Origin of the sequence: Micromonospora endolithica (genome assembly GCF_003626595.1) — a bacterium.
GTDB lineage: Bacteria > Actinomycetota > Actinomycetes > Mycobacteriales > Micromonosporaceae > Micromonospora > Micromonospora endolithica.
In genome coordinates, this window is record NZ_RBAK01000013.1 from 1 (window position 1) to 56905 (window position 56905).

Consider the following 56905-nt stretch of genomic DNA (forward strand, 5'->3'; position numbering starts at 1 on the left):
GGGGCCCGGACCCCCTTGCGACCCTGCGGAGAACAGCAGGTCGGGGGTGCTACTCGATCGTCCGCATGGTGTAACCACCCGCGCCCGGCCGGCATTCCGCCACCGGGGTGCCCCCGACCACACCCCCAAACCCGACAAACGCCCCACACCGCCCACTCGACGGCGCAGTTTCGGGGAAACGGTGGCCACCCGGCCGCCGATGGCCACTCTTTCCCCGGAACTGCGCAGTGGCCGCCATGCGACCCGTGCGGACGCATGCGACGGGCGACGCGCGACGCTGCGACGCGGGCGGCGCGGCGGGATGCGACGCCAGGGGTGCGGGGGCAGTGCGGCGGGCGGCGCGACGCGAAGGGGTCACGGCTCGGCGGTGCGCGCGGAGGCGCGGGACGCGACAGGGGCGGGCGCGGCGCGCGGCGCGGGGCGTGGGGCGGCGCTGGGCGTGGGCGGCGTGGGGCGGCGCGGTGGCGCGGCGTGGCGGGGCGGTCGTCTGCGGGGTGGCGTTTGTGGCATGGGGTCGGCGGGAACGCGGCTTGTCCGGCAGTGCGGCGCGTGGTGCGCGCCGCTCGACGAACGGATGCGAAAGCCTATGACGCGCCGTCCGACCGTGGCCTCCGCCGGGCCCGATCTGACCCTGCTCACGCTCGGTGTGGAGGAGGAGTACCTGCTGCTCGACCCGGTCACCGGGGAGAGCCTGCCGGTCGGCGAGCGGGTCCGGCACGCCCTGTCCGGGTCGGCGTGGGACCAGAGCCGGCAGGAGTTCCGGCACAGCATGATCGAGATGGTCACCCCGGTGTCGTCCGACCTGGGTGAGTTGCGGGCGTACCTGGTGGGGCTGCGCCGTTCCGCCGCCGAGGCGGCGGAGGGCGCCGGCGCCCGGCTGGTGGCGGTGGGTGCGACGCCGGTGCGGGAGCCGCACCGGACGGTGCCGGACGAACCGCGCTACCACGCGATGTCGCGCCGGTTCGGGCCGGTGGCGCACGATCCGGCGGTGTGCGGGTGTCACGTGCACGTCGGGGTGCCGGATCGGGAACTGGCCGTGCAGGTGTGCAACCACCTGCGCCCGTGGCTGCCGGTGGTGCAGGCGATCACCGCGAACTCGCCGCTGCACGACGGGCGGGACACCGGGCACGCGAGCTGGCGGTCGATGCAGTTGGGGCGCTGGCCGAGCATCGGGCCGACGCCGCACTTCGAGTCGGTGGCGGACTACGACGGCACGGTCGAGGACCTGATCGCCGCCGGGATCATGCTCGACGCGGCGATGGTCTACTGGTACGCCCGGCCGTCGGCGGCGTACCCGACGGTGGAGATCCGGGTCGGTGACGTCTGCCCGACGGTGGACGACGCGGTGCTGGTCGCCGGCCTGGTGCGGGCCCTGGTCGCGACGATGGTCGAGGAGGTACGCGCCGGCGTACCGGCTCCTCGGATCCGGGACTGCCTGGTGTCCGCCGCGCACTGGCGGGCCGCCCACGACGGCCTGGACGGTGACCTGATCGATCTGCGGGCCGGTGGCGCGAGGCCGGCCTGGGACCTGGTCGACGAGTTGTTCGCCCGGGTCACGCCGGCCCTGGTGCGGCACGGCGACCTGGGGTACGTGGTGGGGCAGTTGTCCCGGGTCCGCGTGGAGGGCACCGGTGCCACCCGGCAGCGCCGGATCATGGCCGAGACGGCCGGTGACGTGCCCGCGGTCCTGGACCATCTCGCCGCGCAGACCCGCCGGGTGTGACGGGTCAGCGGATGCCCTGCGACTGGAGCCAGAGTTCCAGCAGGCCGAGCTGCCACAGCTTGTTGCTGCCGGCCGCCGCCTGGGCCCGGTCCGGTTCGGCGAGCAGCTCCTCGACGTACCCGCTCCGGAACAGCGCGCGCTCCCGCGCGGCCGGCGCCCGCAGCGCCTCGACGACCAGCTCGCGGACCGGCCCGTCCACCCGGCGCAGCGCGGGCACCGGGAAGTAACCCTTCGGTCGGTCGATCACCTCGGCGGGCAGTACCTGCCGGGCGACCTCCTTGAGCACCCCCTTGCCGCCCTGGGCGACCTTGTGCTCCGGCGGGCAGGCCGCCGCGAGGGCGACCAGGTCCTGGTCGAGGAACGGGGTCCGCACCTCCAGCCCCCACGCCATGCTCATGCTGTCCACCCGCTTGACCGGGTCGTCCGGCAGCATCAGGTGGGTGTCCAGGCGCAGCACCGCGTCCAGCGCGGTGTCCGCGCCGGGCGCGGTCAGGTCCGCGACGACCAGGTCGCGGCTGGCGTCGTGCCCGAGGGCGTACGCGGGACCGACCACCCGGGTCAGCTCGGCGTGGTCCCGGTCGAAGAAGGCGTCCACGAACGCCTCGGCGGCGCCGTCCCGGTGCACGTCGACCATCGGCTGGTGGTAGCCGTACCCGGCGAACACCTCGTCGGCGCCCTGCCCGGACTGCGCCACCTTGACGTGCCGGGCGACCTGCTCGGAGAGCAGGTGGAAGGCGACCACGTCGTGACTGCCCATCGGTTCGGTCATCGCCTCGACGGTGCGCCGGACCGCCGGCACCAGGTCGTCGTCGGAGAGCCGGATGCGGTGGTGGTCGGTGCCGTACGCGCGGGACACCAGGTCGGAGTAGTGGAACTCGTCGCCGGTCTCGCCGTCCCGGCTGTCGAAGCCGATGCTGAACGTCCGCAGGTGCTCCTGCCCGGCCTCGGCGAGCAGCGCGACGATCAGGCTGGAGTCGAGCCCGCCGGAGAGCAGCACGCCGACCGGCACGTCGGCGACCAGGCGTCGGCGTACGGCGGCGCGCAGCGCGTCACCGACCGCGGCCCGCCAGTCGCGGTCGTCCCAGCCGGTGTGCGCGGGGTCGCGGACGTAGTCCGGCCGCCAGTAGACGCGCTCCCGGCTGCGCCCGTCGGCCTCGACGACCCGCACGGTGGCCGGGGGCAGCTTGCGCACGCCGCGCAGGATGGTCCGCGGCGCCGGCACGATCGAGTGCCAGGACAGGTAGTGGTGCAGCGCCACCGGGTCCACCGTGGTGTCCACGTCCCCGCCGCGCAGCAGCGCCGGCAGGGTGGAGGCGAACCGCAGCCGGCCCGGTGACTCGGCGAGGTAGAGCGGTTTGATGCCGAGCCGGTCGCGGGCCAGCACCAGCCGTCGCCGGTGGCGGTCCACCAGGCCGACGGAGAACATGCCGACCAGGTGGTCGACGAAGGTCTCACCCCACTGGGCGTACGCCACCAGGACCACCTCGGTGTCGCTGGTGGAGGCGAAGGTGTGCCCGGCGGCCCGCAGTTCCTCGCGCAGCTCGGGGTAGTTGTAGACGCAGCCGTTGAAGACCAGCGCGAGCCCCAGGTCGTCGCGGACCATCGGCTGGCGTCCGGCGTCGGACAGGTCGATGACGGTGAGCCGGCGGTGCCCGAGGGTCACCCAGCCGTCGCTCCACAGCCCCTCGCCGTCCGGGCCCCGGGAGCGCATGGCCTCGGTCATCCGGGCCACCGCGTCGGCGTCGGGTGCCGTCGCGTCGAACCTCGCCTCGCCGCCGATTCCGCACATCGTCAGCGCTCACCCGACCCGACGGACACCGGACCCATGCCTCAACTCCCGTGGGCTCGACCTCGCACGCCTGGACCCGGGTCGGGTCCGGTCCCGTCGGCAGGACGGGCGGCTCGGCTACCCGGCACCGGCCGGGACAAACCCCGCCGGTCGGCGGACGCGCCGTCGGGTCCGCGCCCGGCGACGCACCCTCCGCGGCCGTCGCGACGCGCCGGGCCGGCGGGCGTGGGGTCAGCCGCGCAGCGTACGCAGGATGCGGGCGAGCTGGTCGCGGTCGGCGGGGTCGAGGTCGGCGAAGAAGCGGGCCGCCTCGGTGCGGCGGGCCGCCCGGATCGCGTCGGAGGTGCGGGTGCCCTCGGGGGTGAGCGCGACGAGGGTGGCGCGTCGGTCGGACGGGTCGGCCTGCCGGGTGACCAGTCCCCGGGCCTGAAGGTGGTCGACCACCTCGGTGGCCGAGCGGGGGGCGATCCGCAGCTCGTCGGCGAGGGCGCTCAGCCGCAGCGGGCCGCCCCGGGCCAGCACGCCGAGGGCCCGGGACTGGCTGGGCGTGACGTCCCAGGGGGCCAGGGCCGCCCGGGTGCGCTGACGCAGCCGGCGGGTCACCGCCCAGAACGCCTCCGCGAGACCCTCGTCACCGTCGTCCGCCTCGGTCACCGGAATACCGTACCACCGGAAGCGGTTGTTCCCTCATGTTGAGGCAACCTCAGCATTCGCCCTCCCGGTGAAGGGAAACCCCTCGTGGAAGACATCTCCTCCGGCCGCGACCGCGGCCGGCATACCGTCAGCCCGGCCGAGAAGGCGCAGGCCCGCCAGGTGTCCCTGCGCCGCGTCGGCGGCCTGTTCCGGGCCCACCGGGGCGCCCTCGGCGCCGTCACCGCCATCATCGTGGCGTCGTCGGTGCTGGCCATGGCCTCGCCCTTCCTGCTCCGCGCGGTCATCGACCGGGCGCTGCCCGAACGCGACCTGGACCTGCTGGTCCGCCTCGTCCTCGGCATGGTCGCCGTGGCGGCCGTGACCGCGGTCCTCGGCGTGGTGCAGACCTGGATCTCCACCCGGGTCGGGCAGCAGGTGATGCACCGGCTGCGGACCGACCTCTTCGCGCACCTGCAACGGCAGTCGCTGGCCTTCTTCACCCGTACCCGGGCCGGTGAGGTGCAGTCCCGGATCACCAACGACATCGGCGGGATGCAGAGCGTGGTCACCTCCACCGCCACCGGCATCGCGTCCAACCTGACCACCGTGGTGGCCACCGCGGCGGCCATGGCCGCGCTGTCCTGGCGACTGTCCCTGGTCTCGCTGGTGGTGCTGCCGCCGGCGATCTGGCTGACCCGCCGGGTCGCCCGCCTCCGTCGGGAGATCACCAACCGGCGCCAGCGGGAGCTGGCCGACCTCGCGGTCACCGTCGAGGAGGGCCTGTCGGTCAGCGGCGTGCGGCTGGCCAAGACCCTCGGCACCGGACCCGTCCTGACCGAACGCTTCACCGCCTCCTCGACCCGGCTGGTCGACCTGGAACTGCGCGCGGAGCTGGCCGGACGGTGGCGGATGGCCACGATGACCATCATCTTCGCCGCCATCCCGGCGGTCATCTACCTCAGCGCCGGCCTGCCCGGCGCCGCCGGCACGCTCAGCATCGGCACCCTGGTCGCCTTCACCGCCCTGCAGGGCAACCTCTTCCGGCCGCTGATGGGCCTGCTGAACGTGGGCGTCTCGGTGACCGCCTCGCTGGCGCTGTTCGGCCGCGTCTTCGAATACCTGGACCTGCCGGTCGAGGTGGCCGACCCCGCCGAGCCGGTGTCCCTGGACCCGGACCGGGTGCGCGGTCACCTGCGCTTCACCGGCGTGACCTTCTCCTACCCGGGCAGCGACACCGCGACGGTCGTCGGGGTCGACCTCGACGTGCCGGCGGGCAGCTCCCTGGCCCTGGTCGGCGAGACGGGATCCGGCAAGAGCACCCTCGCCGCGCTGGCCAGCCGGCTGCACGACCCGACCGGCGGCCGGATCACCCTGGACGGCGTCGACCTGCGCGACCTGCGGCTGGCCGACCTCGCGCGGGTGGTCGGGGTGGTGAGCCAGGAGACCTATCTGCTGCACACCACGGTGCGGGAGAACCTGCGCTACGCCCGGCCGGACGCGACCGACGCCCAGATCGAGGACGCGGCCCGCGCCGCCCAGATCCACGACCTGATCGTCGGGCTGCCCGACGGGTACGACACGGTCGTCGGCTCCCGCGGCCACCGGTTCTCCGGCGGTGAGAAGCAGCGCCTGGCGATCGCCCGGACGCTGCTGCGGGATCCGCGCGTCCTGGTGCTGGACGAGGCGACGAGCGCGCTGGACACCGAGACCGAGCGGGCCGTGCAGCGGGCGTTCGACCGCCTCGCGCGGGGGCGCACGGTCATCACCATCGCGCACCGGCTCTCCACCGTCCGCGACGCCGACCGGATCGCGGTGCTCGACCACGGGCGGGTCGTCGAGACCGGCACCCACGACGCGCTGCTGGAGCGGGCCGGCCGATACGCCCTGCTCGCCGGGTGAGTCGCAGAACTGTCGCTAAACTCGTCTCACAATGAAGGCCCGGATGCGACGAGGTGCCGGTAGACGGTCGCCCGGGAGACGCCCAGGGTGGCCGCGATCTCGTCGACCGAGTGGGTGCCCGCCGCGTGCAGCCGGCGGGCGAGGCCGACCTGCTCCGCGCTCATCGCCCGGGGTCGCCCGGGCCGCCGCCGGGCCGCCGGTTCGGCCGGTGGCGCGTCGTCCGGCACGCCCCACAGCCGGCGTACGCCGTCGAGCATGTCGGCGCGCAGCACGTCCTCGGGTACGTCGACCAGGAAGACCACCGGGTCGCTGACCATGGCGATCGACTGTACGGCGCGGACCCGCTCGCGGCGCCCGGCGTCCGGCCCGGCGACGATCTCGTTGGCCCGCATGGCGATGTGCATGAGCCGCTGGTACGTCGTGCCACGGGCGACCATCGCCAGGTCGTGGAAGAGCATGCCGAGCGACTGGCGGTGCGCCAGCAGCGTGTCCACCCAGCCGGTGAGCATGGCCTCCCGGGCCCGCGTGGGCGGCAGCGCGGCGGTGGCCTCGATCAGCGACTCCAGGTCGGCCAGCAGCGGCTCGGTCAACGCGTTGAGCAGGTCCTCCTTGGCCGGGAAGTGGTAGAGGATCGCGGTCTTGGTCAGCCGCAGCCGCTCGGCGATCTGGCGCAGCGAGGTCCGTTGGTAGCCGTTGCTGCCGAACAGGTCCAGGGCGACCCGCAGGATCCTGCTCCGGGTGTCGTCGGGGGCCGTGCCGGTCATGCCGTAGAGCGTAGCCGGTGCACTGACCGCCGGCAGGAAACGGTGTTGATTTTACTGACCTTCGGTCAGTAGCCTGGCGTCGTCGGCACCGTACTGGCAGGAGGCTCCATGCCCGTCATCTCCATCGCGCGCCTGGTGAAGTCCTTCGGCGCGTTCCGCGCCCTGGACGGGCTCGACCTGCGGGTCGAGGCGGGGGAGGTGCACGGCTTCCTCGGCCCCAACGGCGCCGGCAAGTCCACCACCATCCGGGTGCTGCTCGGCCTGCTGCGCCGCGACTCCGGCGAGGTGCGGGTGCTCGACGCCGACCCGTGGCGGGACGCGGTGGCGCTGCACCGGCGGCTCGCCTACGTGCCCGGTGACGTCAGCCTCTGGCCGAACCTGTCCGGCGGCGAGGCGATCGACCTGTTCGGCGCGCTGCGCGGCGGGCTGGACCGGCGCCGCCGTGACGAACTGCTGGAACGCTTCGCGCTGGACCCGACCAAGAAGTGCCGCGCCTACTCCAAGGGCAACCGGCAGAAGGTGGCCATCGTCGCGGCCCTGGCCACACCGGTGGAGTTGTACGTCCTCGACGAGCCCACCTCCGGCCTGGACCCGCTGATGGAGGCGGTCTTCCAGGACGAGGTGCGCCAGCTCGCCCACGACGGCGCCACCGTGCTGCTCTCCAGCCACGTGCTCGCCGAGGTGGAGGCGCTCTGCGACCGGGTGAGCATCATCCGCGACGGCCGCACCGTCGAGTCCGGCACCCTCACCGACCTGCGCCACCTCGCCCGGACCACGGTCACCGTGCAGACCACCCGCCCGCTCACCGGGGTCGAGGCCCTGCCCGGCGTGCACGAGGTCCGGGCGGTCGACGGGCGTACCCGGCTGGAGGTGGAGCCGGCCCACCTGGACACGTTGCTCACCCACCTCGTCGGGTTCGGGGTGACCGCCCTGACCAGCGCCCCACCCACGCTGGAGGAGCTGTTCCTGCGGCACTACGGTGACGCGCCCGCCAACGGGCACCGGGCCGGGGCGAGCACCGGCGGGAGCGCCCGGTGAACGCCCTCGCCGGCACCGGCCGGCTGGCCCGCCTCGCCCTGCGCCGCGACCGGATCCGGCTCGCCGTGTGGGTGCTCGGCACACCGCTGCTCGGGCTCGCGCTGGCCGGCAGCGTCACCGGCATCTACCCCGACGAGCAGAGCCGCCTCGGCTACGCGCGTACCTCCGCCGGCAGTGCCGTCGCCCGCGCCTTCAACGGCCCGGTCGTCGGTCCCGACCTCGGCGCGGTGGTGGTCGCCGAGACGTACGTGACGCTCGCCCTGCTCGCCGCGTTGCTGAGCACGTTCGCGGTGGTCCGGCACACCCGGCAGAACGAGGAGACCGGGCGCGCGGAGCTGCTCGGCGCCGCCGTCGTCGGCCGGTACGCGCTGCTCGCCGCCGCGCTGCTGGTGGTGGCCGGCGCGAACGTGGCGACCGCCGCGCTGCTCGCCGCCGGCTTCGTCGCCTCCGGGCTGCCGGTCGCCGGCTCGATCGTCGCCGCCGCCGCGATCGGCGGGGTGGGGCTGGCGTTCACCGCCGTCGCCGCCGTCACCGCCCAGCTCTCCACCACCTCCCGGGGCGCCAACGCGCTGGCCGCCGCGACCGTCGGGGTCGCCTTCCTGCTGCGCGCCGTCGGCGACGTGCTCGGCCGGCAGAGCGACGACGGGCTTCGGGTGGAGAGCGCCTGGCCGTCCTGGCTGTCCCCGATCGGCTGGGGCAACCAGGTGCGGGCCTTCGGTGGGGAACGCTGGTGGGTGCTGGCGCTGCCGGTGGTGCTGCTGGCCGTCGGGGTGGCGCTGGCCGTCCTGCTCGCCGGGCGGCGCGACGTCGGCGCCGGCCTCTTCGCGGCCCGCCGTGGCCCGGCCCGGGCGCCGGCCGGGTTGCTCAGCCCGGTCGGCCTGGTGTGGCGGCTGAGCCGGGGCGCGCTGCTCGGCTGGGCGGTCGGCGTGGCGGTGCTCGGGTTCGCGATGGGCCTGGCCGCCGACGAGGTCAACGACATGGTCGGCGAGAACGCGGCGGCGGCGGAGGCGATCGCCCAGCTCGGCGGCGGGGCCGAACTGGTGGACAGCTTCCTCGCCGCGATGCTCGGGCTGTTCGCGCTGACCATCGGGGCGTACGTCGTGCAGGCCCTGCTGCGCGTGCGCGCCGACGAGACCGACGGCCTGCTGGAGGAGATCCTGGCCACCGCCGTGCCCCGGCTCCGCTGGCTGACCACCCAGATCCTCGGCGCGGTCCTCGGTGCCGCGGCCCTGCTGCTGCTCGCCGGCGCCACCATCGGCCTCGGCTACGGCGTGGTGGCCGGTGACCCGCTCGGCCGCACCGCCGACCTGGCCGGGGCGGCCCTGCTGCGGCTGCCCGCGCTGCTGGTGGTGGCCGGCGTGGTGACCGTGCTGGTCGGGCTGGTGCCCCGCGGGGCGGTGGCGGCGTCCTGGGCGGCGCTGATCGGGTTCCTGCTGCTCGGGCAGCTCGGCGCCGTCCTGGACCTGCCCCAGGTCGCGCTTGACCTCTCGCCGTACACCCATGTCCCGTCGGTCCCGGCGGTCGACCCGGCGGCGCTGCCCCTGGTGCTCCTGACCGCCGTCGCCGCCCTGCTCCTCACCACCGGCCTGCTCGCCTTCCACCACCGCGACATCCCCAGCTGACGCCCCCCCCCGCGCCCCCGGCCCGGCGACAACCCCCGATCGGTGACGTTGTGGCGACTCGACACGCCGAGCGCAGTCCTGCTGGACCGTCACCGATCGGTGGGCCCTAGCAGACCGGCGTGGCGTTTGGGGGCTGTCCACAGGGGCGCCCTTCGTCCACAGGTGCTCACGTCGGCGTGGCGGGGAAGCGGGGGCGGTAGGGAGGCTGCGGGGTGTGAACCCGGTGCTTCGTGACCTCTTGGATCGGCAGGGTGGGCTGGTGACACGAGGAACGGCCTGTCAGGTCGTACCAGAGTGGACACTCGAGCAGGCATGTTCGAGCGGGGGTCTCCTCCGGGTGCTCCCCGAGGTGTTCGTGGCGCCGCGCCTGTTGGAGGTCCGGCCGACCGGCGCCGTACCGCTGATCGGCCGCCTGGCGCCGGACACGGCGCACCGCGCGGTGCTGGCCTGGGCGGACGGGCGTGCCGTGCTCAGTCATGCCAGTGCCCTGCACGTGTGGGGGCTGCTTCCGCCGGTTGCCGGTGCTCCGCTTCATCTGAGCGCTCCGGCGATCTCCGGCATCCGCAGCCGCCCGGGCGTCCTGGTGCACCGCTACCACGATTTGGTGCTCGAACCTCCGCATGTCGTCAACCGGCGCGGCCTGCCGGTGATCCGGCTGGAGCGGACGCTGGTGGACACCTGGCCGCTGCTTGCCTGCGACGACCGTCGTGCGCCGGTGATCCGGGCGGTCAACGACCGGCTGACCACCCCGGCGCGCCTGGTCGCGGCGTTGGCCCGCGCGCCCAGGCTCCCCGGGCGCGCGGAGCTGCGGACACTGCTGGCCCGGCTCGCCCAGGGATGCCGCAGCCCGCTGGAGATCTGGGGCCACGAGCGCGTCTTCACCGGCCCGGGAATGCCGGCGTTCCGTCGCCAGGCGCGGGTCCGGGTCGGCGGCCGCACCATGTATCTCGACCTGTTCGCCGAGCGGGAGCGGGTAGCCGTCGAACTCGACGGCGCGACCAGCCACGGCGACCCGGGCCAGCGCGAGATCGACCTGCGGCGGGACGCGCTGCTCGCCACCGTCGGGATCCTCACCGTCCGTTTCGCCCACCGGCGCCTGGTGCACGAGCCCGACGAGGTACGCCGGGAGACCCTCGCCATCCTGGCTGCCCGCCGCGGGTGACCGCCGGGTCCGCTGACGCCCACTTCCCGACAGTGTGGCCGGTCGCGGCGGCGTACCCTTCACGGTCGAGCACAAGGAGGAGCCGGATGAGCCATCTGCGGCAGGCTGAGCAGTCCCCGGACACTGAGCGGATGTTCGATGCGGACACGAAGGCGATGGGCTACCTGCCCAACTACACCAGGTTGTTCGCCCACAGTCCGGCCGTGTACCTGGCCTGGCAGCAGCTCAACGGCGCGGTGAAGGCCGAGATGGAGCTACGCCGCTACGAGTTGGCCACCCTCGCCGCAGCCCGGGCCCTGAAATCCTCCTACTGTGGACTGGCGCACGGAAAAGTCCTGCGAGACAAGTTCTTCGACGCGCCGACCGTCGCCGCCATCGCCTCAGAGCACGGTAGCGCCGGCCTCTCCGCACAGGAGGTCGCGGTCGTCAGCTTCGCCGGGAAGGTCGCGGTCGATGCGAACTCGGTCACCGAGGCCGACATCGCGGACCTGCGCGGTCACGGTCTCGATGACACCGAGATCTTCCGCGTCATCCTCACTGTTGGCGCGCGGTGCTTCTTCAGCACCGTCCTCAGCGCTGCCGGAGCCGAGCCCGACCCGCAGTACACCGAGAGCCTGGACGTCGACCTGCGGCAGGCGCTGAGCTTCGGCGGTTAGCCCTGCAGCGGATCAGCTGGAGGATGCGGCAGCGGGCAGTCGAGACCTCAGCGAACGTGGTGTTGGTCATCGCGACGAGCACAGGTTCCGGTGTCGAGACTCCGCTGTCGGCGCGGGTGGAGTGACCGCAGCCGGGCGTAGGCCGGCGAGTTGGACGTAGACCTCACGCCTGGCGGTCGCCCGACCGGCGCGGTCGATCACGTAGCCGGCCAGCCAGACCCAGCCGGCGTACGTGGGCTGGTCGCACACCGACACCACCCGGAACGTCAGCGCCCGGATCCCGGCGAACTGCACCGAGGCTCGGCCGTCGACGACCAGCAGGTCGCCGGGGGAGGGACGGCCGGTCACCAGTGGCCCGCGTGGGGCGGCCGGCACTCGCGGGCGTGCATCGTCTGCCAGTCGCGCAGCGCCCGCCTGAGCCGGTCGTTCTCCCGACTGAGCAGCCGGAACCGCTGGTGGAGATCCGTCAGCTCGTCGGCCACCCGGGCCTGGAACTCGCGTACCTGCAAGGGGTCGACGCCGCGTCGACGCGCGGCGAAGGTGCGGGTCCGCACCTCGTGCGGGGTCATTCGGGCCGGCAGGCCGGTCCCGTAGGGCTGGCCTGATCGATACACCTGGGCCACGTCGGTCCTTTCCGGGGCGGGCGGGAGCGCGCAAGGTCCGTGCGTCGGGTCTGGAAGGGCGGGTCGTCCGCACACCGGCCGCGGACGACCCGCCCGCTCCGCCGCCGCAGCCCAGTTCGGCGGTACGACAGCAGAGCAGTCGGATGGGTCGGGACGGGCACGCACACCCGCCCCGACCAGGGGGATGAGCCGAACTCGTTGCCACGCGAGGACGGGCTCCGCTCCAACATAACTAGATATGTCAGAAGAGTCAACGCTGCTTGTTAGGCGCGTCGCGGTGTGATCGAATCGGGTTGCCACGCGAGGAGTGCCATGCGAGAAGTGCCGGATTATTGGCGCATCGCCGATGATGTGATCGCCGACGTCAGGTCCAGGAAGTTGAAGCCGGGGGACAAGCTGCCCTCGATCATCGAGCTGCGCGCTCGTTACGACGTCAGCCACGGAACCGTGCAGATGGCCTACGCCCGTCTGGAGGCGCTGCGGGTGATCCGTCGGCAGCAGGGCAAGGGCGTCTTCGTCACCGATCCGAAGACCTGGATGCGGGAGCCGTAGGTAGCGACCCAGCGACAAAGGTGACGGGACCCAGTACCTTCAGGGTCGCTCGCGAGCTGGCTTGTCTCTCATTCTGGGCCCGATCCGAACCGACGTCACTCCGGCCCTCCGCAGTTCTTCGACCAGGATGCGCAGCTGAGTGCCGGCCATGAGTGGCATCACCCCGCCCTTGCAGTCCAACCAGAGCTGCCATCCGCCGGTCGGGGCCGCTTCGGGATCGGAGACGTAGTTCGGGGTGTAGTCGGCGTCGTCGAGGGCGATCTCGCCGTCCTCGTACTCGACACCGTCGTCGCCCACACACATGAACCGATTGGCGGCGGCTTCCAGGGCCGTCCGGACCGCCTCGTCCGGTTCACCTTGGACGCGCACCGAGAAATCCTGAAGGGCGCAGCTGCCGTTTACTTGGTACAGCTCGAACGTGTTCTCGTCCACCGTCACGTCGCTGTCGCCCCACTCGGCGGCGATGGCCGCACGCTGCCAGTGGGCACCCAGCTCCGTCCGTTCCGCCGTCAGGTGGGCGATCTGCCACATCATCGGCACACCGCCCAGCGTCGCCGCCCGCCGCAACCACCCTTCGGCGGCGGCGCGGTCGCCCTCCGCCGCCTGCTTGAGCCCGAACTCCGCGAGGCGGTACGCGGCCTGTGCCTCACCGCGCTCCGCGGCCTCGAACCACTCCTGCACCATCTGCCGGGTGACCTTGTTCCTGTCCACCTTGAGCCCCCGTCATGTGTGATGCCCGGCATTCGAAGAGGCAGTGTGCCAGTGTCCGGTCCGAATGGGAGACCCCTGCGGGCCGATGCGGTGGCCGAGGCCCTGCGCCGCAGCGGTCGTCGACGTGGTCAGCGACCCGGCGCTGCCGACGGTTGGTCGAGGATGGCGCCGAAGCGTTCCTCGGCCAGGTCGAGCTGGCTCAGGATGTGCCGCTTCACCGGCTCGGAGAGCGGCGTGTCCGCCCGGGTGACCAGGTCCCGGAAGACCGGCACCAGGGGCCGGTACTTGCGGGCCGACGACTCCACCTTCGGCCCGACGGTGTGGATGACGCCCACCCCGTTGTCGGTGAAGTCGGAGACCTTGATGACCCGCGCCCAGGGTTCCCGGTCCAGGCTGGCCGCGACGTGTTCGCGGTACTGCACGTGCCGGTCCCGGTCCGGGTCGTACGCCGGGTTGGTGACCGCGCCGACCAGCCGGGCCACCCGGGGTCCGAAGCGGTCGGCGAGGGCGGCCAGCGCGGCGGCGGTGCGGTCGGGGCCGGGCCGGTCGGCGGCCAGTTCGTCGGGGTGGTCCTCGACGGCGTCGTGCAGCAGGCCGGCGACGATCACGTCGACGTCGCGTACCTGGTAGTGGTGGGTCATCCGGATGGAGACCCGCAGCAGGTGGTTGAGGTACGGCTCGCGGACCCGCCGGTCGTCGCGGTGCAGGTCGGCGGCGAGGTCGAGGGCCTCGGTGAGGCGGGCCCGCGCGGGCTCGTCGAAGGCGCGGATCTCCATCCGGAACCGGGCCAGCAGCCCCGGCTCGCCGTGGATCTCGGTGATCGCGTGCATCGGCATGGTGGCGAGGTGCGCGGGGAACTCCATCGCCCACTTATAGCCGATCTTCACCGTCCCGGCGTGCCCGTGGTCCACCTTCCGACCGGTCGTCGGGGAGTAGGTCGCGGACGATCCGGCCGGCGAGCACGCCTTCGGCCAGCGGGCCCATCGCGGGCCACACGTCGGGCCAGCAGTCGGCGGCCGGCTGGCCGATGCCGCCCGGGTACTTGTCGCCGAGCATCGGCGAGCAGGCGTGGTTGAACAGGTCACGGGGCAGGAGTCACGGCCGGTCGGGACCGATCCGGAAGACGGGGTGCCGGTGGGCGATCCGGTCGAAGTCGGCCAGCGGGGCGTCCCGGTCGATCGGCACGTGCGGCCTGGCACCCGGTGCCAGGGCCAGGTACCGACGCAGGACCGGTGCCCGTTCGGTGACCGGCACCTCGTCGAGCCGCACCGCCTCGCGCCGTCCGTGGCGCAGGACGGCCCGCCCGCCGGCCGCCCGCACGTTGCGTACCCAGTTGGCGTCCGGGCCGAGCATCGACACGAGGTAGCGCTCGCCGTCGTGGTCGGCGACCACCAGGGGCAGGGCGACGGTGCGGCCGGTGCGACGGCCGACCACCTCCAGCGTCACCCAGTGCGACGGCGCGAGCACGCCGCTACCGAAGTACGCCGCGGAGAGGCGGTTCATGGCCCGGGCCAGCGTGTGGGGCCGTCCGTGTCGGTACAGCCAGCGGGTCAGCCGGTCGCGCCGGGCTCCGCGTCGGTTCGGCGTCATCGGACCTCCTTGGTTCCGGGTCCAGCAGACCGTGATCGATGGTGCGCCGGCAGGGCCGTCGGTCCCGTCGCGACGGGCCGGAGGGTCCGTGCCGTGCGGCGCCTGGTTAGGCTGCCCGTCGTGATCCCGATCTCGTGCGTGCTGCTGGTCGACGCGGGTGGGCGGCTGCTGATGCAGCTGCGCGACGGCCACGCGGCGTACCACCCGAACGTCTGGGGCCTGCCCGGCGGGCACGGTGAGCCGGGGGAGACCCCGGAGCAGACCGCCCTGCGGGAGCTGTGGGAGGAGACCGGCCTGCGGCCGGACGGCGGGCTGCGGCTCTTCGCCGTGCAGGAGGTGCCCGAGGTCGGGCGGATCAAGCACTACTTCTGCGGTGCGACCCGGGCCCGCCAGGAGGACGTGGTGCTCGGCGAGGGCGCGGCGCTGGTGTTCCTCCCGGCCGGGGAGATCCTGGACGGCCGCCCGTTCACGCCGGGCACCCGCGAGGTGCTGGCCGACTTCCTCGGCTCGCCGGTGCACGCCGACCTGACCCCCCGCGCCACCTGACCGGGCCGTCCGGCCGTCGGTCAGGCCGGCGGGTGCCAGTCGGCGTGCCGGGCCATCGCCCGCAACGACGTACGCGCGGGGGTGAGCCGCACCGCGGTGTCGCGCAGGGCGACGGCCACCGGGTTGCGCAACCGCTGGCCAAAGCGCCCGGCCTGCCAGGACGCGCGGGCGACGGCCTGGCTGCGGGGTCGCCGCCGCCGGTCGTACCCGGCCAGGGCGGTGGGCACCTCGTCGCGCCGGACGCCGGCGCAGGCCGCGCCCAACTCCACCGCGTCCTCGATGGCCTGGCCGGCGCCCTGCCCCAGGTTGGGCGTCATCGCGTGGGCGGCGTCGCCGAGCAGCGCCACCCGACCCCGCACGTACGTCGGCAGCGGTGTGCCCAGGTGGTGCAGGTCGGTGCGGATCACCGTCGCCGGCGGTGTCGCCGCGAGCAGCGCCGGGATCGGATCGTGCCAGTCGCCGAAGTGTTCCCGGACCAGGGCCAGCTCGTCCGGCGCCCGTCCGCCCGGCGGGGCGGTGACCGCGCCGAACCAGTAGAGCCGGCCGTCGCCGATCGGCACCATGCCGAACTCGGCGCCCGGTCCCCAGCTCACCGCCACCGGAACGGGCCGGTCGAACGCGACCACGGCGCGCCAGGCGGTGGTGCCCACGTACGCGGGGGGTGCGATCTCGGGCCAGAGCCGGGTACGCAGGACGCTGCGCAGTCCGTCCGCGCCCACCACCAGGTCGGCCCGGACGGTGGCCGGCTCGCCGTTCCGGCGGTGCTGGACCGTGCCGGTGTCCGGGTCGACGTCGGTCACCTCGGCGCCGGTGTGCAGGGCCTCCGGCGGCAGCGCGTCGCGCAGCAGCCGGTGCAGGGTCGCCCGGTGGATGCCGAGCGCGGTGGTGCCGAGCAGCCGGGTCATGTCCGCGCTGTCCACCCGGGACAGCCAGCGACCCCGTGCCGTACGCAGGCCGCCCGAGGCGTCGGCCGATCCCCGGGAGCGGACCGCCGCGCCGAGGCCCAGCGCGTCCAGCCCGCGTACCGCGTTGGCCATCAGGGTGAGCCCGGAGCCCACCTCGCGCAGCTCCGGGGCGCGTTCCAGCACGGTCACCCGCCATCCCCGCCGGTGCAGCGCGAGCGCGGCGGCGAGGCCGCCGATCCCGCCGCCCACGACCACCGCGTGTGTCCCGTCCATGTCGGCCATCCTCGTGAAGTCGATCCCGGGTCCCGACGGGGGGCGCTCAGGCGCTGACCCGGCGGACCAGCCGGGACGGGAAGGTGGTCAGCGGCCCGACCCGGCCACCGGCCAGCGCGGCGGTGGCCGCGGCGGTGGCGATCTCGGCCACCGGGTGGGTGGCGGTGGTGAGCGCCGGCGTGGTCATCGCGGCGAGCGGGATGTCGTCGAACCCGGTCACCGCGACGTCGCCGGGCACCTGCACACCGTCGCCGCGCAGCCGATCGATCACCCCGAGAGCGGTCGCGTCGCTGATGCCGACCACCGCGTCCACGTCCGGCCAGCGGGTCAGCACCTCGCGGGCGGCCACGCGGCCCCGCCGCGCGGTGAAGTCCCCGGAGACCGTGCGCGCCGGCAGGCCGGCCTCGCGCATCATCCGCCGGTACGCGGTCACCGACCGGCCCGAGCAGGGCATCCAGTGCGGACCGGTGACCATGGCGATGCGCCGGCGGCCGGTCGCGTAGAGGTGGCCGACCACCGCCTCGGTGCCACCGGCGTTGTCCACGTCGACCGACGGCACCTGCGGCGAGCCGATGCCGATGGAGACCACCCGACCGCGCAGCGCCGTCGGGACGGCGTCGAGCACCCGCGCGGTCGCGTTGAGCAGCACCACCCCGCCCACCCCGCGGTCGGCGGCCAGCCGGCGCAGGTCGCCCGGGTTCCGGCTGGGCAGCCAGTTCAGCGCCACCCCCATCCCGAGCGGCGCGCAGACGCGGGCCGCCGCGCCGACCACCCGGTCGACGTACGGGTCGTCCAGGACCGCCGCGCTCGCCCCGGCCGCCAGCACCACGAGCCGGACGCCGCTGCCCCGGGCCAGCGCGCGGGCCGCCACGTCGGGTACGTAACCGAGCCGGTCGGCCGCGGCGGTCACCCGGCCCCGGGCGGCGGGTGAGGCGTAACCGGTGCCGGCGAGCACCCGCGAGGCGGTGGACACGGACACCCCGGCGTCCCGGGCGATGTCGGCCAGGGTCGGTGGCCGGTCTGACACGGTCATCTTGTCGTTCCTCCCCGTGCCCGCCGCCGGAGCCGTCGCGGCGGGACTCGACGTCATCATCTCCCGGCGGCCACCGCCCGGGTAAGGGGCGGACCGGGTTGTCGTGGTAGCGCTTCCAGGTGTCTCATCGGGCGGCAGGACCCGTACGACGAGAGGACCCTTGCCGTGACCGGCGTGACCGCCCCGCCCAGCGCGCCAACCGCCGACGTACCCGCCCCGGTGCGGGCCGCCCGCAACGGCGTCGCGGTCGTCTTCGCGCTCAACGGGCTCGCCGTGGCCACCTGGTTCGGGCGGGTACCGGCGGTCCGTGACGCGCTGGACCTCAGCGCCGGCCGGCTCGGCCTGCTGCTGCTCGCCATGTCCGCCGGGGCGATCCTCGCGATGCCCACCTCCGGGCTGGTCGCCCAGCGGCTCGGCAACGCCCGCACGGTGGTCCTGGGCACCGTCGCGGTGGCGCTCGGCCTGGCCGTGGTCGGCACCTCGGCCAACGTCCTCTCCTCGGTCGCCGGGGTGGCCGCCGGCCTGTTCGCCGTCGGCTACGGCTCGGGCACCTGCGACGTGGCGATGAACATCGAGGGCGCGGCGGTCGAGCGCCGGCTCGGCCGGACCGTCATGCCCCGCTTCCACGCCGCCTGGAGCCTCGGCTCGGTGGCCGGCGCGGCGCTCGGCGCCGGGGCGGCCCGCCTCGGCGTACCGGTCGCCGCGCACCTCACCGTGCTGGCGGTGGTCGTGCTGGCCGGCACGGTGGCCGGCGCGCGCGCCTTCCTGCCGTTCACCGCGGTCTCCGGCGCCACCGGCGACTCCTCGCCCAGCGCCCGCCGGCGTGACCTGCTCGCCGCCTGGCGCGAGCCGCGGACCCTGCTCGTCGGCCTCTTCGTGCTGGTCATGGCGTTCGCCGAGGGCAGCGCCAACGACTGGCTGGCGGTCGCGTTCGTCGACGGGTACGGGGTCAGCGAGGCCGTCGGCGCCGCCGTCTTCGGTGTCTTCGTGGTCGGCATGACGCTGGGGCGTACCGCCGGCACACTGGCGCTGGACCGCTGGGGCCGGGTGCCGGTGCTGCTGGTCACGGTCCTGCTCGCCGCCGCCGGGGCGGGGCTGGCGGTGTTCGCCGGCTCCGGGCCGGTCGCGATCGTCGGGGTGGCGCTGTGGGGGCTCGGCACGTCGCTGGGCTTCCCGGTCGGGATGAGCGCGGCAGCCGACGAGGAGGACCGCGCCCCGGCCCGGGTCAGCGTCGTCGCGGTGATCGGCTACACGGCGTTCCTGGCCGGCCCGCCGCTGCTCGGGCTGCTCGGCGACCGGGTCGGTACGCTGCGCGCGCTGCTGGTCGTGCCGTTGCTGCTGATCCCGACGCTGGCCCTGGTCCCGGTCATCCGTCCCCCGTCCCGCTGAACCCCGCGCACCCGGAGCGCACGGGGGCTCCGGGTGCCCGGCGGGCAGCGCCGTCAGCGGTGCAGCCAGACGCGCAGCGGCCCGGTGGGGTGGAAGCCGGCGCGCCGCGCCGCCGCCAGGTCGTCGCCGGACTCGTAGCCGACCAGCGGGTCGGTCGCGGGCAGGGCCCGCCACACCGCGTCGGCCGGGCCGGTGCGGACGAACACGTTGGACACCCCCACCACCGGACCGCCGGCGTGCAGGATCGCCCCGGCGGTCACGCCGGACGCGTCGTAACCGGCCAGGACGGTGACCCGCGGGTCGGCCAGCAGGGCCGGGCGGAACAGGGCGTCGCCGCCGTGGGCCTCGGCCCAACCGGTCAGCGCGTCGGGCGAGCGGACCGGGCTGAGGGTCGGGTCCGGGGCGGCCGGGTCCGGGGCGGCCGGGGCCGGGGCGGCCGGGGCCGGTGCGGCCGGCCGGTGGATCCACCGCGCGGTGAACAGGACCTGGAAGCCGTACCCGGTGAGATCCAGGTCGGCGAAGCTGTCCTTGACCGACGCGCCCGGGCCGGCATCGATCCGGCGCAGCAGCGCGCCGGGGTCGACGCCGGGGCGCAGGGTGACCGCGTCCGGGTACCACGTCGGGGAGCGGCGCGGCACCGACCACGCGTCGCCGTCGGTCACCCCGACCAGCCCGTGGGTGCGGCAGATCAGCTCGCACCAGCCGGCGTTGTCCCGTACCGCGTCCACCACCACGTTCCGCATCCGGTGCAGCCTAGGGCCGCCGTCAGGGCACGCCCACCCGCCGTCCAGGAGATTGCCAGGTGACGGTGGTGCACTGGAGGTCACGGCGAGGAGAGGAGCCGGGCATGGGCTGGTTCAGCCGGCGCTTGAAGACCGTCGCGGCCGACGGGATCCCGACCAAGCTCGACCGGGCGGCCACCGGAGAGGACCTGGCCGCGCTGGAGGCGTTCGTGGCCAGCCGGGCCGGTGTGGAGTTCTACCTGGAACCGGAGACCACCGCGACCGACACGACGGTGGTGGCGATCGCCCACGACGGCGAGTGGATCCGCCGCCGCACCGGGTCGCCGCGGGTCGCGGGCGCGCTGGCCCGCAAACACGCCGTCCCGCTCTACGAGGCGCAGAAGACCGGCTACCCGGAGCGCATGCGGGTGTGGAACCGCGCCCACCCCGAGCGCCGCGCCCGCTGACCAACCCCTCCGCTCCGGTTGATCAAGAGGTTTGCGTCAGAATCGCGCCGGATCCTGACGCAAACCTCTTGGTCAACGCGGGTGAGGGTGGGGTGGGGTGGAGTTAGGCCAGGTCGGCCCAGCGGGCGTACATTCGCAGGTCGCGGACGGTGCGGCGGGCGAAGTCGGGCTGGACGGCGCTGCCCCAGCCGGCCGCGGCGGTGGCCGCCTTGTCCAGCTGCCGTGCGGCGGCGTCGACCGCCGCGGCGGGCCGGCCGGGGCGCAGCAGCCGCTCGGCGGCGACCAGCCGCGCCCGGACCTCGGCGGTGCGGGCGACCGGGGCGCAGGCGGTCGCCCGGCGCAGGGTCTCGCGCAGCGCGGTCACCCCGGCCAGCGCCGCCGCCCGGTGGTCGGCGTGCGGCACCACCGACCGGTTGCGGAACGAGCCCTCCCGCAGCGCCTCCTGCTGGCGGGCGTTGAGCTGGTTGTACGCGAACAGAGCGGCGCCGTCGGAGTCGGCGTCGTTGACCGCCTGCACCTGGTCGAGCATCAGGTCGGGGGAGGAGCCGCGCAGCGGGCCGTAGGTGGCGGTGTACAGCGGCACGTCGCCGACCCGCTCCCGCATCACCGCGGTGTCCTGCCCCACCGAGCCGGCCGACGTGCCGAACGACATGCCGGTGAGGAAGTCCAGCGTGCCGGCGTCGACCCAGGCGCCCCAGTTCTGGAACTTCTTGCCCAGCCCGTCGGTGGGGTCGGCGAAGACCGCGGCGGACAACTTCTTCTCGGCGGCCACGTCCCGCTGGAGGGTGCGGACGGCGTCGACGAACGTGGTGACCTGCCGCTCCCGCCAGGCGTTCCAGGTCGGCCACTGCGGCGAGTCCGGCGTCAGCGTGTACGGGTCGACGCCGTGCGCGGCGGTGAACGCCTGCCGGCTGTACGCGGAGTAGGAGAAGTCCGCGCCGTACGGCAGCGAGACCGGGTACCGGATGTAGTCCAGGTGCAGCCCGTCCACGTCGTAACCACGCAGGATCTCGGCGTACGTGGCGAGCACGTGGGAGCGGACCGCCGGGATCGCCGGGTCGACCCAGAAGTAGCCGGGCTCCATCCGCGACGGCTGCGGCCCGGTCTTGCCCACGTCCTCCCGTTCGACGGCCGCCCAGTCCGGGTGGGCCCGCAGCACCGGCCCACCGCCGGACTCGATGCCGACGAAGAACGTGTGCGTCCAGGCGTGCAGCTCGATGCCGCGCGCGTGCGCCTCGTCGATCCAGACCTTCAGCGGGTCGAAGCCGCGCATCTCGGGCCGCTGCGCGGGGATGCCGGCGTTCTCGGCGACGGCGCTCGGGTAGATGGTGTAGCCGCCCCACACCGTCTCCAGGAAGACCGTGTTGAAGCCGGCGGCGGCGATCCGGTCGATCGAGGCGCGGATCTGCTCCGGGCTGGTCTCGATCGGGCGTACCCACAGGCCACGGCCCTCGACCTCGCGGGACTCGCGGGTGCGGTAGCCGGCGACCTCGGCCCGGCGGGTGGCGTCGCGGGCCAGCTCGGCGGCCCGCTCCGGCTCGGTGGCGGCGAGGTCGCGGGCCCGGGTCAGCAGGGTGTCCGCCTCGGCGAGGGCGGCGTCCACGGCCTTCGGGTCGATTGCCAGGCAGGAGGCGAGCGCGGCGTCCTTCGTGCCGCGCGCGGCGTCGGCGGCCCGTTCCGCGCCGAGCAGCCAGCTCTCTGCGTCCACCTCGACGGTGACCGTGGCGCCGTCGAGGGTGACCTTCGCGCCCAGCGGCGCGTTGCCCTCCAGCCACGAGCCGCGGGAACCGTGCCCGGAGAGCACGAACCCGCCGGCCGGGATCGCGCTGTTCCCGCCCCCGCGGGCGGTCACCCGGCCGTCGGTCACGGTGACCTCGAAGCCGTAGTCGTTGGTGCCGGTGGTGGGCCGGCCGGCGGCCGGGGTGTAGGCGATGAGCTGCTCGGCGCCCCGGCAGCCGGGAAAGCACTGACCGGTCGCCGGGTCCACGCCGCCGGGGTGGCTGGCGGCGGTCGGGTCGGTGGCGTCCAGGGTGCCGCTCGCCCGGCGGATCAGCAGGTTGCGCAGCTCCACCCGGTCGCCGGCGCGCAGCTGGTCACGCAGGAAGCGACGGTCGTCGACGCCGCCGGCCTCCGGCGGTGACGCCGACAGCACCGCGCCGTCGGCCGGGATCGCGTTGTTGCCGGGCTTCGGGCAGGAGTCCAGCACGGTGCAGACGCTGAGCACCTCGTAGCTGCCGCCGCCGAGGGCGCGCAGCACGGCCTCGCCGCCGAAGGCGTTGGTGCGGGTCTCGGCGCCCGCGTCGGGGGTGTAGAGGGCGAGCATCCCGGCGGTCCGCGAAGACGGATCGATCGCGTCGATGACGGCCGTGTCGCCGTCGGCGGTGACCACGACGGGCCGGCCGTCCGAGGTCGGTTCGGCGTACGCCGGAACGGTGGTCAGGCCGAGCAGGAGGGCACCGGCGAGGCCGGCGACGGACACCCGGCGCAGGGGGGTGGGGGTAGGCATGCGGCCCATCGTGTGCCCGGTGGTACGGACAAGTCAAGGCCTCAATCCGGCAACGAAAGCGGACAGCGGGCGCTGAATCCGCAGCGAGGGCTTGACCTTGTGCGGGGTCATGGTCCAGAGTCACCGGCACTGGTCCGTACCACTACCCCCCCACCTGGAGGACCCCTCATGAGGCGTACCCGCGCCTTCGCGGCCGTCGCCCTCGCGGCTGCGCTCTTCGTCAGCGGCTGCGGCCTGTCCGACGGTGACGACGCCACCGGCACCGCCGGCGGCGACACGATCTCCGGCGAGGTCAAGGGCGAGATCACCTTCTCCACGTTGGCCCTCAAGCCGACGTTCGACGACTACATCACCAAGCTCGTCGCCGACTTCGAGGCGAAGCACCCCGGCACCAAGGTCAACTGGATCGACCTGCCGTTCCAGGGCGCCCAGGAGAAGATCACCAACGACGCGCAGGCGGGCACCCTGCCCGACGTGGTCAACCTGAACCCGAACTTCGCCCAGAAGCTGGAGAAGCAGGGCGTCTTCTTCGACCTGGAGAAGAGCGCGGCCGACGTCAAGGGCAGCTACGTCCCCGGCGCCTGGGACGCCTTCAAGGTCCCCGGCCAGGAGGGTGCGTACGGCCTGCCGTGGTACCTCACCAGCGAGGTCACCATGTACAACAAGGACCTCTACGCCAAGGCCGGGCTCGACCCGAACACCCCGCCGAAGACCATCGACGAGTTGCTCGCCCAGACCAAGCAGCTCTCCACCGCCGGCAAGGGCGCCTTCTACGGCTGGCACCCGGCGCTGGAGAACACCGTCGTGCCGAACCTCGCCAAGCTGGGCGTGCCGCTGCTCAACGACGACGCCACCGCCTGGACGTTCAACACCCCCGAGGCCGTCGAGTACGTGACCGCGCTGCGCGACCTGTACACGAGCAAGGCCTTCGCCCCGGACTGGCTGACCGAGAACCACTCCAAGGCCACCGAGGCGTACTCGGCCGGGCGCACCGCGCTCTTCCCCTCCGGTCCCAACTTCCTCAAGGTCGTCGGCGAGAACGCCCCCGCCGTCGCGAAGGCCACCGGCGTCGCCGGCCAGATCGCCAGCGCCGAGGGCACCACGAACATGTCGGTGATGGGGCTGCTCATCCCGAAGAAGAGCAAGAACCCGGCCACCGCGCTGGAGTTCGCCAAGTTCGTCACCAACGCCGAGAACCAGCTGGCCTTCGCGAAGATCGTCACGATCCTGCCGTCCACCGCGGACTCGCTGAAGGACCCGTACTTCACGGCCGTCACCGAGACCGACCCGACCTCGATCGCCCGGAAGATCTCCGCCGAGCAGATCGCCAAGGCCGAGAACCTCACCCCGGTCCAGTGGGACGACCGCACCAAGTCCGTCGTCATCGGCAAGATCCAGCTCGCCGTCAAGGGTGACCTGGACCCGAAGACCGCCCTGGACGAAGCCGTGGCCGAGGCGAACGCCCTGCTCGCCCGCTGAGCCACCCCTCGAGGCGCCGCCCGCCGACCCCGCCCCGGCGGGCGGCGCCGCCCCCACGCAAGGAGCTTCCCGTGATCGGCCGTCGATGGTACGTGCCCTGGCTCTTCCTGGCCCCGGCGCTGCTGGTGACCGCGGTGATGACCTGGGGTCCGCTGGCCAACACCGGCGTGCTCGCCTTCACCGACGCCCGGGCGCTGGGCGGCGGTCAGTTCACCGGTGTGGAGAACTTCCGCCGCCTCGCCCAGGACGACGAGTTCTTCCGCGCGCTGGCCAACACCGGCCTGTACCTGGTCGTGGTGGTTCCCGCCCTGGTGCTGCTGCCGCTGCTGCTGGCCCAGCTGGTGCACGCCAAGCTGCCCGGCCTCGGCGCGTTCCGCGCCGTGTTCTACTCCCCGGTCATCGCCTCGATGGTGGTGGTCGGCCTGATCTGGAGCTGGCTGCTGTCCTCCGAGGGGCTGGTCAACGCCGTCCTGCTCCGGCTGAAGGTGATCGCCGAACCGCTGCCCTTCCTCACCGACTCCACGCTGCTGCTGTTCTCCTGCATGCTGGTGACCGTCTGGAAGGGCCTCGGCTACTACATGGTGATCTACCTGGCCGCCCTGTCCAACGTGCCGAACGAGCTGTACGAGGCGGCCAAGGTGGACGGCGCCGGTGCGGTACGCCGGTTCCGCTCGGTGACCGTGCCGACCGTACGCCCGACGATGCTGCTGGTCGGTGCCCTGTCCGCGATCTCCGCGACCAAGGTCTTCGCCGAGATCTACGTGCTCTCCTCGGGCACCGCCGGTCCGGGCGGGCAGGCCAAGTCGATCGTCTACTACATCCGCGAGGTGGGCCTCGGGGTCGACGGCGAGATCGGGTACGCCTCGGCGATGAGCCTGGTGCTCCTCGTCGGGACCCTCGGCCTGTCCGTGCTGGCCCTGGTGCTGCGCCGCCGCGACGAGGGGAGCCAGGCATGACACGGCACGGTCCGGTGGCCCTGCGCTACGTCCTGCTGCTGGTGATGACGGTGCTGCTGGTCGGCCCGTTCCTGTGGCAGTTGCTCACCTCCCTCAAGGGCACCGGTGAGCCGATCTACGGCCCGGACGTCACCTGGCTGCCGCGGGACCCGACGCTCGGCAACTTCGGCAAGGTCGCCGAGGTCATCCCGGTCTGGCGCTACATCGCCAACTCGGCGATGGTGGCCACCGCCAGCGTGGTCACCAACTGCCTGCTCGGCGCGATGGCCGGCTACGCCCTGGCGCGGATGCGCTTCCGGGGCCGGGGCGCGGTCTTCGCCGCCGTCCTCGCCTCGCTGGTCGTGCCGTTCGAGGTCATCATGGTCAACGTCTTCCTGACCGTACGCAGCCTCGGCCTGGTCGACACCCTGCTCGGCGTGCTGCTGCCCGGCGCGGTGTCCGGGCTGTCCATCCTGGTCATGCGCACCGCGTTCCTCGCCCTGCCCAAGGAGGTCGAGGAGGCCGCCGCCATCGACGGCGCGGGGGAGTGGTCCCGGTTCTGGCGGGTGGCGCTGCCCAGCGTCCGCGGCTCGCTGGCGGTGGTCGGGGTGTTCAGCTTCCTGTTCGCCTGGGACGACTTCCTCTGGCCGCTGATCGTGCTGAAGAACCCGGACAACTTCACCCTCACCGTCGGTCTCCAGTACCTCTCCGGAACCTTCACCAACGACCAACGGGTGGTCGCCGCTGGCACGATGATCGCGGTCCTGCCGTTGCTGGCCGTCTTCTTCGCCCTGCAACGGCTGTTCTTCCGCGGAGTCGGAGAAGGGGGCGTGAAGGGATGACCGTCGTCAACAAGGTCGGCTTCAAGCACGAGGCGCTGTACGCCGCGCTGCGCGCGGAGATCGGCCAGGCACTGCGACCACACGATCCGCTGCCCAGCGAGCGGGAACTGGTCGCCCGCTTCGGGGTCAGCCGGGCCACCGTCCGGCAGGCCGTCGGCCGGCTGGAGGAGGAGGGCCTGGTCTACCGGGCGCAGGGCTCCGGCACCTTCGTCGCCGACCCGGCCACCATCTCCAAGAACCTCGCGCTCACCTCGTTCAGCGAGGACATGCGGCTGCGCCGGCTCACGCCGGACTCCCGGCTGCTCGACCTCACCGTCATCCCCGCGCCGGTGGTCGTCGCCCGGGACCTGGCCGTCTCGCCGGGTGCCGAGGTGGTGCACGCCCGCCGGCTGCGGCTCGCCGACGGCCTGCCGATGTGTCTGGAGGAGGTCTGGCTGCCCGCCGAGCGGGTCGGTGAACTGGACGCCGGCGTCGTCGCCGGCTCCCTCTACGAGGTCCTCGCCGAGCGTGGCGTCCGCCCCCACCACGCCGACCAGGTGATCGCCGCGACCGTCGTCGACGCCGACCAGGCCCGGCTGCTGGGGGTGGCCGCGTTCTCGCCCGCGCTGCGGGTCGACCGGATCACCTACGACGAGTCGGGCGCGGCCGTGGAACGGGCGGAGAGCCTCTACCGCGCCGACCGGTACGACTTCCGCATCACCGTGACCCGAAGGGCCTGATGACCACCCCGATCCTCGCCGCCGTGGACATCGGCGGCACGAAGACCGCCGCCGCCCTGGTCCGCGGCGGGACGGTGCTCGCGCGTACCCAGGCGCCCACCCCGGCCAGCGGCGCCGCCGCCGTGCTGGACACCGCCGCCGCGCTGGTCCGCTCGCTCGGCGGCGCGCCGGCCGCCGTCGGCGTCGGCGCGCCCGGCCTGGTCGACCCGGACACCGGCCTGGTGAACGCCGCCTCGTCCCTGATCCACGGCTGGTCCGGGGTGGACGTCCGCGCCGGCCTGCGCGACCGCCTGCGGCTGCCCGCCGTGGTACTGGGTGACGTGCAGGCGTTCACCCTCGGCGAGGCCGTGCACGGCGCCGGACGGGGCCTGCCCACCGTGCTCGGGGTGGCCGTCGGCACCGGCGTCGGCGGCGGCGTGCACGCCGCCGGCCGGCTGCTCACCGGCCGGCTGGGCGCCGCCGGGCACGTCGGCCACGTGCCGGTGCCGCAGGCCGTCGGCCGGCCCTGCCCGTGCGGCGTCTCCGGCCACGTCGAAGCCGTCGCTTCCGGGCCCGCGATGGCGGCCGGCTACGCCGCGCGCACCGGCGCCCTCGGGGTCGCGCTTCCCGAGGTGGTACGCCGGGCGCGCGCCGGTGACGAGTACGCGCGGGCGGTGATCGCCACGGCGGGGGAGGCCCTCGGCACCGCCCTGGCCGGCCTTGCCAACGTCCTCGACCCGGACCGGATCGTGGTCGGCGGCGGCGCGGCCGTGCCGGAACTGCTCGACGCGCTGCGCCCCGCCTTCGCCGCGTCCTGCCTGCCGGTGCTCGGCGCGGTGCCGCTGGTCCCGGCCGCCCTCGGCACCGACGCGCCACTCGTCGGCGCGGCCGAGGCCGCCCGCCGCGCGCTGGCCTCCGGCGCACCGGGGAGCCCGGCGCGGCCCGCCGCCGCCCCGACCGGGTATGCCGGCACCGACGTCGACCCGGCGGTGGCCCGGTGATCCGGATCGCCCTCGTCCCGCTGGACGACCGGCCGGTGTGCCGGGTGCTGCCCGCGCTGGTCGCCGCCGTCGCCGGTGCCGCCGTGGCCACCCCGCCGGCGGCGCTGCTGCCCGCCGGCCGGCGCGCCGGTGACCCGGACCGGCTCGCCGACTGGCTGCGCCAGGAGCCCGCCGACGCGGCCGTGGTGGCCCTGGAGACCCTCGGCCACGGCGGTCTCATCGCCTCCCGACTGCACGACGAACCGGTGTCGACGGTGCTGACCCGCTGGGCGGCGCTGCGTGACCGGACCGGCCCGGTGTACGCCAGCACCGTCGTGCAGCGCACCCCGGACGCCGACGACGCCGGCGAGGAGCCGGCCTACTGGGCCGACCACGGCCGCGCGTTGCACGCGTACTCGGCCGCCCTGCACCGCGCGCTCGACGCGCCCGGCGCGGTCGCGCGCACCGACGTGCCGGCCGACCTGCGGCGAGACTTCCTGCGCCGCCGCCAGCGCAACCACACCCTCAACCAGGTGGCGCTCTCGCTGGCCGCCGAGGGCGTGCTGGACACCCTCGTGGTGGGCGCCGACGACACCGCCCTCGCCGCCGTCGGCACCGCCGAGTGGCGCTGGCTGCGCACCTGGGCGGGATGGCTGGAACTGGGTGACCGGGCGCCGGCCCACCCCGGTGCCGACGAGATCGGCGCCGTCCTGGTGGCCCGGGCCCTGACCCGGGCGGCCGGACACGCGCCCCGGCTGGCCGTCGCCTGCGCCGAGCCGGACGGCCTGTCCCGGGTGGCCCGCTACGAGCCGGTGCCGGTTGGCACCGGCATCGCCAGCCAGGCCGCCGCGGCCGGGGCCGTCCTGGTGGACACCGCCGACGCCGGTGCCGTCGACGCCGCCGACGCGGTGCTGGTGGTGCACGCGCCGCAGCCCGGCGAGGCGGACTGGGCCACCGCGCCGCCGCCGGACACCGATCCGGGTGCCGCCGCCCGCACCGCCGCACTGGTCCGCGACCTGCTCACCCGGGGCCGCACCGTCGCCCTGGCCGACTGCGCGCTCGGCAACGGCGCCGACCCGCGCCTGGTGGCCGACCTCGCCGCCGACGGCAGCCTCGCCCGGCTGGCCGGGTTCGCCGGCTGGAACACCGCCGGCAACACCCTCGGCAGCGCCCTGGCCACCCTGGTCGCCTACCAGGTCGGCCGGGCGCGCGGCACCCTCGACGTCGACGCCGCCCGCCGGCTGCTCGCCCACCGGCTGGTCGACGACCACGTCTGGATGTCGTACGCCCGGCCGCGGCTGCGCCGCGAACTCGGCACCGACCCGACCCGGCACGACCACGTCACCGCCGCCGACACCCCGGCGGTCACCGCCCGGGTCGCCGCGCTGCTCGACGAGCGGTGGGCGGCCCTGCGCCCGGTGCCCGGCCTGCGCGTCGCGGCCGGCTCGGTCACCCTGCCCTGGCAGCGCACGTACGAGATCGACTTTCTGCTGGAGGAGACCGGTGAACAGTCCTGAGGCGACGGTGGACGTCGACGTGGCCGTGATCGGCGGCGGCCTCGGCGGGGTCGCGGCGGCCCTCGCCGCCGCCCGTGCCGGCCGGTCGGTGGTGCTCACCGACGAGTACGGCCGGATCGGTGGCCAGGTCACCACCCAGGCGCTGCCGGCCCTCGACGAGCACCCGCACATCGAGAGCTTCGGCGCGTCGGCGTCCTACCGGGCGTTCCGCGACGCGGTCCGCGCCCGGCACGGCGGCGTCGCCAACCCCGGCGCGGGCTGGGTGAGCCGGCTCTGCTTCGAGCCGGCCGTCGCCCAGGAGATCCTCGACGACCTGCTCGCCGAGGCGAAGGTCACCGTGCTCACCGGCCGCGCGCCGGTCGCCGCCACGGTCCGCGGCGGACGGGTGCACGACGTCACCCTCGCCGACGGAACGGTGATCGCGGCGCGGGTGTTCTGCGACGCGACCGAGCGCGGCGACCTCGCGCCGCTGGCCGGGTTCGCCACCGTGCACGGTTCCGAGGGTCGCGACGCGTACGGCGAGCCGGACGCGGTGCCCGGGGGGCCCGACCCGGCCGCCCAACAGTCCTTCACCTGGTGCGCGCTGGTCGAGCACCACCCGGGGGAGGAGTTCCCCGGCGCCGCCCCCGCCGGGTACGCCGACCTGCGCCACCGGCTCTCCTTCGACATCGCCGGATGGGACGGCGGCGTGCACCGGTACCGGATGTTCACCGACGGGCCGGACGGCAAGCCGCCGTTCTGGACCTACCGCCGGCTGCGCGCCACCGCGCCCGAGCTGGTCACCCTCAACTGGGCGGCCAACGACTGCGCCGGGCAGGACCCGCTCGGCGACCCGGCCGGGGCGGAACGCGCCGGCCGGGAGTTGACCGCCGCGTTCGTGCACTGGCTGCGCACCGAGGCGCCGCGGGAGGACGGCGGGCGGGGCTTCCCCGGGCTGCGGCTGGCCCCGGAGGCGGCCGGCACCCCCGACGGGTACGCCGAGGCGCCGTACCTGCGGGAGTCCCGGCGGATCGTGGTGGACGCCCCGGTCACCGGGCACGACCTGGAACCCGTCGCCGGCCGGGCCCGCGCCCGGCACCTTCCCGGCTCGCTCGGCGTCACCTGGTACCACGTCGACCTGCACGAACGCACCGGCCATCCGACACCGGTCTACCGGCCGACCGCGCCGTTCACCATCCCCGCGGCGGCGCTGGTGCCGCGCGGCGCGGTGAACCTCCTCGCCGCGGCGAAGAACCTCGGCGCCACCCAGATCGCCGCCGCCGCGTACCGGGTGCACCACGGCGAGTGGGCGGTCGGCGAGGCCGCCGGCACGCTCGCCGCCCGCTGCGCCACCGACGACCGCCCGGTCGGCGACGTGCTGACCGACCCGGCGCTGCTGGTGGCGGTGCAGCGCGACCTGGTCGCCGACGGCGTGCCGCTGGCCTGGGTCGCCGACGTGCCGGCCGGTGACCCGCGCTTCGCCGCCGTGCACCTCGCCGCCGCGCACGGCGCGCTGGAGGGGGAGCGGGCCGCCACGCTGGCCGTCGACCCCGATCGGCCCGCCGGCCCCGCCGACGCCGTCGCCGTACGCCGGGCCGCCGCCGCCCTCGGCGCCGACCCGTCCACCGTGGACACCGCCCGCGCCTTCGGCGCCGTACTGGAGGACATCACCGCATGAGCGAGCGGAGCGAGCGAATCATCAGGCTCAGCCCGAGGGTGCCTCATGGCGGCACGGAGCGGAGCGGAGTGCCGGCATGAGCGTTCTCGACGAGATTCGCGGCCGGCTGGTGGTCTCCTGCCAGGCCGATCCGGGCGAGCCGCTGGACGACCCGGCGCACATGGTCGCGCTGGCCCGCTCGGCCCGGTGCGGCGGCGCGGCCGGTATCCGGGCCCAGGGGGTACGGGACCTGCGGGCGCTGCGCGCGGCGCTGCCGGACACCCCACTGATCGGGCTGGTGAAGGACGGCGCCTCCGGTGTCTACATCACCCCCACCCTCGGTCACGCGCTCGCGGTCGCCGAGACCGGCGTGGACATCGTCGCGCTCGACGGCACCACCCGGCCCCGGCCGGACGGGCGCACCCTGGCCGCGACGGTGGCCGCCGTCCGGGCCCGGTACGACGTCCTGGTGATGGCGGACGTGGCGAGCGTCGCCGACGCCGACGCGGCGGTGGCCGCCGGTGTCGACCTGGTCGGCACCACGCTGTCCGGCTACACCGGCGGGGCGGTGCCGCACGACCCCGACCTGGACCTGGTCGGCGCGCTGGCCGCGCGGCTCGACGTGCCGGTGGTCGCCGAGGGGCGGATCAACACCCCCGAGGAGGCCGCCGAGGCGCTGCGGCGCGGCGCCCACGCGGTCGTCGTGGGCACCGCCATCACCCGGCCCGCCGTGGTCACCGGCCGCTTCGCCGCCGCCCTCCTCACCTCCCGGGAGCTGTCATGACCGTGCATGTCGTCCACCACACCCACTGGGACCGCGAGTGGTACCGGCCGATGGAGTCCTTCCGGGCCCGCCTCGCCGAGCTGGTCGAGCGGATCTGCGACCAGCTCGACGCCGGTGAACTGGGCCGGTTCCACCTGGACGGGCAGACGATCACCGCGCTGGACGCCCTCGCCGTCCGGCCCGACCTGGCCGCGCGGGTACGCGCCCACGGCGCCGCCGGCCGTCTCCAGGTCGGCCCCTGGCACGTGCTCGCCGACAACCAGCTGGTCTCCGGCGAGAACCTGATCCGCAACCTGCTGACCGCCCGCCGGGTCGCCGCCGACCTGGGCCTGCCGCTGGCCACCATCGGCTACTGCCCGGACGCCTTCGGCCACCCCGCCGACCTGCCCCGGGTGCTGCGCGGCTTCGGTCTGGACACCGCCCTGGTGTGGCGCGGCGCGCCGCCGGAGCACGCCCGGTTCACCTGGCGCTCCCCGGACTCCTCGACCGTCACCGCGGTCAACCAGGGCTACTACGAGCCCGAGGTGCTCTGGGAGGCCGCCGGTGCGCCGGAGAAGCTCGACGCGTTCCGCGCGAAGCAGGCCGCCCGCGACGCCGACGGCCCGTACCTGCTGCTCAACGGCGGTGACCACCTCGCGCCCCGGCCACTGCCGGCCGGGCTCGCCGCCACCGAGGACACCCTGGCCGGGTACTTCGGCCGGATCCGGGACCGGGTCGGCGACGACGCGGTGGTCACCGGCGAGCTGCGCTACCCGGGCGACTGGCTGACGTTCGTGCTGGCCGGTACGCTCTCCACCCGGCTGTATCTGAAGCAGGCCAACGCGGCGGCGGAGACGCTGCTGGAGGCGTGGGCCGAGCCGCTGACCGTCCGGGCCGGCCGGACCTCGTCGGCGGGGCTGCTCCGGCACGCCTGGAACCTGCTGCTGGAGAACGCCCCGCACGACTCGATCTGCGGCTGCTCGGTCGACGAGGTGCACCGGGAGAACGAGGTCCGCTTCGCCCGGGTCACCCAGGTCGGTGAGCACCTGGTCGAGCGGGCGCTGCTCGACCTGGGCCTGGACACCCGGCTGGCCGGCGACCCGGTCACCGACGCCGCCGCGATCGTGGTGCTCAACGCGCACGCCGCCCCGAGCACCGGCCCGGTCACCGTGGACGTGCACACCGCGCCCGGACACACCGTCACCGCCCTACGCGACGCGGCCGGCGCCGAGATCCCGTACGAGGTGCGCGAGGTGGAGTCCACCCCGCTGTTCTGCGCCGACCTGGACATCCTTCCGGACACCAGGCAGACGGTGCGGCACCGGATCACCGCGGTCGCCACCGACGTCCCGGCCGGCGGCTGGACCGGCTGGACGGCCACCGTCGCACCGGGTGAGCCGCCCGCGCCGCCCGTCGGTGTGCCGGGTCGTGCCGTGACCCGGGGCGACTGGACGCTGACCGTCGCCGACGACGCCTCGTTCACCCTGGTCGACGCCGCCTCCGGGCGTACCCTCGGCGGGCTCGGTCGGCTGGTGGACGTCGGCGACGCGGGCGACACCTACACCTACGACCCGCCGGTGACCGACGAGGTCGTCGTGCCGGTGCTCCGCGACGTCCGGGTCCACCACGGCGACGTCGCGTCCCGCCTCGTCGTGCGCGCCGATCTGGACGTGCCCACCGGGCTGAGCGCCGACCGCACCGCCCGAGCCGCCGAGCGCGTGGTGCTGCCGTTGACGATCACCGCCACGTTGTGGGGCGACGTCCCCGAGCTGGACTGGCACGTCGAGTTCGACAACACCGCCGACGACCACCGGATCCAGGCGCACTTCCCGACCGACGTCGCCGCCACCACGTGGCACGCCGACACCCACTTCAGCATGCTGGAGCGGCCGCTGAAGGAGCCACTCGGGCCGCTGCCCACCGAGCGCGGCCACGAGGCCGACGCCGGGGTCGCCCCGGTCCGGTCGTTGTCCGTGCTGCCCGGCCTGGCGGTACTCGCCCCCGGGTTGCCGGAGGTGCAGGGCATCCGCGGGCGACGGCCGGCGCTGGCCGTGACGATCCTGCGGGCGGTCGGCTGGCTGTCCCGCCCCGACCTGCGGGCCCGTACCGCCGGTGCCGGCCCGCAGCTGCGCACGCCCGAGGCGCAGTGCCACCGCCGGGTCTCCGCCTCGGTCGGCGTACGCCTGGACACCGACGAGGCGACCCTCGCCGGCGCGGCGGCCCGGCGGCGCGCGCCGCTGCGCGCGTACCAGCTGCGACCCGGCCGGCCCACGCCCGCGCCGGTGAGCGGGCTGCGGGTGGACGGCGCGCTGGTGTCGGCGTACAAGCCGGCCGAGGACGGCGAGGGTGTGGTGCTCCGGCTGGTCAACCCCACGGCGGCGCCGACGGTGGCCCGGATCTCCGGTGTCGAGGCCCGGTGGACCGAGTGCGACCTGGCGGAGGAACCGACCGGCGGCACCGTGGACCCGACCCGGATCCCCATGGCTCCCTACGCCACCCACACCCTGCGCACCACCTGACACCCCCGACCCGGGGTGGGGGTCAGCGGGTCAGGCTCTGGGCCAGGGTCGCGCCGGCGGTGGCGGCGGCCAGGGTCGCGGTCACGCTGAGCAGGACGTTGGCCAGGGCGCGGCGGCGGTGCCCGGTGCGTGTCAGGCGCAGCGTCTGGTAGCCGAAGGTCGAGTAGGTGGTCAGCGCCCCGCACAGGCCGGTGCCGAGCAGCGCGCCCAGGGCCGGCCCGACCGGCAGCGCGGCGAGGAACCCGAGCAGCAGCGACCCGGCGACGTTCACGACGAGCGTGCCCCACGGGAACGCCGCGCCGAACCGGGCCTGCACCGCCCGGTCGGTGAGGTAGCGCAGTGGCGCCCCGACGGCCGCGCCCAGGGCGATGAGCAGGACCGTCACCGCCGGCCCCCGGCCTGGTCGGCGGCGTGCAGCAGGCGGCCGGTCGCGGTGTCGCCGAGCCAGACCGCGAGCAGCGCGCCGACCACGGTCGCCCCCAGGTACGCCAGGGCGGTGACCGGCGCGCCGGCGGCGAACGCCCGCTGCACGTCGACCGCGTAGGTGGAGTAGGTGGTGTAGCCGCCGAGCACCCCGACACCGAGGAACGGCCGCAGCAGGGGCCGGCCCCGACCGATCCGGGGCAGCGCCGCCATCAGCACGCCGATCAGGAAGCACCCGCTGACGTTCACCGCGAACGTGGCCCACCCGAAGGCGGCCGGCTGGTGCGGCACGGCGTACGCGACGCCGGCCCGGGCCAGCGCGCCGAGTGCCCCGCCGGCGGCCACCGTGCCGAGCACCCCGCCGGGGTGGGCGGCCAGCTCGCCCCGGTCGGCGGGGAGTCGCAGGTCGACGTCGGGGTCGACGCGCTGGTCCGGCCGGGCGGTGTTCCCGCCCCGACCGCCGTCGACGGGCCTGCTCACGCCGGCCAGCCTACCGGCGGACGGGCCGGCCCCGCGGCTCAGCGGACCCCGACGACCGCCGCGTCGGTGCCGCCCCGCCACACGGTGCCGACCTCGGTGAAACCGGCGGCGGTGAGGGCGGACAGGTGCCACGAGACCGGCGGGTTCCACTCCGGGCTGTGCCCGGTCGGGTAGATCTCGCGGCGACGGGCGACCAGCGGGGCCAGGTCCGGGTCGGTGGCGGCCTGGTCCCACCACTGCGCCCAGGTGAGGGCCGCGCCGGCGGCGTACCGGGCCGCGCGCCGGTCGCGGGCCCGGTCGAGCAGTCGCTTGCCGAGTCCGGGCAGCGTGTCGTCGGGCATGTGGTCGGCGTTGACGAGGATGCCACCCGGGCGCAGCAGCTCGCGCAGTTCGGCGTAGAGCACGGTGAGCCGGTCGGCGGCCAGCCAGTGCAGCGCCGTCGCGGTGAGCACGGCGTCGTACCCGCGGTGCGGCAGGCCGTCGCGCCAGTCGGGGGTGTTCAGGTCGGCGGTGCGGATGGCCACCCGGTCACCGAGGGAGCCCCGGGCCAGGGCGAGCAGCGCCGGGTCGAGGTCGACCAGGGTCACCTCGGCGTCGGGGAAGCGGCGTAGCGCGCGGGCCGAGATGCTGCCGGTCCCGCCGGCCAGGTCGAGCAACCGCGGCGGGCCGTCGTCGCACACCGCGTCCACCGCGTCGAGCATCGCCGCGAACCGGTGCTCGCGGTCGGGCATATAGGCCTCCTGCTGGCGGTCCCAGCTCTCCTGCCATGCCACCGCGGCCAAACTGTAAGGAGTCATGACGAGCAGGCTAGTTACATAAACGGAATCCTGTCCAGACCTTCTTGCCAATCTTTTGCAATTGCGAGAAGCTGGCAACGCGATGATCGGCGTGCGGGGCCGGGACGGACCGTCCCGGCCCCCACGCTCCTCGAACCCGCGACTTGACCTCAACCCGACTTCACCTCCGAGCCTTGATCCGGACGACGGACGACGGACGACGAGTGATGGAGGGTGACGTGCGGGTGATCGAGGTGGCGACGTTCGGGGGACCCGAGGTGCTGACCGTGTCCGAGGCGCCGGATCCGGTGCCCGGGCCGGAAGAGGCACTGGTGGAGGTGGCCGCCGCCGACGTGCTCTGGGTGGAGACGATGATCCGGCGCGGCCACGGCGGGCCGTACTTCCCGGTGGTGCCGCCGTACCGGCCCGGGGTCGGGGTGGCCGGGACGGTCGGCGCGGTCGGCGCGGGGGTCGACCGGGCCTGGGTCGGCCGCCGGGTGGTGGCCCGCACCGACGAACGCGGCGGTTACCTGGAGCGGGCCGTGGTGCCGGTGGACGCCCTGGTCGCGGTGCCGGACCGGGTGTCGCTGACCGACGCGGCGGCGTTGTTGCACGACGGCACCACCGCCTACGGGCTGCTCGACCAGGTGCCGGTCCACCCCGGCGACCGGGTGCTGGTCACCGCCGCGGCCGGCGGCCTGGGTGCGCTGCTGGTCCAGGGGGCCCGCGCCGCCGGCGCCTTCGTCGTCGCGGCGGCCGGGAGCGCCGCGAAGCGGCACGCCCTGGGACGCTTCGCGCCCGACGCGGTGGTGGACTACACCACGCCCGGCTGGACCGAACGGGTGCGTGCGCTGACCGGTGGGGTGCACGTGGTCTTCGACGGCGCCGGCGGCGAGTACGGTCGGGCCGCGTTCGACCTGCTCCGCGCGGGCGGCCGGTTCTCCGCACACGGCACCCCCGCCGGCGAGTTCGCCACACCCGATCCGGCCGCCGCGACGGCCCGGCGGGTCACCGTCACCGGGATCGCGGACCTCCAGTTCGCGCCGGAGCAGGCCCGTCGGCACCTGCGGTCCGCGCTCGACGCGGCGGCGGCCGGGCGGATCACGCCCCTGGTCGGCCAGACCTTCCCGCTGGACCGGGCCGCCGACGCGCACCGGGCGCTGGAGCAACGCACCGCGCTCGGCAAGGCGCTGCTCACCGTCTGACGGTGCGCCGGGTCCGGTGGGGGTCGCGGCCGGCCGCCGGTGGTGCCGGCCACCGGGCGGGCGTACGGTACCAAGATCGGCGTCGGCGCCGGCCCCGCCGTACCGGGTGGCCTCGGGGGTCGCCCGTGCCCCCGTCGCCGGCAGGAGGCCGCCCATGGAGGACCGGACGCCGCTGCCGGAGCAGCTCGACGCGATCGAGCGGGCGAGCGTCGACGAGCTGCGCGCCGTGCAACTGGACCGGCTGCGCCGGGCGCTGCGGCACGCGTACGACAACGTGCCGCACCACCGGCGGGCCTTCGCCGCCGCCGACGTCCACCCTGACGACTGCCGGGAGCTGGCCGACCTGGCCCGTTTCCCGTTCACCGGCAAGGCGGACCTGCGGGACAGCTACCCGTTCGGGATGTTCGCCGTGCCCCGCGAGCGGATCGCCCGGCTGCACGCCTCCTCCGGCACCACCGGCCGGGCCACCGTGGTCGGCTACACCGCCGCGGACCTGCGTACCTGGGCCCGACTGATGGCCCGGTCGATCCGCGCCGCCGGCGGTCGCCCCGGCGACCGGGTGCACGTCGCGTACGGCTACGGCCTGTTCACCGGCGGCCTCGGCGCGCACTACGGCGCCGAGGAACTGGGCTGCACCGTCATCCCGGTCTCCGGCGGGATGACCGAACGGCAGGTGATCCTGATCCGGGACTTCGAGCCCGAGGTCATCATGGTCACCCCCAGCTACCTGCTGGCCATCGTGGACGAGATGGAACGCCAGGGGATCGACCCGGCGGCGACCTCGCTGCGGGTCGGGATCCTCGGTGCCGAACCGTGGACCGAGGACATGCGCGGCGAGCTGGAACGCCGTCTCGACCTGCACGCGGTCGACATCTACGGCCTGTCGGAGGTGATGGGGCCCGGGGTGGCCACCGAGTGCGTGGAGACCAAGGACGGGCTGCACCTGTGGGAGGACCACTTCTATCCGGAGATCATCGACCCGGTCAGCGGCGCGGTGCTGCCGGACGGGGCGAAGGGTGAGCTGGTGCTCACCTCGCTGACCAGGGAGGCGATGCCGGTCGTCCGCTACCGCACCCGCGACCTGACCCGGCTGCTGCCCGGAACCGCGCGGCCGATGCGCCGGATCGAGAAGATCACCGGCCGGACCGACGACATGATGATCGTCCGTGGGGTGAACGTCTTCCCGACCCAGATCGAGGAGCTGATCCTGCGGGCGCCCCAGCTCTCCCCGCACTTCCAGTGCGTGCTGGGCCGGCAGGGCCGGCTGGACACGCTGACCGTGCGGGTGGAGCGGCGGTCCGGGGTGGACGCCGACGCCGCGGAGGCCGCCGGCGTCGAGCTGGCCGGGCTGGTGAAGAACACCGTCGGGGTGAGCGTGACGGTCGAGGTGACCGCGCCGGACGGGGTGGAACGTTCGATGGGCAAGATGCGTCGCGTCGTGGACCGGCGGCGGGACGGGTGAGCGCGCCCGGCGGCAACGCCGCGTACGACATGTTCGCCGCCGACACCGCGTCGCGTGGTCTGGGCGTCGAGCTGGTGGCGGCCGCCGACGGCGCGGCGGTGGCCCGGATGCGGGTGACCGACGCGATGGTCAACGGCCACGCCATCGCCCACGGCGGCTTCGTGTTCCTGCTCGCCGACACCGCCTTCGCGCTGGCCTGCAACAGCCACGGGCCGGTCACCGTCGCCGCCGGCGGCGAGATCACCTTCGTCCGGCCGGCATACGCCGGTGACCTGCTGGTCGCCCGGGCCGCCGAGCGCACCCGGTACGGCCGCAGCGGCATCTACGACGTCACGGTGACCCGGGCGGACGGCGAGGTGGTCGCCGAGTTCCGGGGCCGCAGCCGCACCCTGAACGGCGGGTGACCGCCGGGCCCGGCCGACCCGATGATCGTCGACGCCCCGGCTGTCGGACCTCCCGCGGGTCGGCCAGCCGGCGCGTCAACGATCATCATCACCAGCTGACCGCGTCAGGCGGCGGCCGGCCGTAACGGCACCGGACCTTCGACGGCGTACCGGCTCCGGTTGCGCCCCTCGTTGGTCCACGACCGCGGGCCGCGCGGCTCCCGCACCGGGGCGGTCACCGGCGGGGCGGTCACCGGCGGGGCGGGCGTGTCGGCGAGCCGGGCGGCGAACACGGCGCGCGTCGCGCGGGTGAGCCGCTGATACGTGATTCGACGTACCACCGGGTCGACGGGTGTGTGCCCACCGGTCGGGTCGACCCGCAGCAGGCCCCCGACGACCAGCGCGCGCAGCACCGGGACGGCCCGTCCGGGGGTCCAGCCGAGCAGGTGGTCGACCGTCGCGGCGGCGACCGGCGCGCCGACGGTGGCGGTGACCATCAGCACCGCGCGCTGCACGCCGTCGAGCCGGTCCAGCCGGGCGTCGACGGTCCGGCGTACCGCCTCCGGCACCGGCAGCCGGACCGGCCCGGCGAGCCCACCGGGCAGGCTCCCGCCACCGGGGGACGCCGCCACGGCCAGCGGCGACGAGCCGTCGGCGAGCGCGTCGACGTACGCGGCGACCCGGCCGGGGCTGCCCGCCACCAGCGGCAGCAGCGCGTCGACCAGGGTCACCGGCTGGCCGGCGTGGGTGAGGCGGTGCCGCAGCAACCGGCCGGTCTCCACCGCGCGCAGCGGACGCAAGGACACCCGGCAGCGCCGGTCGGCCGGGTCGGGCAACGGGTCCGCCCACTCCGGACCGTGCAGCCCCACCACGGCCAGCGGCACCGCCCGCGCGGTGGCCGCCCGGTACAGGTCGCGCAGGAAGCGGTGCAGCCCGTCGGTGGCCCGGTCGAGGTCGTCCACCGCCACCACCACCGGCTGCCGGGCGGCGACCGCCAGCAGCACCTCCCGCCACACCGCCGCCCCCCGCGAGGCGTCGGTCGTCGTGTCCGGCGCGTCCAGCAGCCCCTCCAGGGCGTACACCGCCTCGGTGCGCCGCGCGGCGGGCACGAGCCCGTCCAGGGCCGCGGTGAGCCGTCGCCGTACCGCCGGGGCCGCCTCACCGGCGCGGACGCCGGCGAACGCGCGGACCTGGTCCGCGACGGTCCCCAGGGCCGGCGACGGGCCGGGCGGGCAGTGCCCGACGAGCCACCGCACCGGTACGCCGTCCACCGTCGCGACCGCCCGGCGCAGCTCGTGCAGCAGCCGGCTGCGACCGCTGCCGGCCGGTCCGACCACCGACAGCCAGCGCGGGCGTCGTTCCCGGACGGTACGCAGCAGCAGCTCGCGGGCGCCGGCGAGTTCCCGCCGACGGCCGATGTGCGGGCCCGGATGGTGTGCCGGAGCCGGGTCGCACACCCCCGCGGCGTGCCACACGTCCAGCGGGAGTGGCTTGCCGGCCACGGTGACTCCCGGCACCGGCCGCTGCGCGATCAGTCCCCTGGTGGCCCGGTGCGTGGCGGAGCAGAGCGCCACGCCGCCCGGTGGCGCGTACTCCTGGAGGCGGGCGGCCAGGGTGATCACCGCGCCGCTGGCCGCGCCGTGGCCGCCGTCGCGGGCGGCGGCGAGGTCGACCACCGCGTCGCCGGTGGCCACCCCCACCCGCACCCGCAGGGTGGGCGCCCCGGCCAGGGGACGGCCGTCGAGCACCCGCTGGATCTCCAGGGCCGCCCGCACCGCCCGGTACGCGTCGTGCCCGTCGGACTCCCGGGCACCGAACAGCGCCATGACCGCGTCGCCGATGTACTTCTCCACGACGCCCCGCCAGCGGCCCAGCACCCCGCTCACGGTGTCGAAGTAGGCGTGTTGCAGCCGCCGGACGTCCTCCGGATCGAGCCGGTCGACCAGCGCGGTCGACCCGACGATGTCGGCGAACAGGACGGTGACCGTCCGTCTCTCCTCGGGCACCGGCCAGCGGGGGAGGGCGCACCAGGGGTCCGGAACCGGCACCACGATGGTGCCGCCCCGGCCGGTGTCCTGCCCCGGACCAGCGATGATGGTGTGCATACAGATCCCACCCGCCTTTCCCCCCGTTGGTGGCCGTCGACTGCGGCGAGAGTGTCACCGTGGGCCGAGGAGGGGATCTGCCGAACGACGTATGTCGGCTTCGCGCAACCTTTGGTCGCAATGTCGACGCGAGGAGTACCACAGGGCCGAAAGACCTGTAGAGCGGCGCGGGGACCAGTGACTAGGCTGCGAGCCATGGCCAGCGATGTGGACACCGCACCGCTCGTCGGCCGGGCCGACCTGGTGGCGGCCGTACGCTCCGCGCTGCTGGACGAGGTCGCCCAGGGGAGCACCGCGGCGGTCTTCCTCACCGGCGAGAGCGGTGTGGGCAAGACCCGGCTGCTGCGTGAGATCGGCGCCCGGCTGCGCGACGGTGGTGCCCTGGTGCTCACCGGCACCTGCCTCGACATCGGCGACGCGTCGCCGCTGCACCCGTTGCTGCAGGCGTTGCGCCGCTTCGACGGGGAGCTGACCACCTCGCACGCCCGGACGTCGTCGGCGGTCCGGGGGCTGTTGCAGATGTTCGCCGACGAGACCGCCGGACCGGACGGCGCCGGTGCGCTGCTGGAACGGGTGTCCCGGGGCCTGCACCTGATCGCCGAGGGCCGCCCGCTGGTGCTGGTCCTGGACGACCTCCAGTGGGTCGACCGGAGCACCCGGCAACTGCTGCTCTATCTGCTCGCCGGCCTGGGCGACCTGCAACTGTCGGTGCTTGCCGCGGTCCGCGCCGAATCGTTGCAGGGCGCGCACCCGTTGCGCCGGGTGCTGACCGAGCTGCGCCGGCTGCGGACGGTCCGGGTGCTCGACCTGGCGCCGCTGGACCGCGCCGGCACCGAGCAACTGGCCGCGGCGGTGGTCGGCCGGCCGCTGTCCCCCGAGGCCGCCGAGCAGGTCTGGCGGCGCAGCGGCGGCAACCCGTTCGTGGTGGAGGAGCTGGCCCGCGACGTGCGCGACGGCCGCGACGGTCTCTCCGACACCCTGCGGGAGATCTTCCTGTCCCGGGTGGACGCGCTGCCCCAGCACGCCCACACCGTCGTGCACGCCGTCGCCGCCGGGGTGGAGCCGGTCGAGCACTGGCTCCTGGCCAACGTGGTCCGGCTGCCCGAGGACCAGCTGATCGAGGCGGTCCGCGCGGCGGTCGCGCACCGGCTGCTGGTCGGCGCGGACGACGGTTACCGGCTGCGACACCGGCTGGTGGCCGAGGTGCTGGAGCACGAGCTGCTGCCCGCCGAACGGGCCGCCCTGCACCGCCGCTACGCCGAGGCGTTGACCGCCGCGCCGGCCGACCTGCACCAGGCCCGGCTGGCACACCACTGGCGGCTGGCCGGCGAGCCGGCCCGGGCGCTGCCGGCGGCGGTCGCCGCCGCCAAGGAGGCGGAGCGGCTGCACGGCTACGCCGAGGCGCACCGACACTGGTCGACCGCGTTGCAGCTGGCCGGGGCGACGACCGGCGGGCCGCCGGAGACGAGCCGGGTCACCCTGCTGGAGCGGGCCGCCGAGGCCGCGCACCACTGCGGCGAACACGCCCGGGCGCTGACCCTGCTGGAGGAGCTGGCCGCGTCCGACGCCGGCCGGCCGGCCTGCGGCCTGCACATCCAGCGGGCCCGCTACCTCGCCGCCGCCGGCCGGTCCGCGCTCGCCGAGGCGGAATACCAGCGGGCGCTGGACCTCGCCGACTGCACCCCGGCGGAGCGGGCCACCGCGGCGGCCCACCTGGCGGAGCTGCTGCTGCACCTCGGCCGGTACGCCGACGCCGGCCACCGGGCCCGGGAGGCGCTGAAGCTGTCCGCGGCGGTGGAGGGCTCCACCAGCGAGGTGGTGCTGGCCAGCGCCGCGCTGGGCTTCTCCGAGGCCTACCTGGAGGACCCGGACGCCGGGCTGGCGGTGATGCGCCAGGCCCTGGAGACCGCCGAGCGGGCCGGCCGCCCGGAGGACGTGGCCTGCGCGTACCTGCACCTGGCGGAGCTGCTGACCGGCCCGCTGAACATCCTGGAGGAGGGTGTGGTGGTCGCCCGCCGGGGCGCCGAGCGGGTCGCCGAGCTGGGGCTGGGTCGCACGTACGAGACCCGGCTGCTGGCCATCGCCACCAACGGCCTGTTCCGGGTCGGCCAGTGGGCCGAGGCGGAGAAGGTCGTCGCCGCGGCGCTGCGGCACCGCCCGTCCGGGGCGGACGCGGTGGAGCTGCTGCTGGCCCGGTGCCGACTGTCGGTGGGCTACGGCGACATCGAGGCCGCCGACCGGGACCTGGACGCCGTCGCCACGGTGCTCGCCGGGGGCGGCGCGCGGCACGTCCTTCCGCTGCTCACCCTGCGGTCCGGGCTGGCCATGTGGCAGGGCCGCCACGACCTCGCCCGGCAGGCGGTGCAGCGGGGCCTGACCGAGAGCCGGTCCGACGACGGGGCGATCGTGGCGGCGCTGGTCTGGCACGGGCTGCGCGCGGAGGCCGAGGCGCACGCCAGCCGGACCGTGGAGGTCGACCAGACGGCGGTGCGGCGGCTGCGCGGGGTCGCCGAGCGGGTGGCCCGCCGCAGCGCCGGCGCGGTCCGTCCGGTCCGCAGTGTGGTCGACGGGTTCCTGGCGCTCTGCGCGGCGGAGGTGAGTCGGCTCGACGGCAGCGACCCGGAGCTGTGGGCCCGGTCGGTGGCCGAGTGGGACCGGCGCAACCACCCCTACCCGGCGGCGTACTCCCGGCTGCGGCAGGCCGAGGCGTTGCTGGCCCGGCGCAGCCGCAGCGCGACCGCGGCGGCGTTGCTGCGGCAGGCCTACCAGGTGGCGCAGGCGCTCGGCGCGGTGCCGTTGACCTCGGAGATCCGTACCCTCGCCGGTCGCGCCCGGGTGTCGTTGGAGGAGCGGACCGGACCGGCCGCGGCGGCCGCCGCGACCGGTGGCGCGGACCGCGACGAGCTGGCGGTCCTGACCGCCCGGGAGCGCGAGGTGCTCGCCGCGGTGGCCGAGGGTCTGACCAACAGGGAGATCGGCCAGCGGCTGTTCATCAGCGAGCGGACCATCGGCGTGCACGTGTCGCACATCTTCGACAAACTCCAGGTCCGGACCCGGGTCCAGGCCAGCGCCATCTTCCTGCGTAACCGATCGTCCTGAGAGGTCGGTGCCGGGCCGATCCGCTACGCCGGTCGGTACGTATACGTCGTTCTACTGATCCGGCCGGCGGTCGCCGGCTGGAAGGCTGTGCTGCGTCGCCGACGGCACGGGGGTGTCGCGGAGCATCGTGGAGGAGTGACTAATGGCCGAACCGGTCTGGGGGCCCGTGCACCGGGACATCGTCGACCTGCTCGCCGACCGGCCGGCCGACGTGCCCGCTGTGGTCGATCACCTCACCAAGCTCCAGGATCTCCTGGTGCGCCTGCCGCCGCTCGAGGAGAGCTGCCCGCTGGCCGACTTCAACAAGCTCTACCTGACGATCACCGAGAGCGTGTTGAACGGCCTGTACGACGACCGCTTCTCCGACCCGGTCTTCCTGTCCCGTCTGGACGTGGAGTTCGCCGCCCGCTACTTCGACGCGATGCGACTGTGGACCGACGCCAACCCGGGCACGCCCCGGGCGTGGTCCTGCCTGTTCGAGCGGATGCGTGGCCCGGACGCCCGGCCACTGCCGTCGGCGGCGGCCGGGGTGAACGCCCACATCAACTACGACCTGCCGTTCGCCCTGGTGACCACCTTCGACAGTCTGGAGTCCGAGCCGGTCGACAACACCGACCAGCACCGGGACTACCTGGAGATCAACGACATCTTCGCCGACAAGATCCCCGGTCTGCGCCGGGGCTACCTGGACCGGTGGCAGTTGTTGATCGACATGCTCAACGGCGACATCGACGACTGGTACCAGGGGGAACTGGTCGAGTACACACGCGACGTCGCCTGGCGCAACGCGCAACGGATCTGGCGGTGCCGGCACGATCCGGACGCCCACGAGTGCGAGCGGACGCGGTTGGACGAGAACGCCGCGCGGCTCGGCCGGCTTCTGCTCTCGCCCCTCGGGGCGTTCCTGCAGTAGCCGGGACGGGGGGTCCCCGCGCCCCGAACGGGGCGGGGCGCGGGGACGCATCCTGGGGGGAAGGACACGGGACGGGGTGGGGACCGCCGTCCCGGGGATCGGCCGGCGCCGTCGGGAAGCGGGGCCGGTCACGCGGCCGGCGCCGCCGGGGGGCGGCGCCGGGCACGGGGGAAAACCGGTGCTGCTGGGGGCGCCGGACACGGGGGAAGGCTCGGCACGTCTGGGGGGTGCCGGGTGTGGGGGACGGCCGGCGTCGTACGGGGGCGGCGCCGGTCCGCCGAAGGGGGAACGGCCACGGGCCGGACGACGGGGAGGCGTCCGGCCCGTGGCCCTCGCCGTCCCGGCGGCGGGTACGCCGACCGCCGCTCGGGGTGTCGGTCGGCGCGCAGCGGGTACGCGCGCGCCATGACGTACCTGTCCCGGCGGCCGGTCACCCGGCCCCGCCCACGGCCCGCCGCCCGTCCCCGTCCGGCCCGTCCGGGCGACGCCCGGCGGGGTGGTCCCGGCGGCGGCCGGTGACCGGCCCGGCGCGGACCTTCGCGTTCCGGTTCGACCCGGCGTTCCGTCCACTGCTGGGCCTGCTCGGCGTACGGCCGGAGACCGCCTGGGTGCGGGTGGACGCCGACGAGGTGCGGGTGCGGTTCGGGCCGTGGCGGCTGCGGACCCGGCGGAGCAACGTGGCCGGGGTCGAGCGCGGCGGCCCGTACCGCTGGTGGCGGGTGATCGGCCCGCACCTGTCGATGGCCGACGCGGGCGTCAGCTTCGGCAGCTCCACCGCCGCCGGCCTCTGTGTCCGCTTCGTCGAACCGGTGCCCGCGCTGCTGCCCGGGCGGTGGGTCCGGCACCCGGGGGTCACGCTGACCGTGGTCGACCCGGACGACCTGGGCCGCGCGCTGACCGGCCCGAGCGCCGGCTGACCGGGACCGCGCCCGGCGCTCCCCGCCGCCGTACCGTCGCCGCGTCGCCCCGATTGGCTGCCGGGCCGCCGTGGTTGGCCGTTCCGCCGGGACGTGATCGGCCGAGCACCTACCGTCGGGGGCAGGACCGCGCGGGGGTGGGGACGGGACATGGGTGACGCGAGCGGGGAACGACCGCGCCGGCAGCGGGGGCGCCGCCGGCCGCCGGCCGGGCCGGGACCGGAGGTACGGGCGGCGCGCGATCCGCGGGGCCCGGGTGACCGGGCCGGCCGGCCGGTCGTCGTACCGGCGTCGGTGCCGAGCCCGAGTCGACCCGCCCCGCCGCCGGGTCGCCTGGTGCGGTGGCTCCTCGTGCACCGGGTGCAGCCGGTCGGCCCGGAGACCGAGGAGGGGCAGGCCCGCACCCACCCGTGGTGGCAGGTGATGTGCCTGACCGGGGTGGACTACTTCTCCACCCTGTCGTACCTGCCGGGCATCGCGGTGGTCGCCGCCGGGGCGCTCTCCCCGCTGGCCACCCTGCTGATCGTCGTGCTGACCCTGTTCGGCATGCTGCCGATGTACCGCCGGGTGGCCCGGGAGAGCCCGCACGGGCAGGGTTCGGTGGCCATGCTGGAGCGGCTGCTGCCGTTCTGGCGCGGCAAGATCTTCGTCCTGGTGCTGCTCGGCTTCGTGGCCACCTCGTGGATCATCACGATCACGCTCTCCTCCGCCGACGCCACCGTGCACCTGTTGGAGAACCCGCTGCTGCCCGAAGGGGTCGGCGGCACCGCCGTGGCGGTGGGCGTGACGGTGCTGCTGCTGCTCGTGCTGGGCGGGGTGTTCCTGCTCGGCTTCCGGGAGGCGGTGGCGGTGGCCATCCCGCTGGTCGGCGTCTTCCTCGCGTTGAACGCGGTGATCGTGGCGGTCGGGGTGGCCGCGATCGTGGCCGAGCCGGGCACGCTGGACGACTGGACCGACGCGCTGACCGCCGGTGGCAGCCCCGGCCAGGTGGCCCTCACCGCCGTCCTGGCGTTTCCGCTGCTGGTGCTGGGCCTGTCCGGTTTCGAGACCGGGGTGAGCATGATGCCGCTGGTCGCCGGGGCCGGACCGGACCGGCCGGCCCGGCTGGCCGCCCGGATCCGCAACACCCGCCGGCTGCTCGCCGCCGCCGCGCTGATCATGAGCGGTTACCTGATCTCGACCACGTTCGTCACCACCGTGCTGATCCCCGAGCGGGAGTTCGCCCCCGGCGGCGCGGCGTCCGGCCGCGCCCTGGCCTACCTGGCCCACGAGCGGGTCGGCGAGGTCTTCGGCACCGTCTACGACATCAGCAGCGTGCTCATCCTCTGGTTCGCCGGCGCCTCGGCGATGGCCGGCCTGATCAACATCGTCCCCCGGTACCTGCCCACCTACGGCATGGCGCCGGAGTGGGCGCGGGCGGTACGACCGGTGGTGGTCGTCTACACCCTGGTCAGCATCGCGATCACGGTGGTGTTCGGCGCCGACGTCAACGCGCAGGCCGGGGCGTACGCGACGGGGATCCTGGCGATGATGGTCTCCGCCTCGGTGGCGGTCGCGATCTCCGCGGCGCGCGGCCGGCGTCGCGGCGCGGCCACCGGGTTCACCGTGCTCACCCTGGTCCTGTTGTACGCCCTGACCGAGAACGTGATCCGCAAGCCGGACGGCATCGCGATCTCCGGCCTGTTCATCCTGGGCATCGTCGCCGTCTCACTGATCTCCCGGGTGTCCCGCACCACCGAGCTGCGGGCCGAGCGGATCGAGTTCGACGAGGCGGCGCGGCGGTTCGTCGGCGAGTCCGTCGCGCACGACGGCCGGCTGCACCTGATCGCCCACAAGCCGGCGGCCAGCGCGTGGAAGGAGTACACGGTCAAGGAGCGCACGCAGCGCGGGATGAACCCGGTGCCGGGTGCCGCCGACGTGCTCTTCCTGGAGATCGAGGTGGTCGACCCGTCCGGGTTCAGCCAGGTGCTGCGGGTCCGCGGGGTGGAGGTGGGCGGCTTCCGGGTGCTGCGCGCCGAGAGCCCGGCGGCGCCGAACGCGATCGCGGCGATCCTGCTGGCGCTGCGCGACGTCACCGGCGTCCGGCCGCACGCCCACTTCGAGTGGTCCGAGGGCAGGCCGATCGCCCATCTGCTGCGATACCTGATCCTCGGCCGGGGCGACACCCCGCCGGTGGTACGCGAGATCATCCGGCGCAGCGAGCCGGATCCGGCCCGGCGGCCCGGGATCCACGTCGGCGGCTGACCCGCCACGCCGAGGGATCCGACCCGTCCGTACGCGAAAGTGTTGTCTGCTCACTTTCACATACGGTGCCCGTTTCATCCTCGTACGGTGGCGTTCGGTGGTGGACGCGACGTCCGCGACCGCGCGCCCGGTCCGGGCGTGCCCGGCAGGTACGAGGGAGAGGCAGGAAGCGATGTTCACACCTGACGACCGGCCCGCGACGCGACCCCGGCGGCGGTCCCGGTGGCTGGTGGCCGGCGGTCTGGCCGCCGGCAGCCTGGTGGTCGGCGCGGCCGGGCTGGCCGGGGTGGCCGCCGTGGCGGCCGACCGGCCCGCCGCGGACCGGGCGTCCCTGGCGTCGCGCGGCGCCGACGGCGGCCAGGACGACCGGGACGACCGCGAGCGCCCGGATCACGGGCTGGACCGCCGTGACGCGGTCGACGTGCCCTGCGACCCGGCGAAGCTGATCGCGGCGCTGGTGCGCGCCAACGCGGAGGGCGGCGCGCACCTGCGGCTGGCGTCGGAGTGCCACTACGAGCTGACCGACGCCCTGGCCGAGCGCGACGAGTACGACGGCGGCATCCGCGACGCCCGGGAGACGGCGGACAGCGCGGAGAACCCGGGCGACGCCGAGGCACCGCCGCGCGACCCGGCGGCCGACCGGTCCGGCCTGCCGTTCGTCTACCACCCGATCACCATCGACGGCGAGGGCGCCACCATCGCCCGTGCCGCGCACGCCGAGTCCTTCCGGCTCTTCACCGTCCGCGACGGTGGCGAGCTGACCCTGCGCCACCTGACCCTGGCCAACGGGCGGTCCACCGCCGAGGGCGGCAGCCTGTACGTCGTGCACGGCGGCTCGGCGGTCATCGAGCACGTCACCGTGGCGGGCAACACCAGCCTCTCCCCGGACAGCGGCGGGGGCGGCATGTTCAACGACGGCAACATGGTGGTGCGGGACAGCACGTTCGTCGACAACCACGCCACCGGCGCCGCGGGCAAGGGCGGGGGCCTGCTCAACGGCGGTGTGCTGACCCTGGCGTCGTCGACGTTCCGGGACAACAGCGCGGTCGCCTACGGCGGCGGGTTCGGCAACTACCGGGGCGCGGCGCAGGTCGACCACAGCGTCTTCGCCGACAACACCGCCGGGCAGGGCGGTGGGGTGGCCAGCTACTCCGCCCGTACCCGGGTGGCCGACAGCAAGGTGCTCGGCAACACCGCCCAGTCCGGCGGTGGCATCGCCAACTCCGACGCGCTGATCTTCCTCAACGGCATGGAGATCCGCGACAACACGGCCACCGGCAACGGCGGCGGCATCTACACCTTCCAGGGCCTGGTGCCGCTGGACGACAGCGTGGTCGCCGGCAACACCACCGTCGGCGACGGCGGCGGGATCTACGCCGAGAAGTCGAATGTGCTGGTGCGCCGCACCGCGGTGAAGCACAACGGCGCGGTCGACCCGCAGTCGCAGGGCGGCGGCATCTTCGCCACCCAGGGACAGCTCTCGCTGTTCTCCAGCGCGGTGGTCGGAAACCGGGCGACGCTCGCGCCGGGCGGTGTCCTCGTCGACAAGGCCCGGGTGAAGGTCGACCGGACCGACATCACCGACAACCAGCCGACCAACTGCGCCGGCAGCACGGTCCCGGTCGCCACCTGCGTCGGCTGACCGACGGCACCGGCACCCCGGCCCGCCCGCGGCGACCTCGACGTCGTCACGGGCGGGCTCGGTGCGTACGCGGTCCGCCGGGATGTGGACGGGCCCGCGCCGGGGTGGGCGCGGGCCGGGCGGCGCAGAGGTCCTATTCGGACGGCTGGGGGAGTTCGCAGTCGACCTTCGGGTTGGCGCCGATGTAGTTCAGCGGCCCGGCCACGATGGTCACCAGGATGGTGCCGGCCTCGGCGCAGTTCTTGTCGTCGCCGCTGTAGTAGCCGCGCTGACCAGCGGCGATGGCACCGATCAACAGCCAGATCACGACCAGGACTCCGAATATCGACGTGCCGCGCATCGTGTGCCTCCAGGGTTGTGGTGGATCGAGGTGCTGCCGGTTGTACCCAATCGGCACTCGCCGCTAACGGTCACGAGGTCCGGCCCCCGGCTGCCGTCCGGCCCACCCCGCAGGGAACGCCGCTATCGGATCCGCGACGAAGCGCGGCGTGGCGCCCCCGGGCGGGCGTAGAACTGTGGGGTACGCGCAGGAGGACTGATGGACGCCCCGACACCGCACCTGTTCCTGGACCGACCCGCGCACGTCGCGACGGCGGCCCACGCGCTGGCCGCGGGCGCGGTGGTCGCCACCGCCTTCGCCAACATGTACGCCCTGGTGAGCAGACCCGACGCCGACACCGTCCGCCGGGTCAACCTGGCCAAGGGACGCCCGGGCGACCAGACCGGCAGCGTCACCACCGTCGCCGGGAGGATCCCCGCGCTGTTCGACTGGTCCCGCGTGCCGCACCGGCTACCGGCGGGCCGGGTGCGGCAGCTGATGGACGCCCTGTTCTGGGCCGGGCCGTTCGGCTTCCGGGGACCGGCCGTCGACCGGCTTCCGGCCCACCTCACCGGCACCGACCGTGGGGTCCGCACCGTCCAGGTGATCGCGCCGGGGCCCGCCTGCCCCGCCAACGGCTTCCTCGCCCGGGCGCTCGACGAGATCGGGCTGGACCACCTGCACATCACCTCGGCGAACTGCTCCCGGCACCGCACCGGCGCGCCGGACGAGCCGGCGCACTGGAAGGCCGCCGGCGTCCTGGCCGACCTCGGTCACCTCGCCGACCTGGTGCTGCTCGCGCACCCGGACGAGGCGGCGGCGCGCAGCGCGTACCCCCGGCACCTGCCGACGTCGGTGACCCTGCTGTCCTTCCACGCCCCGGAGGGCGACCCGGAGGAGCCGCCGGTGCTCACCGTGGACCGGCACGGCTCGCTGCACGTCGACGACGTGCGCCGGGCCGCCGCGCCGCTCGGCCTCCAGGTGCGGCTCGGCCCCACCGCTGGGCAACGTCTGAAGGCCCGGTCCTACGCGACCGCCCTGGTCTGATCGAGGGTAAGGAAGGGCCCCCGCTTTAACGCCTGCGGTAGAGGAAGGGCCCCCGCTTAACACGGGCACGGTGGCGACACGCGGGGTCCGGGCCGGGTGGTCCGGACCCCGCGCCGATCATGCTTCCGCGCCGCCGGGCAGGACGGCGGTGGTCTCCGGGGCGCCGGCGAGCACCTTCGCCTGCTGCGGCCAGGTGGCCAGGCCCGGGGCGGACCGGAGGCCGGCGGCCCGGACCGTCTCGCGCAGCGCGGCCTCGTCCAGGTCGGCGAGTTGCCGGTAGGTGCGGATCCCGGCTGCCTGGAGCGCGGTGGCGATCTTCGGGCCGACGCCCTGGATCCGCCGGAAGTCGTCCGCGTCCTCGACGGATCGCTCCGGGGCGGCGGCCGTCGCCGCCGACGGCACCGGCGCGGCGTCGTCAGCGATCGCGGGCGCCGGCGCGGCGTCCCGATCGCCCGCCGCGTCGGTGGTCGGGCCGGACGAGGGCTCGGCCGCGTCCGTCGTGTCGGTGGTCGGGGCGGTCACGGGTGCCGGCGCGGCGTCCCGGTCGTCGGTCGTGCCGGTGGTCGGGGCGGCCGCCGGGCCGTCCGTCCCGTCGGTGACCCCGCCGGCCGGCGCGAGCGGAGCCGTCGGCACGGGCTCGGTGGTCGACGGTGCGGCGGCGCCGGCCGTGACCGTCGCCGGGGCGTCGTCGGCGGGGCTGGGGTCGGCCGGGGTGGGGTCGGCCGGCTCGATCCGCTCGGCGGCCGGTACCGGACGGGGCGCGACGACCGGGGGGTCCGCCGGGTCGCCGGTGGTGGTGCCGACCGGACCGGTCACCTCGGCGGCGACCGGCAGCACCAGATCGCCGTCCCGGTCGGTGGCCTGCGCGACGGGCAGGGTGTCGCCGCTCGGCGGGGGCGGCACCGGGTCGCCGGTCAGGACCATGTCGGCGGGGTCGACGTCGTCGGCGGTGCCGGACGGCGTGGCGACCCGGTGGTCGCCCGGGGCGGGCTGGTCGGCGACGGCGGTGGAGGGAGCCGGGTCGACCGTGGCGGTCGGGCGGTCCTCGTCGATGGTGGCGGCCGGTGCCGGGGGCGTGACCACGGCGGCGCTGCCGGCCGGGTCACCCTCCACGATGGGCCGGACCGCCCCGGTGGCCGCCGCGTCCCGCCGGGCGCGCAGGACCCAGCCGGCTCCCGCGCCCACGGCGAGCGCCACGATCAGTATCAGCCAGTGCCCGAATGACCACGCCACGGCGGACCTCCCTCTCGGTCGGATCGGAGAACGATTCGAAGAAAACTCGCGCGCAGCTTCGCACACGCCCCCGTCGGCCGACAGCCAGCCTCCGCCCCGGCCGCCGTGGGTGGGACAGGTTCCACCAGGGGTGTTCGGCCTGCCACGCACCGTCGTGCGGACGCGCGCGACGACCCCGGCGCCGGTACGGGCGCCGGGGTCGTGGGTGGACGGTGCTAGTCCTCCTCGCCGCGGTAGGTGTAGAAGTCGTCGACGAACCTGCGGGCCAGCCGCGGCACCCGGCTGGTGACGCCGAAGTATCCGCGTGCGCCGAGCAGGGCGAGCCGCCCCACCACCGGCTTGTACATCCGGTCGTCGCCGTTGGTACCGCTGCGGTTCAGTGAGTCGGCGACCCGGGCGAATCCGTACGGCAGCATGGCGGCCTCGTAGTCGGCCACCGCCTGCACCAGCGTCTTCTCGCCGGCCACCGCGAGCCGGAGCTGACGTTGCAGCAGCGCGGCGTCGCGCAGGGCGGTGTTCGCGCCGACCCCGCGTCCCGGGGTCATCGTGTGGATGGCGTCACCGAGCAGTGTGACGGTGCTGCTCTTCCACGGCGGCACCGGCTCGCTGGTGGCCACCCGGATCGGCAGGGCGCTGCCCGGGTCGGCGCGGGACAGCAGCTCACGCAGGTGGGGATGCCAGGTACGGGTCAGCCGCAGCGCGAGCTGGATCAGTTCCTCGCCGCGCAGCCGCATGACGTCGGCCGGGAATCGGCGCGCGGTGCTCCACACGATGAGGTTGATGTTGTCCCGGGTCGGGTCGTGCGCCCGGCCGGGCCAGGAGTCCAGCAGGGCGGCCCGCGCCGGGTCCACGTCCGGCTTGAGCGTTCCGTCGCGGTCCCAGGGGAACTCCATCACGTGCAACACGCCCATCACCCCGCCGGTGCCGAAGATCAGCGAGATGCCCCGCTCGACCCGTTCGGGCAGCAGCTCGCGGGTGTGCGGGGTGAGCGGGATCCGGGTGGCGATGTTGATGGTGCCGGCGTCCCGGGTGACCGCGTGCGGCAGGTACTGCCGGCGTACCGCCGATCCGGTGCCGTCGGCGGCGACCAGCAGGTCGCCGGTGGAGGTGCTGCCGTCGGCGAAGTGGGCGGTGACGGTGCCGTCGTCGCGCTGGGAGTAATGGGTGAATTCCTGGTCGAAGCGCACCACGTCCTCCATGCCGGTGAGCAGGACCTGGCGCAGCGTCATCCGGGCCACCGAACGTTCGGTGTTCACCGGGTCGCTGTCCGGACGCAGGGTGAACGACGCGGTACGGCCCATCCGTTGGGTGAGGACGTTGAAGTAGCGCGGCGACCGGGCGCAGGTGGCGAGGAAGACGTCGAACAACTCCGGCGGCAGGCACTCCCGCAGCGCCCGACTGCCGGTCGGGCCGATCCCGACCCGGTAGCCGAGCAGGCCCTCCCCCCGGGTGCGGTAGCGCTCGTGCACCGAGACCTCGATGCCGGCCCGGCGCAGTCCGTGCGCCAGGCACAGGCCGCCGGTGCCCGCGCCGATGATGACGACGTGTGGTGGTCGGTCCGTCATCGCGGGCCCCTCAGCGGGCGACGTGGGGCGTCGGCGCGTCGGCCGCGTCCCAGCGGTAGAAGCAACCGGCGATGGCGTCCCGGGGTGAACGCCAGGTCGGCAGGTACGGCGTGGTGTGCGCGGAGAGCCGCTCGTTGACCTGCCGGTACAGCGGGTGGTTGCGCGCGCCGGCCAGCGCGTCCGGGTCGACGTCCCCGGTCTCCATCAGGTGGACGCACAGGTCGTGCAGGCAGTACAGGGAGCGGTGGCGTACGCCGGTGAGGCCGGGGAGTTCGGTGGCGTCGGACTCGGCGAAGATCTGTGCGACGCGACCCTCCGACCCGGGGATGATCCTGCTGACGATCAGTAGACGGCTCATGGGACTCCTCTCGCCGGTGGTCCGTCCGCGACCGGGTCGGACACCACGGGGTGATGTGCCGTCCACGCTGACCGGCGGCCTGTCACGTACCCGTCACGGAGTGCGCCAGCGCGGTGACGCCGGGTCAACGGCTCTGGGGTGGGGCCCGGTGCGGGGCGCCTCGGCGCGTGTCGGTGCCGTCCCGGCTGGCCCGCCGGATCGGCGCCAGGGTGTCGTCGAGCAGCGCGGTCATCGCGGCGGACGGCTCCAGTCGCAGCTCCCGCAGCAGCAGGTCCCGGTAGACGTAGAAGGCGTGCACCGCCTCGAAGGCGTTGCCCTCGGCCAGGTGGATCCGGACCACCAGGCGGTGCGGCGTCTCCCGCAGCGGCTCGGCGGCCATCGCTTCCAGGGCGGCCTCCAGGGCCGCACCGTGCCGGCCCGCCGCGAGGTGCTGGTCGGCGAGTTCCTCCAACATGTGCAGGCGCAGCTGACGCAGCCGTTCCCGCTCGGCCAGGACCCAGTCGTCGTACCAGCCCGGCAGCAGGTCGTGCCGGCCGGCTTCGAGCGCGGCGGCCAGGCCCGGGTCGGTGCCGTCGCGCACCCGCGCGGCGGTGCCGACCAGGACGTCCACGTCGACCGCGACCAGCGGCCCGAGGCGTACGGTGTCGCCGACGGTGCTCACCGGGCAGCAGGGGTCCTGCCGCAGCCGCCACAGCGCGGTACGCAGCGACGACAGGGCCCGTTCCTCCGGCGCCTCCGGCCACAGCAGCCCGGCCAGGTGACTGCGGGTGACGCCGGGTCGCAACCCGATCAGCGCGAGCACCCGTTGCAGGCCGCGCGGTACCACCACCGGGGCGGTGCCGTGCAGCAGCCGGAAGCCGCCCAGCAGGTGCAGCGAGATCGGCGCGCCGTGGCGCGTGCCCGTGGTCGGCATGGACTGATCGACGGCCACGGCGGCACCCCCTGCGGAAGGCTCGGCGGAGACTCCTCGACTGGGTCCCCGGCGCGGCCGCCCGGGACCGCACTGTCGAAAGGGCTTGCCGCGCCCCGGCGTCGGGCACCGCGGCCGCCGGGCTGACCGGGATGAAGATTATCAATCGCGATGACTCTCGGTCAACGAGGTGAGCCGCTGTCGGTGTCGACACGCGAGCCGTGAGAACCGTTCTGAACTGCGAATAGTTTCGCAGGTCACGAGATGCTCCACAGCGGATACACAGCTAGCGTCAACGCAGCGTCACCAAATTGCCGTGGTGTGGGTGGTCCGTTGACGCGTCCGTGACGCCGCCGTCCGCATCGTGTCGACAGTCGTCCGGCTCGGCCGGCGCCGGCGTCATCCACGCCGGGTGCCGTGGGGGGAGGCCCATCCATGGACCGTTCGTTGATCATCGCGAAAGTCGACCCGAGCGCCGAAGCGCGGGTCGCGGAGATCTTCGCGGAGTCCGACGCGACCGAGCTGCCGCACCTGGCCGGGGTGCGCCACCGGTCCCTGTACCGCCTGCACGACCTCTACGTGCACCTGCTGGAGACCGAGCTGCCGGGCGAGGGCGCGGTGGCGGCGGCCCGGCAGCACCCGGAGTTCGACCGGGTCAGCGCGGCGCTGCGCCGGTACGTCTCGCCGTACCTGCCGAGCTGGCGGGAACCGCGCGACGCGATGGCCCGCTGCTTCTACCGCTTCGACGGCACTCCGACCGGACCGCGACGGTGACCGCCACCACGCCCCAGGGGTCGCTGTGGGCCCGCTGCGCGGGCTGTTCCAGCCTGCTGTACCGCAAGCGGCTTCGCCGCAATCTCGACGTCTGTCCCGAGTGCGGGGCGCACACCCGGCTCGACGCGCCCGCCCGGCTGGCCCAGCTGGTCGACCCGGACTCCTTCAGCGCTCTGCCGGACCATCCGGCCGAGGTGGACCCGATCGGGTTCGTCGACGTGCTGCCGTACCCGCACCGGCTCACCGCCGCGCGGGCCGCGACCGGCCTGACCGAGGCGGTGGTGTGCGGCACCGCCGCGATCGGCGGGCACGGCTGCGCGGTGGCGGTGATGGACTTCCGGTTCCTCGGCGGCAGCCTCGGCTGTGCGGTCGGCGAGCTGGTCACCCGTACCGCCGAACGAGCGCTGGCCGACGGCGTCCCACTGGTGCTGGTCACCGCCTCCGGCGGCGCCCGGATGCAGGAGGGCGCCCTCTCACTGATGCAGATGGCGACGGTCAGCCAGGCGGTCGCCGGGCTGCGGGAGGCGGGACTGCTCAGCGTCAGCGTCCTGACCGACCCCACGTACGGCGGCGTGGCGGCGTCCTTCGCCACCAACACCGACGTGGTCCTGGCCGAGAGCGGCGCGCGGATGGGGTTCGCCGGTCCCCGGGTGATCCGCCAGGTCACCGGTCGTGAGCTGCCGGAAGGCTTCCAGACCGCCGAGTTCCTGCTCCGCCACGGCCAGGTCGACATGGTGGTGCCCCGGTACGCCCTGCGGGCCCGGCTGGCAGCCCTGCTCGCCACCGCGCACGGCGGACGCCGACCGGACGCCCGGACCGGCGTACCCGGGCAGCCGCCGCCGGTCGACAGCGCGCGACCGGCGCGGGTGCCGGCCGCGCGGGCCCCGGCGGAGGCCGGAGACGACGCCTGGGCGACGGTACGGCTGGCCCGGCACGCCGGACGACCGACCACCCTGGACTACCTGGAGACCGCCTTCGACGGCTTCGTCGAGCTGCACGGCGACCGGCTCGGCGCCGACTGCCCGGCGGTGGTCGGCGGTTTCGCGCGACTCGACGGTCGGCCGGTGCTGGTGGTCGG

The 56905-nt window shown here is 74.9% G+C and carries 51 protein-coding genes (1 of these 51 cut by a window edge); 30 read left to right on the top strand and 21 right to left on the bottom strand.

Annotated elements, in window-relative coordinates:
- The first annotated feature begins 586 nt into the window (after positions 1-586).
- Positions 587-1723 carry a carboxylate-amine ligase gene (locus D7223_RS25715; protein ID WP_120731032.1) on the top strand — a complete coding sequence of 379 codons (1137 nt, stop codon included), beginning with the start codon at positions 587-589 and terminating at the stop codon, positions 1721-1723.
- Positions 1724-1727: 4 nt separating this feature from the next.
- Here the strand turns inward: D7223_RS25715 and D7223_RS25720 are convergent, their stop codons facing one another.
- Positions 1728-3512: an N-acetylglutaminylglutamine amidotransferase gene (locus D7223_RS25720; RefSeq protein ID WP_120731033.1), complete on the bottom strand. Its 1785-nt coding sequence runs from the start codon at positions 3510-3512 to the stop codon at positions 1728-1730.
- Positions 3513-3743: 231 nt separating this feature from the next.
- Positions 3744-4166, bottom strand: a complete 423-nt coding sequence (locus D7223_RS25725; protein WP_120731034.1) for a MarR family winged helix-turn-helix transcriptional regulator — start codon at positions 4164-4166, stop codon at positions 3744-3746.
- 84 nt (positions 4167-4250) lie between these two features.
- Between D7223_RS25725 and D7223_RS25730 the strand changes: the two genes are divergently transcribed.
- A complete protein-coding gene (locus tag D7223_RS25730) occupies positions 4251-6044 on the top strand; it encodes an ABC transporter ATP-binding protein (RefSeq protein WP_120731035.1) in 1794 nt (597 codons plus the stop codon).
- A gap of 26 nt (positions 6045-6070) precedes the next feature.
- On the opposite strand, the gene D7223_RS25735 is transcribed toward D7223_RS25730, so the two are convergent.
- The gene (locus tag D7223_RS25735; RefSeq protein ID WP_120731036.1) at positions 6071-6808 is read right to left on the bottom strand and encodes a TetR family transcriptional regulator; all 738 of its coding nucleotides are present in this window, start codon (positions 6806-6808) and stop codon (positions 6071-6073) included.
- A gap of 108 nt (positions 6809-6916) precedes the next feature.
- Here D7223_RS25735 and D7223_RS25740 point away from each other — a divergent pair, with 108 nt between their 5' ends.
- From D7223_RS25740 to D7223_RS25755, 4 genes are all read left to right on the top strand, one after another.
- Positions 6917-7846: an ABC transporter ATP-binding protein gene (locus tag D7223_RS25740; RefSeq protein WP_120731037.1), complete on the top strand. Its 930-nt coding sequence runs from the start codon at positions 6917-6919 to the stop codon at positions 7844-7846.
- Complete coding sequence (locus tag D7223_RS25745) at positions 7843-9468, top strand: ABC transporter permease (RefSeq protein ID WP_120731038.1); 1626 nt, start codon at positions 7843-7845, stop codon at positions 9466-9468. The genes D7223_RS25740 and D7223_RS25745 overlap by 4 nt, the downstream gene beginning before the upstream one ends.
- 337 nt (positions 9469-9805) lie before the next feature.
- The gene (locus D7223_RS25750; RefSeq protein ID WP_238162222.1) at positions 9806-10630 is read left to right on the top strand and encodes an endonuclease domain-containing protein; all 825 of its coding nucleotides are present in this window, start codon (positions 9806-9808) and stop codon (positions 10628-10630) included.
- Between the two features lie 86 nt (positions 10631-10716).
- A complete protein-coding gene (locus D7223_RS25755) occupies positions 10717-11286 on the top strand; it encodes a carboxymuconolactone decarboxylase family protein (RefSeq protein WP_238162223.1) in 570 nt (189 codons plus the stop codon).
- 66 nt (positions 11287-11352) lie between these two features.
- Here D7223_RS25755 and D7223_RS25760 read toward each other — a convergent pair whose 3' ends face one another.
- Both D7223_RS25760 and D7223_RS25765 read right to left on the bottom strand, forming a co-directional pair.
- Positions 11353-11634: a hypothetical protein gene (locus tag D7223_RS25760; RefSeq protein WP_238162224.1), complete on the bottom strand. Its 282-nt coding sequence runs from the start codon at positions 11632-11634 to the stop codon at positions 11353-11355.
- Positions 11631-11909, bottom strand: a complete 279-nt coding sequence (locus D7223_RS25765; RefSeq protein ID WP_238162225.1) for a cell division protein DivIVA — start codon at positions 11907-11909, stop codon at positions 11631-11633. Before D7223_RS25765 ends, D7223_RS25760 begins: the two co-directional genes overlap by 4 nt.
- A 312-nt stretch (positions 11910-12221) precedes the next feature.
- On the opposite strand from D7223_RS25765, the gene D7223_RS25770 reads away from it, so the two are divergent.
- A complete protein-coding gene (locus tag D7223_RS25770) occupies positions 12222-12461 on the top strand; it encodes a winged helix-turn-helix domain-containing protein (protein WP_120731041.1) in 240 nt (79 codons plus the stop codon).
- Between the two features lie 39 nt (positions 12462-12500).
- Here the strand turns inward: D7223_RS25770 and D7223_RS25775 are convergent, their stop codons facing one another.
- The 3 genes from D7223_RS25775 to D7223_RS25790 form a co-directional block, all read right to left on the bottom strand.
- Positions 12501-13172 (bottom strand): SEL1-like repeat protein, encoded by a 672-nt coding sequence (locus D7223_RS25775; RefSeq protein WP_120731042.1) that lies wholly within the window; start codon positions 13170-13172, stop codon positions 12501-12503.
- A 128-nt stretch (positions 13173-13300) separates the two neighbouring features.
- Positions 13301-14035: an HD domain-containing protein gene (locus D7223_RS25780; protein ID WP_120731043.1), complete on the bottom strand. Its 735-nt coding sequence runs from the start codon at positions 14033-14035 to the stop codon at positions 13301-13303.
- A gap of 232 nt (positions 14036-14267) precedes the next feature.
- Positions 14268-14762, bottom strand: a complete 495-nt coding sequence (locus tag D7223_RS25790) for a nitroreductase/quinone reductase family protein (RefSeq protein WP_120731045.1) — start codon at positions 14760-14762, stop codon at positions 14268-14270.
- A 129-nt stretch (positions 14763-14891) separates the two neighbouring features.
- Here D7223_RS25790 and D7223_RS25795 point away from each other — a divergent pair, with 129 nt between their 5' ends.
- Positions 14892-15308: an NUDIX domain-containing protein gene (locus D7223_RS25795; RefSeq protein ID WP_120731251.1), complete on the top strand. Its 417-nt coding sequence runs from the start codon at positions 14892-14894 to the stop codon at positions 15306-15308.
- Positions 15309-15328: 20 nt separating this feature from the next.
- Here the strand turns inward: D7223_RS25795 and D7223_RS25800 are convergent, their stop codons facing one another.
- Together D7223_RS25800 and D7223_RS25805 are read right to left on the bottom strand one after the other, a co-directional pair.
- Entirely contained in the window at positions 15329-16486 is a 1158-nt protein-coding gene (locus tag D7223_RS25800) for an FAD-dependent oxidoreductase (RefSeq protein WP_120731046.1), read from the bottom strand.
- Positions 16487-16532: 46 nt separating this feature from the next.
- Positions 16533-17519: a LacI family DNA-binding transcriptional regulator gene (locus D7223_RS25805; protein WP_238162227.1), complete on the bottom strand. Its 987-nt coding sequence runs from the start codon at positions 17517-17519 to the stop codon at positions 16533-16535.
- A 165-nt stretch (positions 17520-17684) separates the two neighbouring features.
- Here D7223_RS25805 and D7223_RS25810 point away from each other — a divergent pair, with 165 nt between their 5' ends.
- Positions 17685-18908, top strand: a complete 1224-nt coding sequence (locus D7223_RS25810) for an MFS transporter (protein ID WP_120731048.1) — start codon at positions 17685-17687, stop codon at positions 18906-18908.
- Positions 18909-18961: 53 nt separating this feature from the next.
- On the opposite strand, the gene D7223_RS25815 is transcribed toward D7223_RS25810, so the two are convergent.
- Positions 18962-19651, bottom strand: a complete 690-nt coding sequence (locus tag D7223_RS25815) for a hypothetical protein (RefSeq protein WP_120731049.1) — start codon at positions 19649-19651, stop codon at positions 18962-18964.
- Between the two features lie 104 nt (positions 19652-19755).
- Between D7223_RS25815 and D7223_RS25820 the strand changes: the two genes are divergently transcribed.
- A complete protein-coding gene (locus D7223_RS25820; RefSeq protein ID WP_120731050.1) occupies positions 19756-20097 on the top strand; it encodes a hypothetical protein in 342 nt (113 codons plus the stop codon).
- 103 nt (positions 20098-20200) lie between these two features.
- Here the strand turns inward: D7223_RS25820 and D7223_RS25825 are convergent, their stop codons facing one another.
- Positions 20201-22603 carry a glycoside hydrolase family 10-like protein gene (locus D7223_RS25825; protein ID WP_147252512.1) on the bottom strand — a complete coding sequence of 801 codons (2403 nt, stop codon included), beginning with the start codon at positions 22601-22603 and terminating at the stop codon, positions 20201-20203.
- A gap of 168 nt (positions 22604-22771) precedes the next feature.
- Between D7223_RS25825 and D7223_RS25830 the strand changes: the two genes are divergently transcribed.
- The 9 genes from D7223_RS25830 (at position 22772) to D7223_RS25870 (ending at position 33972) form a co-directional block, all read left to right on the top strand.
- Positions 22772-24082: an ABC transporter substrate-binding protein gene (locus D7223_RS25830; protein WP_120731052.1), complete on the top strand. Its 1311-nt coding sequence runs from the start codon at positions 22772-22774 to the stop codon at positions 24080-24082.
- A 71-nt stretch (positions 24083-24153) separates the two neighbouring features.
- Complete coding sequence (locus D7223_RS25835) at positions 24154-25038, top strand: carbohydrate ABC transporter permease (protein ID WP_202864700.1); 885 nt, start codon at positions 24154-24156, stop codon at positions 25036-25038.
- Complete coding sequence (locus tag D7223_RS25840) at positions 25035-25859, top strand: carbohydrate ABC transporter permease (RefSeq protein ID WP_120731053.1); 825 nt, start codon at positions 25035-25037, stop codon at positions 25857-25859. The genes D7223_RS25835 and D7223_RS25840 overlap by 4 nt, the downstream gene beginning before the upstream one ends.
- Positions 25856-26578, top strand: coding sequence for a GntR family transcriptional regulator (locus D7223_RS25845; protein ID WP_120731054.1), 723 nt, complete (start codon positions 25856-25858; stop codon positions 26576-26578). The genes D7223_RS25840 and D7223_RS25845 overlap by 4 nt, the downstream gene beginning before the upstream one ends.
- Positions 26578-27558, top strand: coding sequence for an ROK family protein (locus D7223_RS25850; RefSeq protein ID WP_120731055.1), 981 nt, complete (start codon positions 26578-26580; stop codon positions 27556-27558). The genes D7223_RS25845 and D7223_RS25850 overlap by 1 nt, the downstream gene beginning before the upstream one ends.
- The gene (locus tag D7223_RS25855; protein WP_158610935.1) at positions 27555-29054 is read left to right on the top strand and encodes a DUF4127 family protein; all 1500 of its coding nucleotides are present in this window, start codon (positions 27555-27557) and stop codon (positions 29052-29054) included. The genes D7223_RS25850 and D7223_RS25855 overlap by 4 nt, the downstream gene beginning before the upstream one ends.
- Positions 29041-30711: an FAD-dependent oxidoreductase gene (locus D7223_RS25860; protein WP_120731057.1), complete on the top strand. Its 1671-nt coding sequence runs from the start codon at positions 29041-29043 to the stop codon at positions 30709-30711. The genes D7223_RS25855 and D7223_RS25860 overlap by 14 nt, the downstream gene beginning before the upstream one ends.
- 76 nt (positions 30712-30787) lie before the next feature.
- Positions 30788-31474, top strand: a complete 687-nt coding sequence (locus tag D7223_RS25865; RefSeq protein WP_120731058.1) for an N-acetylmannosamine-6-phosphate 2-epimerase — start codon at positions 30788-30790, stop codon at positions 31472-31474.
- Positions 31471-33972, top strand: coding sequence for a glycoside hydrolase family 38 N-terminal domain-containing protein (locus D7223_RS25870; RefSeq protein ID WP_120731059.1), 2502 nt, complete (start codon positions 31471-31473; stop codon positions 33970-33972). Before D7223_RS25865 ends, D7223_RS25870 begins: the two co-directional genes overlap by 4 nt.
- A 22-nt stretch (positions 33973-33994) precedes the next feature.
- On the opposite strand, the gene crcB is transcribed toward D7223_RS25870, so the two are convergent.
- Genes crcB through D7223_RS25885 form a run of 3 tightly spaced genes read right to left on the bottom strand, consistent with a single transcriptional unit; the run spans position 33995 to position 35672 of the window.
- On the bottom strand, positions 33995-34357 hold the full coding sequence (gene crcB, locus D7223_RS25875) for a fluoride efflux transporter CrcB (protein ID WP_120731060.1): 363 nt from the start codon (positions 34355-34357) through the stop codon (positions 33995-33997).
- Entirely contained in the window at positions 34354-34875 is a 522-nt protein-coding gene (locus D7223_RS25880) for a fluoride efflux transporter FluC (protein ID WP_120731256.1), read from the bottom strand. Before D7223_RS25880 ends, crcB begins: the two co-directional genes overlap by 4 nt.
- Positions 34876-34913: 38 nt before the next feature.
- Positions 34914-35672, bottom strand: coding sequence for a class I SAM-dependent methyltransferase (locus D7223_RS25885; RefSeq protein ID WP_120731061.1), 759 nt, complete (start codon positions 35670-35672; stop codon positions 34914-34916).
- Between the two features lie 206 nt (positions 35673-35878).
- Here D7223_RS25885 and D7223_RS25890 point away from each other — a divergent pair, with 206 nt between their 5' ends.
- The 3 genes from D7223_RS25890 to paaI all read left to right on the top strand — a co-directional run bounded on the left by D7223_RS25890 (position 35879) and on the right by paaI (position 38722).
- Positions 35879-36856 carry a zinc-binding dehydrogenase gene (locus D7223_RS25890; RefSeq protein ID WP_238162228.1) on the top strand — a complete coding sequence of 326 codons (978 nt, stop codon included), beginning with the start codon at positions 35879-35881 and terminating at the stop codon, positions 36854-36856.
- A 154-nt stretch (positions 36857-37010) separates the two neighbouring features.
- Complete coding sequence (gene paaK / locus D7223_RS25895) at positions 37011-38318, top strand: phenylacetate--CoA ligase PaaK (RefSeq protein WP_120731062.1); 1308 nt, start codon at positions 37011-37013, stop codon at positions 38316-38318.
- 29 nt (positions 38319-38347) lie between these two features.
- Positions 38348-38722, top strand: coding sequence for a hydroxyphenylacetyl-CoA thioesterase PaaI (gene paaI / locus D7223_RS25900; RefSeq protein WP_120731260.1), 375 nt, complete (start codon positions 38348-38350; stop codon positions 38720-38722).
- 104 nt (positions 38723-38826) lie between these two features.
- Here the strand turns inward: paaI and D7223_RS25905 are convergent, their stop codons facing one another.
- The gene (locus tag D7223_RS25905; protein ID WP_202864701.1) at positions 38827-40806 is read right to left on the bottom strand and encodes an adenylate/guanylate cyclase domain-containing protein; all 1980 of its coding nucleotides are present in this window, start codon (positions 40804-40806) and stop codon (positions 38827-38829) included.
- Between the two features lie 195 nt (positions 40807-41001).
- Between D7223_RS25905 and D7223_RS25910 the strand changes: the two genes are divergently transcribed.
- The 5 genes from D7223_RS25910 to D7223_RS25930 all read left to right on the top strand — a co-directional run bounded on the left by D7223_RS25910 (position 41002) and on the right by D7223_RS25930 (position 49621).
- Complete coding sequence (locus D7223_RS25910) at positions 41002-43905, top strand: helix-turn-helix transcriptional regulator (RefSeq protein WP_120731063.1); 2904 nt, start codon at positions 41002-41004, stop codon at positions 43903-43905.
- Between the two features lie 142 nt (positions 43906-44047).
- Positions 44048-44818 carry a DUF5995 family protein gene (locus tag D7223_RS25915; protein ID WP_120731064.1) on the top strand — a complete coding sequence of 257 codons (771 nt, stop codon included), beginning with the start codon at positions 44048-44050 and terminating at the stop codon, positions 44816-44818.
- A 515-nt stretch (positions 44819-45333) separates the two neighbouring features.
- The gene (locus tag D7223_RS25920) at positions 45334-45735 is read left to right on the top strand and encodes a hypothetical protein (protein WP_120731065.1); all 402 of its coding nucleotides are present in this window, start codon (positions 45334-45336) and stop codon (positions 45733-45735) included.
- Between the two features lie 150 nt (positions 45736-45885).
- Entirely contained in the window at positions 45886-47979 is a 2094-nt protein-coding gene (locus D7223_RS25925) for an amino acid transporter (protein WP_120731066.1), read from the top strand.
- Between the two features lie 172 nt (positions 47980-48151).
- Positions 48152-49621, top strand: a complete 1470-nt coding sequence (locus D7223_RS25930) for a right-handed parallel beta-helix repeat-containing protein (RefSeq protein ID WP_120731067.1) — start codon at positions 48152-48154, stop codon at positions 49619-49621.
- Positions 49622-49754: 133 nt separating this feature from the next.
- Here D7223_RS25930 and D7223_RS25935 read toward each other — a convergent pair whose 3' ends face one another.
- On the bottom strand, positions 49755-49961 hold the full coding sequence (locus D7223_RS25935) for a hypothetical protein (protein WP_120731068.1): 207 nt from the start codon (positions 49959-49961) through the stop codon (positions 49755-49757).
- A gap of 198 nt (positions 49962-50159) precedes the next feature.
- Here D7223_RS25935 and D7223_RS25940 point away from each other — a divergent pair, with 198 nt between their 5' ends.
- The gene (locus D7223_RS25940) at positions 50160-50987 is read left to right on the top strand and encodes a hypothetical protein (protein WP_120731069.1); all 828 of its coding nucleotides are present in this window, start codon (positions 50160-50162) and stop codon (positions 50985-50987) included.
- A 117-nt stretch (positions 50988-51104) separates the two neighbouring features.
- Here D7223_RS25940 and D7223_RS25945 read toward each other — a convergent pair whose 3' ends face one another.
- The 4 genes from D7223_RS25945 to D7223_RS25960 all read right to left on the bottom strand — a co-directional run bounded on the left by D7223_RS25945 (position 51105) and on the right by D7223_RS25960 (position 55074).
- The gene (locus D7223_RS25945; RefSeq protein WP_120731070.1) at positions 51105-52220 is read right to left on the bottom strand and encodes a helix-hairpin-helix domain-containing protein; all 1116 of its coding nucleotides are present in this window, start codon (positions 52218-52220) and stop codon (positions 51105-51107) included.
- 215 nt (positions 52221-52435) lie between these two features.
- Positions 52436-53785, bottom strand: coding sequence for an FAD-dependent oxidoreductase (locus tag D7223_RS25950; RefSeq protein ID WP_120731071.1), 1350 nt, complete (start codon positions 53783-53785; stop codon positions 52436-52438).
- Between the two features lie 10 nt (positions 53786-53795).
- Entirely contained in the window at positions 53796-54143 is a 348-nt protein-coding gene (locus D7223_RS25955; RefSeq protein WP_120731072.1) for a TcmI family type II polyketide cyclase, read from the bottom strand.
- A gap of 124 nt (positions 54144-54267) precedes the next feature.
- A complete protein-coding gene (locus D7223_RS25960; protein WP_120731073.1) occupies positions 54268-55074 on the bottom strand; it encodes an AfsR/SARP family transcriptional regulator in 807 nt (268 codons plus the stop codon).
- 414 nt (positions 55075-55488) lie between these two features.
- Between D7223_RS25960 and D7223_RS25965 the strand changes: the two genes are divergently transcribed.
- Both D7223_RS25965 and D7223_RS25970 read left to right on the top strand, forming a co-directional pair.
- Complete coding sequence (locus D7223_RS25965) at positions 55489-55827, top strand: TcmI family type II polyketide cyclase (protein WP_120731074.1); 339 nt, start codon at positions 55489-55491, stop codon at positions 55825-55827.
- Positions 55824-56905, top strand: the 5' portion of a protein-coding gene (locus tag D7223_RS25970; RefSeq protein WP_120731075.1) for an acetyl-CoA carboxylase carboxyltransferase subunit alpha. 628 nt of this gene lie beyond the right edge of the window; only the first 1082 of its 1710 coding nucleotides appear in the window; it begins with the start codon at positions 55824-55826; the stop codon falls past the right edge of the window. Before D7223_RS25965 ends, D7223_RS25970 begins: the two co-directional genes overlap by 4 nt.

Coding starts and splice junctions, on each gene's coding strand:
- D7223_RS25715 (WP_120731032.1), top strand. CDS start 587: ATGACGCGCCGTCCGACCGTGGCCTCCGCCGGGCCCGATCTGACCCTG.
- D7223_RS25720 (WP_120731033.1), bottom strand. CDS start 3,512: ATGTGCGGAATCGGCGGCGAGGCGAGGTTCGACGCGACGGCACCCGAC.
- D7223_RS25735 (WP_120731036.1), bottom strand. CDS start 6,808: ATGACCGGCACGGCCCCCGACGACACCCGGAGCAGGATCCTGCGGGTC.
- D7223_RS25740 (WP_120731037.1), top strand. CDS start 6,917: ATGCCCGTCATCTCCATCGCGCGCCTGGTGAAGTCCTTCGGCGCGTTC.
- D7223_RS25755 (WP_238162223.1), top strand. CDS start 10,717: ATGAGCCATCTGCGGCAGGCTGAGCAGTCCCCGGACACTGAGCGGATG.
- D7223_RS25770 (WP_120731041.1), top strand. CDS start 12,222: ATGCGAGAAGTGCCGGATTATTGGCGCATCGCCGATGATGTGATCGCC.
- D7223_RS25780 (WP_120731043.1), bottom strand. CDS start 14,035: ATGGAGTTCCCCGCGCACCTCGCCACCATGCCGATGCACGCGATCACC.
- D7223_RS25790 (WP_120731045.1), bottom strand. CDS start 14,762: ATGACGCCGAACCGACGCGGAGCCCGGCGCGACCGGCTGACCCGCTGG.
- D7223_RS25800 (WP_120731046.1), bottom strand. CDS start 16,486: ATGGACGGGACACACGCGGTGGTCGTGGGCGGCGGGATCGGCGGCCTC.
- D7223_RS25805 (WP_238162227.1), bottom strand. CDS start 17,519: ATGACCGTGTCAGACCGGCCACCGACCCTGGCCGACATCGCCCGGGAC.
- D7223_RS25815 (WP_120731049.1), bottom strand. CDS start 19,651: ATGCGGAACGTGGTGGTGGACGCGGTACGGGACAACGCCGGCTGGTGC.
- D7223_RS25820 (WP_120731050.1), top strand. CDS start 19,756: ATGGGCTGGTTCAGCCGGCGCTTGAAGACCGTCGCGGCCGACGGGATC.
- D7223_RS25825 (WP_147252512.1), bottom strand. CDS start 22,603: ATGCCTACCCCCACCCCCCTGCGCCGGGTGTCCGTCGCCGGCCTCGCC.
- D7223_RS25830 (WP_120731052.1), top strand. CDS start 22,772: ATGAGGCGTACCCGCGCCTTCGCGGCCGTCGCCCTCGCGGCTGCGCTC.
- D7223_RS25840 (WP_120731053.1), top strand. CDS start 25,035: ATGACACGGCACGGTCCGGTGGCCCTGCGCTACGTCCTGCTGCTGGTG.
- D7223_RS25845 (WP_120731054.1), top strand. CDS start 25,856: ATGACCGTCGTCAACAAGGTCGGCTTCAAGCACGAGGCGCTGTACGCC.
- D7223_RS25850 (WP_120731055.1), top strand. CDS start 26,578: ATGACCACCCCGATCCTCGCCGCCGTGGACATCGGCGGCACGAAGACC.
- D7223_RS25865 (WP_120731058.1), top strand. CDS start 30,788: ATGAGCGTTCTCGACGAGATTCGCGGCCGGCTGGTGGTCTCCTGCCAG.
- D7223_RS25870 (WP_120731059.1), top strand. CDS start 31,471: ATGACCGTGCATGTCGTCCACCACACCCACTGGGACCGCGAGTGGTAC.
- D7223_RS25885 (WP_120731061.1), bottom strand. CDS start 35,672: ATGACTCCTTACAGTTTGGCCGCGGTGGCATGGCAGGAGAGCTGGGAC.
- D7223_RS25890 (WP_238162228.1), top strand. CDS start 35,879: ATGGAGGGTGACGTGCGGGTGATCGAGGTGGCGACGTTCGGGGGACCC.
- paaK (WP_120731062.1), top strand. CDS start 37,011: ATGGAGGACCGGACGCCGCTGCCGGAGCAGCTCGACGCGATCGAGCGG.
- paaI (WP_120731260.1), top strand. CDS start 38,348: ATGTTCGCCGCCGACACCGCGTCGCGTGGTCTGGGCGTCGAGCTGGTG.
- D7223_RS25905 (WP_202864701.1), bottom strand. CDS start 40,806: ATGCACACCATCATCGCTGGTCCGGGGCAGGACACCGGCCGGGGCGGC.
- D7223_RS25910 (WP_120731063.1), top strand. CDS start 41,002: ATGGCCAGCGATGTGGACACCGCACCGCTCGTCGGCCGGGCCGACCTG.
- D7223_RS25915 (WP_120731064.1), top strand. CDS start 44,048: ATGGCCGAACCGGTCTGGGGGCCCGTGCACCGGGACATCGTCGACCTG.
- D7223_RS25925 (WP_120731066.1), top strand. CDS start 45,886: ATGGGTGACGCGAGCGGGGAACGACCGCGCCGGCAGCGGGGGCGCCGC.
- D7223_RS25930 (WP_120731067.1), top strand. CDS start 48,152: ATGTTCACACCTGACGACCGGCCCGCGACGCGACCCCGGCGGCGGTCC.
- D7223_RS25935 (WP_120731068.1), bottom strand. CDS start 49,961: ATGCGCGGCACGTCGATATTCGGAGTCCTGGTCGTGATCTGGCTGTTG.
- D7223_RS25940 (WP_120731069.1), top strand. CDS start 50,160: ATGGACGCCCCGACACCGCACCTGTTCCTGGACCGACCCGCGCACGTC.
- D7223_RS25950 (WP_120731071.1), bottom strand. CDS start 53,785: ATGACGGACCGACCACCACACGTCGTCATCATCGGCGCGGGCACCGGC.
- D7223_RS25955 (WP_120731072.1), bottom strand. CDS start 54,143: ATGAGCCGTCTACTGATCGTCAGCAGGATCATCCCCGGGTCGGAGGGT.
- D7223_RS25965 (WP_120731074.1), top strand. CDS start 55,489: ATGGACCGTTCGTTGATCATCGCGAAAGTCGACCCGAGCGCCGAAGCG.